The organism is Streptomyces sp. NRRL S-455, assembly GCF_000717875.1.
Taxonomy (GTDB): Bacteria; Actinomycetota; Actinomycetes; order Streptomycetales; family Streptomycetaceae; genus Streptomyces.
The window spans coordinates 171,238-225,003 of the sequence record NZ_JOCT01000002.1; the positions used below are offsets into that span (position 1 = coordinate 171,238).

At 71.6% G+C, this 53,766-nt stretch carries 58 protein-coding genes and 1 pseudogene (2 of these 59 cut by a window edge); 34 read left to right on the top strand and 25 right to left on the bottom strand.

Annotation, left to right across the window (positions count from 1 at the left end; all coding sequences use genetic code 11):
- Positions 1–686, bottom strand: partial view of a universal stress protein gene (locus IE97_RS0103350; protein ID WP_030230583.1) — the 5' portion only. The gene continues 196 nt to the left of window position 1, outside the view; the window shows 686 of its 882 coding nt (coding positions 1–686); its start codon is at positions 684–686; its stop codon lies off the left edge, out of view.
- A 62-nt stretch (positions 687–748) separates the two neighbouring features.
- Between IE97_RS0103350 and IE97_RS0103355 the strand changes: the two genes are divergently transcribed.
- The 4 genes from IE97_RS0103355 (at position 749) to IE97_RS0103370 (ending at position 4,677) form a co-directional block, all read left to right on the top strand.
- Positions 749–1,102 (top strand): VOC family protein, encoded by a 354-nt coding sequence (locus tag IE97_RS0103355; protein WP_030230587.1) that lies wholly within the window; start codon positions 749–751, stop codon positions 1,100–1,102.
- Between the two features lie 106 nt (positions 1,103–1,208).
- Positions 1,209–2,885, top strand: coding sequence for an FAD-dependent oxidoreductase (locus tag IE97_RS0103360; protein ID WP_030230591.1), 1,677 nt, complete (start codon positions 1,209–1,211; stop codon positions 2,883–2,885).
- A complete protein-coding gene (locus tag IE97_RS0103365) occupies positions 2,882–4,327 on the top strand; it encodes an ATP-binding protein (RefSeq protein ID WP_030230595.1) in 1,446 nt (481 codons plus the stop codon). The genes IE97_RS0103360 and IE97_RS0103365 overlap by 4 nt, the downstream gene beginning before the upstream one ends.
- Entirely contained in the window at positions 4,324–4,677 is a 354-nt protein-coding gene (locus IE97_RS0103370) for a UBP-type zinc finger domain-containing protein (protein WP_030230598.1), read from the top strand. Before IE97_RS0103365 ends, IE97_RS0103370 begins: the two co-directional genes overlap by 4 nt.
- A 54-nt stretch (positions 4,678–4,731) precedes the next feature.
- Here IE97_RS0103370 and IE97_RS0103375 read toward each other — a convergent pair whose 3' ends face one another.
- Positions 4,732–5,976, bottom strand: a complete 1,245-nt coding sequence (locus IE97_RS0103375; protein WP_030230601.1) for an SGNH/GDSL hydrolase family protein — start codon at positions 5,974–5,976, stop codon at positions 4,732–4,734.
- Positions 5,977–6,375: 399 nt separating this feature from the next.
- Between IE97_RS0103375 and IE97_RS0103380 the strand changes: the two genes are divergently transcribed.
- From IE97_RS0103380 to IE97_RS0103395, 4 genes are all read left to right on the top strand, one after another.
- Positions 6,376–7,053, top strand: a complete 678-nt coding sequence (locus IE97_RS0103380; RefSeq protein ID WP_030230604.1) for an AIM24 family protein — start codon at positions 6,376–6,378, stop codon at positions 7,051–7,053.
- A 185-nt stretch (positions 7,054–7,238) separates the two neighbouring features.
- Positions 7,239–8,306 (top strand): tetratricopeptide repeat protein, encoded by a 1,068-nt coding sequence (locus tag IE97_RS0103385; RefSeq protein ID WP_037843923.1) that lies wholly within the window; start codon positions 7,239–7,241, stop codon positions 8,304–8,306.
- Positions 8,303–9,412: a polyprenyl synthetase family protein gene (locus tag IE97_RS0103390; protein ID WP_420706046.1), complete on the top strand. Its 1,110-nt coding sequence runs from the start codon at positions 8,303–8,305 to the stop codon at positions 9,410–9,412. The genes IE97_RS0103385 and IE97_RS0103390 overlap by 4 nt, the downstream gene beginning before the upstream one ends.
- Positions 9,413–9,750: 338 nt before the next feature.
- Complete coding sequence (locus IE97_RS0103395; protein WP_037843958.1) at positions 9,751–11,400, top strand: serine/threonine protein kinase; 1,650 nt, start codon at positions 9,751–9,753, stop codon at positions 11,398–11,400.
- Here the strand turns inward: IE97_RS0103395 and IE97_RS0103400 are convergent.
- Positions 11,392–12,828 (bottom strand): serine hydrolase domain-containing protein, encoded by a 1,437-nt coding sequence (locus IE97_RS0103400; protein WP_030230617.1) that lies wholly within the window; start codon positions 12,826–12,828, stop codon positions 11,392–11,394. The two genes, IE97_RS0103395 and IE97_RS0103400, sit on opposite strands and share 9 nt — an antisense overlap.
- A gap of 73 nt (positions 12,829–12,901) precedes the next feature.
- Between IE97_RS0103400 and IE97_RS0103405 the strand changes: the two genes are divergently transcribed.
- Complete coding sequence (locus IE97_RS0103405; RefSeq protein ID WP_030230620.1) at positions 12,902–13,873, top strand: LLM class F420-dependent oxidoreductase; 972 nt, start codon at positions 12,902–12,904, stop codon at positions 13,871–13,873.
- Here IE97_RS0103405 and IE97_RS39770 read toward each other — a convergent pair.
- The gene (locus IE97_RS39770; RefSeq protein ID WP_078603073.1) at positions 13,770–14,459 is read right to left on the bottom strand and encodes a hypothetical protein; all 690 of its coding nucleotides are present in this window, start codon (positions 14,457–14,459) and stop codon (positions 13,770–13,772) included. The two genes, IE97_RS0103405 and IE97_RS39770, sit on opposite strands and share 104 nt — an antisense overlap.
- A gap of 157 nt (positions 14,460–14,616) precedes the next feature.
- Here IE97_RS39770 and IE97_RS0103410 point away from each other — a divergent pair, with 157 nt between their 5' ends.
- Positions 14,617–15,657 carry a hypothetical protein gene (locus IE97_RS0103410; protein WP_030230622.1) on the top strand — a complete coding sequence of 347 codons (1,041 nt, stop codon included), beginning with the start codon at positions 14,617–14,619 and terminating at the stop codon, positions 15,655–15,657.
- A gap of 62 nt (positions 15,658–15,719) precedes the next feature.
- Positions 15,720–16,145: an SsgA family sporulation/cell division regulator gene (locus IE97_RS0103415; protein WP_030230625.1), complete on the top strand. Its 426-nt coding sequence runs from the start codon at positions 15,720–15,722 to the stop codon at positions 16,143–16,145.
- A gap of 70 nt (positions 16,146–16,215) precedes the next feature.
- Here the strand turns inward: IE97_RS0103415 and IE97_RS0103420 are convergent, their stop codons facing one another.
- On the bottom strand, positions 16,216–16,713 hold the full coding sequence (locus IE97_RS0103420; RefSeq protein ID WP_030230627.1) for a DUF6328 family protein: 498 nt from the start codon (positions 16,711–16,713) through the stop codon (positions 16,216–16,218).
- A 146-nt stretch (positions 16,714–16,859) separates the two neighbouring features.
- Between IE97_RS0103420 and IE97_RS0103425 the strand changes: the two genes are divergently transcribed.
- The gene (locus IE97_RS0103425) at positions 16,860–17,198 is read left to right on the top strand and encodes a hypothetical protein (protein WP_030230630.1); all 339 of its coding nucleotides are present in this window, start codon (positions 16,860–16,862) and stop codon (positions 17,196–17,198) included.
- Positions 17,199–17,213: 15 nt separating this feature from the next.
- On the opposite strand, the gene IE97_RS0103430 is transcribed toward IE97_RS0103425, so the two are convergent.
- Positions 17,214–18,197, bottom strand: a complete 984-nt coding sequence (locus IE97_RS0103430; RefSeq protein ID WP_030230633.1) for an aldo/keto reductase — start codon at positions 18,195–18,197, stop codon at positions 17,214–17,216.
- A 322-nt stretch (positions 18,198–18,519) separates the two neighbouring features.
- Between IE97_RS0103430 and melC1 the strand changes: the two genes are divergently transcribed.
- Together melC1 and melC2 are read left to right on the top strand one after the other, a co-directional pair.
- Positions 18,520–18,888, top strand: coding sequence for an apotyrosinase chaperone MelC1 (melC1, locus tag IE97_RS0103435; protein ID WP_030230636.1), 369 nt, complete (start codon positions 18,520–18,522; stop codon positions 18,886–18,888).
- Between the two features lie 31 nt (positions 18,889–18,919).
- Positions 18,920–19,741, top strand: coding sequence for a tyrosinase MelC2 (gene melC2 / locus IE97_RS0103440; RefSeq protein WP_030230638.1), 822 nt, complete (start codon positions 18,920–18,922; stop codon positions 19,739–19,741).
- A 19-nt stretch (positions 19,742–19,760) separates the two neighbouring features.
- Here melC2 and IE97_RS0103445 read toward each other — a convergent pair whose 3' ends face one another.
- Positions 19,761–20,462, bottom strand: a complete 702-nt coding sequence (locus IE97_RS0103445) for a ribonuclease H family protein (RefSeq protein ID WP_030230641.1) — start codon at positions 20,460–20,462, stop codon at positions 19,761–19,763.
- A gap of 48 nt (positions 20,463–20,510) precedes the next feature.
- Positions 20,511–21,308, bottom strand: coding sequence for a VOC family protein (locus IE97_RS0103450; RefSeq protein ID WP_030230643.1), 798 nt, complete (start codon positions 21,306–21,308; stop codon positions 20,511–20,513).
- A 151-nt stretch (positions 21,309–21,459) separates the two neighbouring features.
- On the opposite strand from IE97_RS0103450, the gene IE97_RS0103455 reads away from it, so the two are divergent.
- From IE97_RS0103455 to IE97_RS0103465, 3 genes are all read left to right on the top strand, one after another.
- Positions 21,460–22,467: a zinc-binding alcohol dehydrogenase family protein gene (locus IE97_RS0103455; protein ID WP_199807025.1), complete on the top strand. Its 1,008-nt coding sequence runs from the start codon at positions 21,460–21,462 to the stop codon at positions 22,465–22,467.
- Positions 22,468–22,674: 207 nt separating this feature from the next.
- Positions 22,675–23,577, top strand: a complete 903-nt coding sequence (locus IE97_RS0103460; RefSeq protein WP_030230648.1) for an SGNH/GDSL hydrolase family protein — start codon at positions 22,675–22,677, stop codon at positions 23,575–23,577.
- Positions 23,578–23,594: 17 nt separating this feature from the next.
- A complete protein-coding gene (locus IE97_RS0103465) occupies positions 23,595–24,485 on the top strand; it encodes an aminoglycoside phosphotransferase family protein (protein WP_037843961.1) in 891 nt (296 codons plus the stop codon).
- 55 nt (positions 24,486–24,540) lie between these two features.
- Here IE97_RS0103465 and IE97_RS0103470 read toward each other — a convergent pair whose 3' ends face one another.
- The gene (locus tag IE97_RS0103470; protein WP_030230654.1) at positions 24,541–25,023 is read right to left on the bottom strand and encodes a VOC family protein; all 483 of its coding nucleotides are present in this window, start codon (positions 25,021–25,023) and stop codon (positions 24,541–24,543) included.
- 292 nt (positions 25,024–25,315) lie between these two features.
- Here IE97_RS0103470 and IE97_RS0103475 point away from each other — a divergent pair, with 292 nt between their 5' ends.
- Both IE97_RS0103475 and IE97_RS0103480 read left to right on the top strand, forming a co-directional pair.
- Complete coding sequence (locus IE97_RS0103475; protein ID WP_030230656.1) at positions 25,316–25,957, top strand: ATP-dependent Clp protease proteolytic subunit; 642 nt, start codon at positions 25,316–25,318, stop codon at positions 25,955–25,957.
- Positions 25,957–26,559, top strand: a complete 603-nt coding sequence (locus IE97_RS0103480) for a ClpP family protease (protein WP_030230658.1) — start codon at positions 25,957–25,959, stop codon at positions 26,557–26,559. The genes IE97_RS0103475 and IE97_RS0103480 overlap by 1 nt, the downstream gene beginning before the upstream one ends.
- Positions 26,560–26,581: 22 nt before the next feature.
- Here the strand turns inward: IE97_RS0103480 and IE97_RS0103485 are convergent, their stop codons facing one another.
- Complete coding sequence (locus tag IE97_RS0103485; RefSeq protein WP_030230662.1) at positions 26,582–26,995, bottom strand: helix-turn-helix domain-containing protein; 414 nt, start codon at positions 26,993–26,995, stop codon at positions 26,582–26,584.
- A gap of 207 nt (positions 26,996–27,202) precedes the next feature.
- On the opposite strand from IE97_RS0103485, the gene IE97_RS0103490 reads away from it, so the two are divergent.
- Entirely contained in the window at positions 27,203–28,090 is an 888-nt protein-coding gene (locus IE97_RS0103490) for an RNA polymerase sigma factor SigF (protein WP_030230665.1), read from the top strand.
- A 165-nt stretch (positions 28,091–28,255) separates the two neighbouring features.
- On the opposite strand, the gene IE97_RS0103495 is transcribed toward IE97_RS0103490, so the two are convergent.
- Positions 28,256–28,738 (bottom strand): ATP-binding protein, encoded by a 483-nt coding sequence (locus tag IE97_RS0103495; RefSeq protein WP_030230668.1) that lies wholly within the window; start codon positions 28,736–28,738, stop codon positions 28,256–28,258.
- A 182-nt stretch (positions 28,739–28,920) separates the two neighbouring features.
- On the opposite strand from IE97_RS0103495, the gene IE97_RS42385 reads away from it, so the two are divergent.
- The 3 genes from IE97_RS42385 to IE97_RS0103510 are packed head-to-tail and all read left to right on the top strand — an operon-like array spanning position 28,921 to position 30,055.
- Positions 28,921–29,061, top strand: coding sequence for a hypothetical protein (locus IE97_RS42385; RefSeq protein WP_199807018.1), 141 nt, complete (start codon positions 28,921–28,923; stop codon positions 29,059–29,061).
- The gene (locus tag IE97_RS0103505; RefSeq protein WP_030230670.1) at positions 29,058–29,642 is read left to right on the top strand and encodes a PRC-barrel domain-containing protein; all 585 of its coding nucleotides are present in this window, start codon (positions 29,058–29,060) and stop codon (positions 29,640–29,642) included. Before IE97_RS42385 ends, IE97_RS0103505 begins: the two co-directional genes overlap by 4 nt.
- The gene (locus IE97_RS0103510; RefSeq protein WP_030230674.1) at positions 29,639–30,055 is read left to right on the top strand and encodes a PRC-barrel domain-containing protein; all 417 of its coding nucleotides are present in this window, start codon (positions 29,639–29,641) and stop codon (positions 30,053–30,055) included. The genes IE97_RS0103505 and IE97_RS0103510 overlap by 4 nt, the downstream gene beginning before the upstream one ends.
- 1 nt (position 30,056) lies before the next feature.
- Here the strand turns inward: IE97_RS0103510 and IE97_RS0103515 are convergent, their stop codons facing one another.
- Positions 30,057–31,208: a DUF6777 domain-containing protein gene (locus IE97_RS0103515; RefSeq protein ID WP_234310553.1), complete on the bottom strand. Its 1,152-nt coding sequence runs from the start codon at positions 31,206–31,208 to the stop codon at positions 30,057–30,059.
- A gap of 177 nt (positions 31,209–31,385) precedes the next feature.
- Here IE97_RS0103515 and IE97_RS0103520 point away from each other — a divergent pair, with 177 nt between their 5' ends.
- Positions 31,386–32,684 carry a streptophobe family protein gene (locus tag IE97_RS0103520; RefSeq protein ID WP_030230682.1) on the top strand — a complete coding sequence of 433 codons (1,299 nt, stop codon included), beginning with the start codon at positions 31,386–31,388 and terminating at the stop codon, positions 32,682–32,684.
- 31 nt (positions 32,685–32,715) lie between these two features.
- Here the strand turns inward: IE97_RS0103520 and IE97_RS0103525 are convergent, their stop codons facing one another.
- From IE97_RS0103525 to mgrA, 5 genes are all read right to left on the bottom strand, one after another.
- Positions 32,716–33,702, bottom strand: coding sequence for a serine/threonine-protein kinase (locus tag IE97_RS0103525; RefSeq protein ID WP_030230685.1), 987 nt, complete (start codon positions 33,700–33,702; stop codon positions 32,716–32,718).
- Positions 33,699–34,616, bottom strand: coding sequence for a hypothetical protein (locus IE97_RS43695; protein ID WP_420706048.1), 918 nt, complete (start codon positions 34,614–34,616; stop codon positions 33,699–33,701). Before IE97_RS43695 ends, IE97_RS0103525 begins: the two co-directional genes overlap by 4 nt.
- Positions 34,617–34,625: 9 nt before the next feature.
- Positions 34,626–36,956, bottom strand: coding sequence for an FHA domain-containing protein (locus tag IE97_RS0103535; protein ID WP_030230693.1), 2,331 nt, complete (start codon positions 36,954–36,956; stop codon positions 34,626–34,628).
- Positions 36,957–37,002: 46 nt separating this feature from the next.
- Entirely contained in the window at positions 37,003–37,413 is a 411-nt protein-coding gene (locus tag IE97_RS0103540; RefSeq protein WP_030230702.1) for a hypothetical protein, read from the bottom strand.
- Between the two features lie 299 nt (positions 37,414–37,712).
- On the bottom strand, positions 37,713–38,705 hold the full coding sequence (gene mgrA, locus IE97_RS0103545; RefSeq protein ID WP_030230706.1) for an L-glyceraldehyde 3-phosphate reductase: 993 nt from the start codon (positions 38,703–38,705) through the stop codon (positions 37,713–37,715).
- Positions 38,706–38,822: 117 nt separating this feature from the next.
- Between mgrA and IE97_RS0103550 the strand changes: the two genes are divergently transcribed.
- Both IE97_RS0103550 and IE97_RS0103555 read left to right on the top strand, forming a co-directional pair.
- A complete protein-coding gene (locus tag IE97_RS0103550; protein ID WP_030230710.1) occupies positions 38,823–39,707 on the top strand; it encodes a LysR substrate-binding domain-containing protein in 885 nt (294 codons plus the stop codon).
- Positions 39,708–39,878: 171 nt separating this feature from the next.
- Complete coding sequence (locus IE97_RS0103555; RefSeq protein WP_030230714.1) at positions 39,879–40,394, top strand: mycothiol transferase; 516 nt, start codon at positions 39,879–39,881, stop codon at positions 40,392–40,394.
- Here IE97_RS0103555 and IE97_RS0103560 read toward each other — a convergent pair.
- Together IE97_RS0103560 and IE97_RS0103565 are read right to left on the bottom strand one after the other, a co-directional pair.
- Positions 40,376–41,455, bottom strand: a complete 1,080-nt coding sequence (locus IE97_RS0103560; RefSeq protein ID WP_030230718.1) for an adenosine deaminase — start codon at positions 41,453–41,455, stop codon at positions 40,376–40,378. The two genes, IE97_RS0103555 and IE97_RS0103560, sit on opposite strands and share 19 nt — an antisense overlap.
- Positions 41,456–41,500: 45 nt before the next feature.
- Positions 41,501–41,893, bottom strand: coding sequence for a VOC family protein (locus tag IE97_RS0103565; RefSeq protein ID WP_030230723.1), 393 nt, complete (start codon positions 41,891–41,893; stop codon positions 41,501–41,503).
- Between the two features lie 129 nt (positions 41,894–42,022).
- Between IE97_RS0103565 and IE97_RS0103570 the strand changes: the two genes are divergently transcribed.
- Entirely contained in the window at positions 42,023–42,418 is a 396-nt protein-coding gene (locus tag IE97_RS0103570; RefSeq protein ID WP_030230726.1) for a tautomerase family protein, read from the top strand.
- A 62-nt stretch (positions 42,419–42,480) separates the two neighbouring features.
- Positions 42,481–42,939: a pyridoxamine 5'-phosphate oxidase family protein gene (locus IE97_RS0103575; RefSeq protein ID WP_030230732.1), complete on the top strand. Its 459-nt coding sequence runs from the start codon at positions 42,481–42,483 to the stop codon at positions 42,937–42,939.
- 98 nt (positions 42,940–43,037) lie between these two features.
- Here IE97_RS0103575 and IE97_RS0103580 read toward each other — a convergent pair whose 3' ends face one another.
- The 3 genes from IE97_RS0103580 to IE97_RS0103590 all read right to left on the bottom strand — a co-directional run bounded on the left by IE97_RS0103580 (position 43,038) and on the right by IE97_RS0103590 (position 46,312).
- The gene (locus IE97_RS0103580; RefSeq protein WP_030230736.1) at positions 43,038–43,949 is read right to left on the bottom strand and encodes an oxidoreductase; all 912 of its coding nucleotides are present in this window, start codon (positions 43,947–43,949) and stop codon (positions 43,038–43,040) included.
- Between the two features lie 40 nt (positions 43,950–43,989).
- Positions 43,990–45,357, bottom strand: a complete 1,368-nt coding sequence (locus IE97_RS0103585) for a phospholipase (RefSeq protein ID WP_030230740.1) — start codon at positions 45,355–45,357, stop codon at positions 43,990–43,992.
- A 64-nt stretch (positions 45,358–45,421) separates the two neighbouring features.
- The gene (locus tag IE97_RS0103590) at positions 45,422–46,312 is read right to left on the bottom strand and encodes a glycoside hydrolase family 19 protein (protein ID WP_030230751.1); all 891 of its coding nucleotides are present in this window, start codon (positions 46,310–46,312) and stop codon (positions 45,422–45,424) included.
- Positions 46,313–46,619: 307 nt separating this feature from the next.
- Between IE97_RS0103590 and IE97_RS0103595 the strand changes: the two genes are divergently transcribed.
- The gene (locus tag IE97_RS0103595) at positions 46,620–47,687 is read left to right on the top strand and encodes an acyl-CoA dehydrogenase family protein (RefSeq protein ID WP_420706049.1); all 1,068 of its coding nucleotides are present in this window, start codon (positions 46,620–46,622) and stop codon (positions 47,685–47,687) included.
- A 1-nt stretch (position 47,688) separates the two neighbouring features.
- Here the strand turns inward: IE97_RS0103595 and IE97_RS42390 are convergent, their stop codons facing one another.
- Positions 47,689–47,853, bottom strand: coding sequence for a hypothetical protein (locus IE97_RS42390; protein ID WP_199807028.1), 165 nt, complete (start codon positions 47,851–47,853; stop codon positions 47,689–47,691).
- A 238-nt stretch (positions 47,854–48,091) separates the two neighbouring features.
- Between IE97_RS42390 and IE97_RS0103605 the strand changes: the two genes are divergently transcribed.
- Both IE97_RS0103605 and IE97_RS0103610 read left to right on the top strand, forming a co-directional pair.
- On the top strand, positions 48,092–48,532 hold the full coding sequence (locus IE97_RS0103605) for an SPW repeat protein (protein ID WP_030230756.1): 441 nt from the start codon (positions 48,092–48,094) through the stop codon (positions 48,530–48,532).
- 173 nt (positions 48,533–48,705) lie between these two features.
- Positions 48,706–48,969, top strand: coding sequence for a GlsB/YeaQ/YmgE family stress response membrane protein (locus IE97_RS0103610; RefSeq protein ID WP_030230758.1), 264 nt, complete (start codon positions 48,706–48,708; stop codon positions 48,967–48,969).
- An 84-nt stretch (positions 48,970–49,053) separates the two neighbouring features.
- Here IE97_RS0103610 and IE97_RS0103615 read toward each other — a convergent pair whose 3' ends face one another.
- Entirely contained in the window at positions 49,054–49,842 is a 789-nt protein-coding gene (locus tag IE97_RS0103615; RefSeq protein ID WP_030230760.1) for a GNAT family N-acetyltransferase, read from the bottom strand.
- Positions 49,843–49,969: 127 nt separating this feature from the next.
- Between IE97_RS0103615 and IE97_RS39775 the strand changes: the two are divergent.
- Positions 49,970–50,116: pseudogene (locus IE97_RS39775) on the top strand (nucleoside deaminase); the annotation flags it as partial.
- 213 nt (positions 50,117–50,329) lie between these two features.
- Here IE97_RS39775 and IE97_RS0103625 read toward each other — a convergent pair.
- Entirely contained in the window at positions 50,330–50,995 is a 666-nt protein-coding gene (locus IE97_RS0103625) for a chaplin (RefSeq protein WP_078603060.1), read from the bottom strand.
- Between the two features lie 274 nt (positions 50,996–51,269).
- On the opposite strand from IE97_RS0103625, the gene IE97_RS0103630 reads away from it, so the two are divergent.
- Positions 51,270–52,841, top strand: a complete 1,572-nt coding sequence (locus tag IE97_RS0103630) for an alpha/beta hydrolase (protein WP_030230773.1) — start codon at positions 51,270–51,272, stop codon at positions 52,839–52,841.
- 126 nt (positions 52,842–52,967) lie between these two features.
- Positions 52,968–53,766: the 5' portion of a hypothetical protein gene (locus IE97_RS0103635; RefSeq protein WP_030230777.1), read on the top strand. 296 nt of this gene lie beyond the right edge of the window; the window shows 799 of its 1,095 coding nt (coding positions 1–799); it begins with the start codon at positions 52,968–52,970; its stop codon lies off the right edge, out of view.

The window sequence follows — 53,766 nt, forward strand, 5'->3', positions numbered from 1 at the left end:
AAGCGTTCCCGCCACGGCCGGACCGCGGCGGCCAGTGCCTTCTTCTCGTACGGCTCCGGTCCCCCGGCCTCGTCGAGAAGCTTGAGCGAACCGGGGCTGTAGGCGAAGACCGGCGGCAGCGTCCAGGCCCGTACGACCCGCACGGTCGCCCCGCGCGCGGCGGCCGTCTCGAAGGCGAAGCGCAGGGCGCCGGCGCTGTCCTCCGGGTCGCCCTGCTGGCCCACGACGACCTCACGTCCGGCGGCCTCGCCCGAGGGCTGGTCGCCGGCCCGGACGAGCACCACGGGCCGGGCGGCCTCGGCGATGATCTGCTGGCCGACCGAGCCGAGCAGGAAGCCGACGATCCGCCCGTGGCCGCGCGAGCCCAGCACCAGCAGTTCGGCGTCGGCAGCGGCGGCGAGCAGGGTGCCGACGGCCTCGCCCTCCACGACGTCGGTGGTGACCTCGAGGTCCGGGTGCCGTTCGGTGACGGTCCGGACGGCCTCGGTCACCGCGCTGTGCAGCCACTCGGCCTGGCTGTCCGCGTCCCCTTCGATCCCCGCTTCGAGGGCCTCCTGCGGCTGGAACCGCCAGGCGTGCACCACGCGCAGCGGCCGGTCGCGCCGCACCGCCTCGCGGGCCGCCCAGGCGAGGGCGGCGTGGCTCTCCTGCGATCCGTCGACCCCTGCCGTGATCGGGCGTGTCATCCGGCTGCCTCCGTGTGCAAAAGTCCGTGTGAATGTTGATCAGTCTCCTCTCACCTTCCCGCATGACCTTGGTGTGGGAGCAGGTAATGGTGGATTCGGCCGATCCCGAAACCCTGGGCCGCTGGTGGGCCGAGGCGCTGGGCTGGGTGGTGGTGAACGACGCCCCCGACGAGTTCGAGATCCGGCCCGCCCCGGACCGGCTGCCCGGCTTGCTCTTCACGACGGTGCCGGAGAGCAAGACGGTCAAGAACCGTCTCCACCTCGATTTCCGGCCCGATGACCAGAAGGCCGAGGTGGCGCGGCTCCTGGCGCTCGGCGCCCGGCACGCCGACGTGGGGCAGGGCGAGCAGCCCTGGGTGACGCTGGCCGACCCGGAGGGCAACGAGTTCTGCGTGCTGGGGGCTTCCCAGAGCTGATCTCCGTATCGGAGCGCGGCGCGGCGATCGAACATACGATGGGCTGAGGCCGGCGCGGTGCCCCGGGACGCCGTGCCGTGAGTCGACCGCCCGGTGTGGGGGACGTATGGCACAGGCCGCCGATACGGCGCGGACCGTCATCATGACCGTGGACGACGACCCGGGTGTCTCCCGAGCGGTGGCCAGGGACCTGAGGCGGCGCTACGGCGCGTCGTACCGGATCGTGCGCGCGGAGTCCGGTGCGTCGGCGCTCGAGGCGCTGCGGGAACTGAAGCTCCGCGGCGATCTCGTGGCGGTGATCCTGGCCGACTACCGGATGCCGCAGATGAACGGCATCGAGTTCCTCGAACAGGCCCTGGACGTCTACCCGGGCGCGCGGCGGGTGCTGCTGACCGCGTACGCGGACACGAACGCGGCGATCGACGCGATCAACGTCGTCGACCTCGACCACTACCTCCTCAAGCCGTGGGACCCGCCCGAGGAGAAGCTGTACCCGGTCCTCGACGACCTGCTCCAGGCCTGGCGGAGCAGCGACTTCCGGCCCGTGCCGGCCACGAAGGTGGTGGGGCACCGCTGGTCGTCGCGGTCCTCGGACGTACGGGAGTTCCTGGCCCGGAACCAGGTGCCGTACCGCTGGTACTCCTCGGACGAACCGGAGGGGCGGCGGCTGCTGGCCGCGGCCGGCGAGGACGGGCTGCGACTGCCGGTGGTGATCACGCCGGACGGGACACCGCTGGTCGAGCCGGAGGCCGTCGACCTCGCCGCCCGGGTCGGTCTGGCGACGACCCCGACGGCCGACTTCTACGACCTGGTCGTGATCGGCGGCGGTCCGGCCGGCCTCGGCGCGGCGGTCTACGGTGCCTCCGAGGGGCTGCGGACGGTGCTGGTGGAGCGGTCGGCCACCGGCGGGCAGGCCGGGCAGAGCTCGCGCATCGAGAACTACCTGGGTTTCCCCGACGGCGTGTCAGGGTCGCAGCTCACCGAGCGCGCCCGCCGGCAGGCGGCGAAGTTCGGCGCGGAGATCCTGACCGCGCGCGAGGTGACGGCCCTGGAGGTCAACGGCGCCGCCCGGATCGTACGGTTCGACGACGGCACGGCGGTCGCCGCGCACAGCGTGATCCTCGCGACCGGTGTCTCCTACCGGCAGCTTGCGGCGCCCGGCTGCGAGGACCTGACCGGATGCGGGGTGTACTACGGGTCCGCCCTGACGGAGGCGCCCTCCTGCCAGGGGCAGGACGTGTACATCGTCGGCGGTGCCAACTCCGCCGGGCAGGCGGCGATGTACCTGTCCCGGGGCGCGAAGTCGGTGACCCTGCTGGTGCGGGGTGAGTCGCTGTCGGCGTCGATGTCGCACTACCTGATCCAGCAGATCGAGGAGTCCCCCAACATCCGGGTGCGCTGCCGCACCGTGGTGGAGGAGGCGCACGGCGACGGTCACCTGGAGCGGCTCACCCTGCGGGACGTGGACAGCGGTGAGTCCGAACAGGTCGACGCGCAGTGGGTGTTCGTGTTCATCGGCGCGGCCCCGCTGACCGGCTGGCTGGACGGCACGGTGCTGCGCGACGAGCGCGGGTTCATCCTCGCCGGGCCCGACCTGACCGCCGACGGCCGGCCGCCCGAGGGCTGGGAGCTGGACCGGCCGCCGTACCACCTGGAGACCAATGTGCCCGGCGTGTTCGTGGCGGGTGACGCCCGCTCCGAGTCCGCCAAGCGGGTCGCGTCCGCCGTCGGAGAGGGAGCCATGGCCGTGATGCTCGTCCACCGGTATCTGGAGCAGTCGTGAGCGGGCAGCCGATGCCGTGCGACCCTCAGGAGATCGGGGCGCTGTTCCTGTTCGAGAAGCTCACGCCCGAGCAGCTCGGACGGCTGTGCGGCGCGGGGCGCGTGGAGCGGTTCGAGCCAGGTCCTGTGTACGCCGAAGGGGACCCGGCCACCTGCTTCTACGTGATGATCGAGGGCACGGTCGTGCTGTACCGCCGGGTCGGCGGGGACGACGTGGAGGTGACCCGCACCTCCCAGCGCGGCGTGTACGCGGGGGCCATGCAGGCGTACCTGGGCGACCGGGTGCGGCAGGTCTACAACAACTCCATGCGCGTCACCGAGCCGACGCGGTTCTTCGTGGTTCCCGCCGACACGTTCGCGGAGATCATGCAGGAGTGGTTCCCGATGGCGGTGCACCTGCTGGAGGGGCTCTTCTTCGGTTCGAAGAACACCCAGCGGATGATCGGGCAGCGCGAGCGGCTGCTGGCGCTCGGCTCGCTGTCCGCCGGTCTCACGCACGAGCTCAACAACCCGGCAGCGGCGGCCGTGCGGGCGACCGCGACGCTGCGCGAGCGGGTCGGCAAGATGCGCCACAAGCTGGCGATCATCGCGCAGGGCTCGTACTCCCCCGAGGTCATGGCCCGTCTCATCGACCTCCAGGAGCGCACCGCCGAGCGCGTCGCCAAGGCGCCCGTGCTGAGTCCGCTGGAGGCCTCCGACCAGGAGGACACGGTCACCGACTGGCTCGACGACCACGGCATCGCCGAAGGCTGGCGGATCGCGCCCACGTTCGTCCAGGCCGGTCTGGACGTGGACTGGCTGGACCAGGTCGCGGCGGCCGTGGACGAGGAGATCCTGCCGAGCGCGATCGGGTGGCTCAACTACACCGTCGAGACCGAGCTGCTGATGGACGAGATCAGCGACTCGACCACCCGCATATCGCACCTCGTGGACGCGGCCAAGCAGTACTCGCAGCTCGACCGGGCGCCCTTCCGACACGTCGACGTGCACGAACTCCTCGACAGCACCCTGCTGATGCTGTCGGGCAAGATCGGCCAGGAGATCAAGGTCGTCAAGGACTACGACCGTACGCTGCCGAGGATCCCGGCGTACCCGGCGGAGCTCAACCAGGTGTGGACGAACCTCATCGACAACGCGGTCGCGGCGATGAACAGCGCCGACGGACAGGGGACGTTGACCGTGCGGACGGCGCGGGACCACGACCGGCTGCTGGTGGAGTTCCGGGACACCGGCGTCGGTATCCCGGCCGATGACCGCGGCAGGATCTTCGATCCCTTCTTCACGACCAAACCGGTGGGTGAGGGGACGGGGCTGGGGCTCGACATCTCCTGGCGGATCGTCGTCAACAAGCACCACGGGAGCATTCAGGTGGAGTCGGAGCCGGGTGACACGCGTTTCCAGGTGCTCCTTCCGCTGACAGATGCCGAGGAGGAATCCGGATGAGTGAGCGGAACGGGATCGATCCGAGTGTGCCGCCGAGCGGCAGCGGGTGCGCGGAGTGTGACGCGGACGGCGGGTGGTGGTTCCATCTGCGGCGGTGTGCGCAGTGCGGGCACGTGGGGTGCTGTGACAGTTCGCCGGCGAAGCACGCGACGGCTCATTTCCGGGAGACCGGGCATCCCCTGGTGCAGAGCTTCGAGCCGGGTGAGGGCTGGTACTGGGACTACTCGACGAACGAGTTGTACCAGTCGGGGCCGGAGCTGGCTCCGCCGGCGAGTCATCCCGCGGATCAGCCGACGCCGGGGCCCGCTGGGCGGGTTCCGGTGGACTGGGCCAAGGTGTTGCGGGCCTGACCTGCTCGAAGGGTCGGCGAACATGACGCATCCGTTCGCGTGTCCCTGACCGGGCTACCCGCCTTCGCAGTCGAGGCTCTCCAGATCGACGGCGTCGGCCATCGCCTGCATGCCCTTGTCGTTGGGGTGCAGATGGTCGCCGCCGTCGAAGGCGGGGAGGATCCGCTCAGGGTCGTGGGGGCTGCGCAGGACTCGGTCGAAGTCGGTGACCGCGTCGAACTGGCCACTGCTGCGGATGAATTCGTTGACCTGCCGGCGTACGGCTTCCCCCTCCGAGTCCCATTCCCGCCAGCCCTTGAACGGGGCGATCGTGGCGGCGACGACACACTTCCCGGCGGCGTGCGCCCGGTCGGTGAGGGCGCGGTATCCGGCAATCAGCTCGCCGGCTGTGGCCCCGGGCTCGGCCTTGATGTCGTTGACGCCCTGGAAGAGGAACACCGTGCGCACGCCCGGCAGGGAGAGCACGTCCCGCGACAGACGGTTCAGGGCGCTCTGCCCCGGGCCGTCGGTCAGGACCCTGTTACCGGCGAGCCCTTCATTGGCCACCCCCTTGACGTCCGTCGTGGGTGAGGCGCGCAGCCGGCGGGCGAGCCGGTCGGGCCAGCGGCGGTTGAGGTCGGTCGTGGAGTGCCAGCCGTCGGTGATGGAGTCGCCGAGGGCGACGACGGCGCCCGCCGCCGGCCGGGGCCGCACGGTGACGGCGTCGAGGTAGAACCAGGAGCCGATCCGCTGTGTCCAGTTGGCCGCGCTCTCCTCCGCGGTGTGGTCGCCGTCGGTGGTGTACGACGTCTGCATGGCCATCCAGTGCCCGGTGAGCGCTCCCTGCGCCCGCGGCACGTAGAGGCTGACGACGAGCGCGCTCGCGGCGGGGACGCGCACGGGCAGTGGGTCGCTGTAGACGATGCCGCCGACGGGGACGGTGACGGAGCGCGCGCCGCCGAAGGTCAGCCGCCGGTTGCTGCCCGGGACGAGGGCGGCTCCGTCACGTTGGAGACCCGCGTGGACGTTTCCGAACGTCACCGGCCGGTCTCCGAAGGCGTTGGACAGCCGCACCCTGAGGCCGGTGCCACCGACGCTGGTGCGGACGACCAGCCGGTAGCCGCGGCCGTCGACCGCCACGCCGACGCGGTCGGCGGTGGAGGCCCAGGTGACCACGCCGTCCCCGGCCGGCGCGGTGGCACCGGGACTCCTGGGCGGCGCCTCCCGCTCGGGCAGATCGCCGGACGCGCAGCCCATCGCGAGACACGAGGCGAGTGCGACCAGGGCGGTGCCGCTGCGGGGGCGTGCGGTGCGTGGCAATGTGTGCGCTCCTCGGGCGGTGCACGGCGGGCGATGTCACGGGGGAATCCGCATGTCGCGGAGGTGCCGCAAGCGAACCGGCTCCGTGTCCGCCCGGCGTACGACACGGTAGCCGGTGTGCCGGCCACGCTGTGCGGAACGGCCCCGGTGGGCCGGCCGCGCACCGGGCCGGCGCTCTCCCGCCGAGGCCTCGTCGAAGGCCGGCTGAGCGGCCCCGGCCGCCGGGCCGGCATGCTCGAGCCGGGTTCCACCCGCACCGGGATCGGCTTCGCCGGCTGTGACGTTCGGACGCATACGGGACGCGGCGCTTCGGCTGCGGACACGGGGTGTGGCGTGCCGCACCCCGCTCGATCTGCCGCGATCTTGGCGGAGGGTGTCGCTCCGGGCGAGGATGCCCGCATGAAGGGTGACCTCTTTTCCAGCGGGCACATGGTGCAGCCGGCCGTCGCACCGGGCATGACGGTCGAGAACGCCAAGTGCGTCCGGTACACGGTGAACGGCGAGATGCTGGCCCGGCAGGGCGCGATGATCGCCTACCGCGGCAACCTCCAGTTCGAGCGCAAGGGCCAGGGCGTGGGCGGCATGCTCAAGCGCGCGGTCACGGGGGAGGGACTGCCGCTGATGGCGGTGCGCGGGCAGGGTGAGGCCTGGTTCGCCCACGAAGCCCAGAACTGCTTCGTCGTGGACGTCGAACCCGGCGACGAGTTCACGGTCAACGGCCGCAACGTCCTGTGCTTCGACGCCACGTTGTCGTACCGCATCGCCACCGTGAAGGGCGCCGGCATCACCGGCGGCGGCCTGTTCAACAGCGTCTTCACGGGGCACGGCAAGCTGGGCCTGGTCTGCGAGGGCAATCCCCTCGTCATCCCGGTCTCCTCGCAGTACCCGGTGTACGTCGACACCGACGCCGTCGTCGGCTGGACCGCGCATCTGCAGACTTCCCTGCACCGCTCCCAGTCCATCGGTTCGATGCTGCGCGGCGGCTCCGGCGAGGCCGTGCAACTGCTGCTCCAGGGCGAGGGATACGTCGTCGTGCGCCCGAGCGAGGCGACACCGCAGAAGGCCGGTCAGCACTGAGACCCCCTCTGGTGATCTGCGCCTCACAGGCAACCCCGCCCGTCGCGTCCACGTCTTGATCGGCAACAGGTGATGCCCTGGCCCTGGCGGCCGGGGCAGGATCCCACGCTGCTATACACGCCATGTATACGCACTGCGTATACATGGCGTGTATAGAGACATGACCACACGGCGGAAAGGCATCGATGTACGGCAAGGCATTCGCCCCCGAGTACCAGGGAGCGCTCACCTCCCTGTCCGTCAACTCCTCACTGACCGATGTACTGGCAGCCGGTACGGAGCAGTTGAGGGCGGCCGAGCGCGCCGGAAAGCCCGGTGAGGTGGCCCGTTCCGGACTCGCGGTGGCCGAGGCCCACCGCCGGCTGGGCCGGGTCGAGGACGCGGACCGCGCCTGGAAGGCGAGTTACCGGGCCGCCCGCCAGGCCGAGGACGGCGCGGCGATGGCCTGGGCACTGTGGAGCGGCGGCACCCTCGCCCGACAACGCGGCGCCTTCCCGCTGGCCCGCAGGCTCCTCCAGCTCGCGGCCGACCTGGGCGAACGCGGCGGGGACATCGTCGTACGCGGCTACTCACTGGCGGGCTTGGCCGAGACGGGCCGCATCCAGGGGGACTACGAAGCCGTCGGCCGGCTGCACGAGCAGCTGCTCGCCGAGGCCCGGCGGCGCGGGGAGGCACGCCACACGGTGTGGGCGCTGGAGGGCATCGCGCAGATGCGTCGCAACACCGGGCAGTACGACAGCGCGTACGCGCTGTTCGAGGAGGCGGCCGAGATCGCCGCGCGGGCCGACGACCGACGGGGACACGCCTGGGCGTTGCGGGGTCTGGCCGATGTCGTGTCGGTGCGGGACGGGGACACCGAGCGAGCGCTGGAGCTGCTGGGCGAGGCGGAGGTGACGTGCCGTGCGATGCGGCTGTCCAGCGCGCTGGCCTACAACCACAAGATGCGAGGCAACGTCCTGTACCGGGCGGGGCGTTACGCCGAGGCGCGCTCCCTGTACGAGCAGGCGCTCGCCGAGTTCCGCACCATGAGCGAGCCGCGCGGCGAGGCGCTGTCGCGGCTGGGCCTCGTCAAGTCCCTGGCCCGGCTGGGACGTGAGCGCGCCGAGACGGCGGCGGAACTGTCCGACCTCGCCGTCACGCTGGAGCGGATCGGCCTCCAGCACGCCCGCCGGATGGTGGCCCGCGCCTACGACGAACTCGGCATACCGGATGCCCGGTTCATTGAGGCGAAGGTGACGGAGGTGGCACGGTGAGGGCGTTCTCCATCGCGACGGAGGGCGCGCGGCCGGGCACGGCATCGCCCGGTGAGCGGCAGAGGCACACGCGCGGCCCCGACCGGCTCGCCGGCCCCGGCCAACCGGACGACCCCCACCAGATCCTCGACCGCTGCCGCGCACTCGTTCGCCCCGCTCTCACCGAAGCCGTCGGCCGGCTGCACCCGTGGGTCGGCGAGATGGCCGCCTACTCCTTCGGCTGGTGCGAGGTGGGCGGCGTGCCGGCCGTCGCCCCGGGTGGCAAGGGAGTGCGGCAGGCGCTCGCGGTGCTCGGCGCCGAGGCGGCCGGTGCGCCGGGACGAGCGGGCGTGGCCGCGGCCGTCGCGGTGGAGCTGGTGCACGCCTTCTCGCTGCTGCACGACGACATCATGGACGGCGACGCGGACCGGCGAAGCCGCCCGGCCGTGTGGAAGGCCTACGGCACGGGCCCGGCGGTCCTCGCCGGTGACGCTCTGTTCGCGCTGGCCGTCGAGACGCTCGCCGAGCAGCCGGGGGGCGCCGCGGGCGTGCGGACGCTGTCCGCGGCACTGGGCGACCTGGTGCGCGGGCAGGCGGACGACCTGTTGTTCACCGCCCGCCCCTGGACGGGACCGGAGCGGGTCCTGCCCGACGAGTACCGGGTGATGGCCGAACACAAGACCGGCGCGCTGCTGGGCTGCGCGGCGGCGCTGGGCGCCGCACTCGGCGGTGCCGAGCCCGAGGTGATCACCGCACTCGACCGGATGGGCCGGCACCTCGGGATCGCCTTCCAGATCGTCGACGACGTGCTGGGCATCTGGGGCGACCCCCGGGTCACCGGTAAGCCGGTCCACGGCGACCTGCGGGAGCGGAAGAAGACCTTTCCGGTCCTGGTCGCGCTGGGCTCCCCCGTGGGCGACCGGCTCGCCGCGCTGCTGGAAGCCGGCGACACGCCCGAGGCGGCGGCGGAGCTGATCGAGCGGGCGGGCGGCCGCTCGACGGCCATGGCGGAGGCCCGGCGTCATCTCTCCGCCGTCGAGACGGTGCTCGCCGGCGTGCCGTGGGAGACGAGGGCCGCCGCTGAACTGCGCTCACTGCTCGGCTTCCTGGTACGGCGCGACGTCTGAGCCGGCCGCCCCGCGGAATCCGCGACCGAATTCGTCGGAGGGGCTGGAGTTCATCCGTCGAACACCTTGATATTTACCGTCGGTTACCACCAGGTCGGCCCCTGATTTGCGAATCCGCGGGCTTCGGCGGGGTGAATTGACCCCGTCCCGGCCGACCCCGGGCGATCGAGGTGAGCCGCTCACGAGCCCTGCGAAGACCGTTTTCTCTCGCACACTCGCTCCCCTGTCTTGAATAAAAGACAAGAATGAACACGGAGTTGCGATCCTGTTGAACGCAGCACGCCTCACGCCCCGTACTTCTGGAAAAGGTGAGAGCCACTTTCCAGCGAGGGATGGCCATGGGCAGGGCGCACGTCTCCACACACCAGTTGGTCGCCGGCCGGTACCGGCTGCTCGAGATCATCCAGCGCGAGACCAACCGCATCTGCTGGTACGCCGAGGACATCGGCACCGGCGAGGTGTCCCGGCCGTGTCTCGTCACCCAGGTCGGGCTCCCGGACAACGCGTACGAGACCGTGGGGCGGGCCGCCGCGCGTCTGGTGCGCACGTCCGAGAACATGGCGCTGCTGTGCCCCGGCCGGGTCGCCGGGGTCGTGGACGCCGTCGAGGAGGCCGGCACCCTGTGGATCGTCAACGAGTGGATCGACGGCACCCCGCTCTGCGAACTCCTCTCGGAGCAGGGCACCTTCAACTACGTGCGGGCCGCCCGCGTCGGCCTGGAACTGCTCGACGTGCTGGACGCCGCGCACGCCGAGGGCATTCCGCACGGTGAGCTCAGCCCCGGCCAGGTGTTCGTACGCGAGGACCATTCGATCGTCGTCACCGGATACGGCCTGGCCGGTGCGACCCTGGCGCCCCGCCTCACGGCGCCCGCGTACGCCTCTCCGGAGCAGGCCCGCGACGAGCGCATCGGGCCCGCGGCCGATCTGTGGGCGCTCGGCGCGATCCTCTACACGATGGTCGAGGGGCGCCCGCCCTTCCGGGATCGGGGGCGTCCGGAAAACACCCTGAAGGGCGTGGACCGCCTGCCGCTGCGCACACCGGTGCGCGCCGGGCCGCTGACACAGGTCGTGCAGGGGCTGCTCCGCAAGGACTCGCGGGAGCGGCTTACCCGCCCGGTGGTCCGTGAGGCGCTGACCCGCGCGCTCAGCGAGGATCCCGACGCGGGTCTGGCGTCGGTTCCGGCTCCGCGGCTGCGCGGCGCGTACACCGCCGTCCGCCCGGGAAGCCCGGCGTGGAGCAGACGGACCATGGTGGCCGGGACCGCCCTGGCCGTCGTCACGGTCGCGGTCGCCGTGCTCGCCGCGACGCAGGGGCTGCCCGGCGGCGAGTCGGGCGATGACGCGGCCGATTCACCGGCCCGGCCGCCGGCCTCCGCAACCTCGCCGGGCGAAGGCAGCGGCTCGGCCGGGCCCGGCCCGTCCGTCGCCCCCAGCCCGACCAAGTCGCCCTCACCCGAGCCCAGCCCGCCGTCCCCGAAGCCCACCCCCACGCCCACACGGTCCGCCCCGGCCACGGCCCTGCCGCCCGGGTTTGATCGCTACCAGGCGCCGGAGGGCTTCTCCGTCGCGCTGCCCGAGGGCTGGAAGCGGCTGGACACCGACCGTCAGGGCGATCTGCGGTACCGCGTCGTCTTCGGTGCCGACGGCGACCACCGCACGCTGGCCGTCACCTACAGCGAAGGCGTGGGCCCGGACCCCGTGGCCGTATGGCGGGACGAAGTCGAACCCAACCTGAAGCAGTCCGGAGACTACGAGCGGATCGGCGAGATCCGCGCGACGACGTACCAGGGACGCGAGGCCGCTGACATGGAGTGGACGGCGGATGTCGGCGGCGCCCGGGTGCACACCTTCGGCAGGGGCTTCCTTCTGGGCGAGGGCCGGAGCTTCTCGCTGCGCTGGTCGACCCCCGATGCCGACTGGGAGGACGGCGCGAACCAGGAGGCATTGCGCACCGTCCTCAAGACGTTCCGGCCGGGTTCAGACTGAGCCGCGCGGGGCGCGCTGGGAGGTGAGCCGGCCGCCGTGCAGCGGCTGGGTGCGCCAGTGCGCGGTGACGGTCCGGTCCGCGAGGGAACAGGTCAGCGCGAGACGGTGCGGGGTCTCCAGGAACATCACGTCCAGATCCAGTGTGCCGGCGTCGGTCCAGCCGCCGCTGACCGCCGTGGGGAGGGGGTCCTCCGCCACCGTCCAGCCCTCCGCTCCGATCCGCAGGCCGAGCCGGTCCCCGTCCCCGTCGCCGGTGAGCGTCAGCATCCAGCCGTCCGCCTCCCGGGCGAGACCAGCCATCCGCACCGGGCCGTCGCCGGCGGCCGTGAACTTCGCGGCGGCCCAATCCTCACCGCGTTCCGGGGGCGCGGGACTGCCCACGGCAGGTCGCAGCGCGAGCCCGGCGAGCCGCTCCCGCAGGCTCGCGTCCTCGGCCTCACGGCCGGGCAGTGGCTCAGGGCCGAAGGCGGGCAGCAGATGCTTCCACACGAGATTCAGGAAGTCCTGCATCCGTTCGGTCGCCGCGGTGGTGGCGATCACCACGTCGTGCTCGGGCAGGACCAGGCAGAACTGGCCGTAGGCGCCGTCGCCCCGGTAGCCGTGCCGGGACACCCAGAACTGGTAGCCGTAGCCCTGGTCCCAGTCCTGCCGGTCCATGTCGCCCATGGCTCCGGCGGTCGCCGTGTGCGGGCGCGAGGCGCGGGCCGCCCACCCTTCCGGCAGCAGCCGCCGGCCCTCCCACACGCCGTCGTTCAGATACAGCCGGCCGAGCCGCGCGACGGCGTCGGTGGTGGCGTGCAGGCCGCTGAAGCCGATCTCCCGCCCGGTGCGGTCCCGCAGCCAGAACACCTCACCGATGCCCAGCGGGTCCAGCAACCGGGGCCGCAGGTACGCGCTGAGCGGCTGCCCCGTCACCCGCTGCACGATCGCGCCCAGGGTGTACGTGGTGGGCTGGTTGTAGGCGAAGACCGTGCCCGGGTCACGGTCGGGCGGAGTCAGCAGGAAACCGCGGACGGGCTCGGCCGGGTCCGTCCCGTAGGCGTCGTCGACGGTCTCCCGCTCGTGGCCGCTCGACATCGACGCCACATGCCGTACGAGCATGGCCCGGCTGCGCGGGTCGGTGATGTCGGCCTCGAACTCGGGGAAGTACGAGATCACCGGCGCGTCGAAGTCGAGCAGCCCCTCGGCCTCGGCCAGGGCGGCGGCGGTGCCGGTGAAGCTCTTGCTGAGCGAGTACAGCAGGTGAGGGCGGTCGGGCGCGTACGGCGCCCACCAGCCGGAGGCGACCAGATGTCCGTGCCGCAGGATCATGACGCTGTGCGGCTCGATCTCCGGGGCGGCTTCGAGGGCGTCGAGGAAGGCGTGGACACCGGAGGCGTCGACACCCTGGGCGGCGGGGCCGGAGGACGGCAGGGCGAAGGCACTCATGTATGCATCCTGCACTCGTCGGTGGACCTTGATCGAGCCGTTTTCGCGCCCTCTGCCAGGGGACCCGGCGACTATGGTGCAAATCGGATACACGATGATGACCGAACAGGCCGGCCCCCGTGACCTCGTCGACCATGTGGTGCGGGCCGAGGAGGCGGGCTTCGACTTCTCGGTGACCTCCGACCACTACTTCCCGTGGCTGCGCTCGCAGGGTCACTCGCCCTACGCGTGGGCCGTGCTCGGTGCGGCCGCCCAGGCCACGTCACGTATCCCGCTGATGACGTACGTGACGTGCCCCACGTTCCGCTACCACCCGGCGGTGGTGGCGCAGAAGGCGGCGACGCTGCAGCTGCTGTCGGAGGGCCGGTTCCGGCTGGGACTCGGCTCCGGCGAGAACCTCAACGAGCACGTGGTGGGCGGCGGCTGGCCCTCCGTCGACGTACGGCACGAGATGTTCGAGGAGGCCGTGGAGATCATCCGTGCCCTCTTCAAGGGCGGACACGTCAATCACCGCGGCACCCACTTCGACGTGGAGTCGGCCCGGTTGTGGGACCTGCCGGACGAGGCGCCGCCCATCGGTGTCGCCGTCTCCGGGGAGCGGTCGTGCGAACTCGCGGGCCGGCTCGGAGACCTGGTGATCGCCACGGAGCCCAAGGCGGGCCTGCTGGAGGCGTTCGACCGGCACGGCGGCGAGGGCAAGCCCCGGGTGGGCCAGCTGCCCGTGTGCTACGACCCGGACCGGGACGCGGCCGTCAAGCGCGCGCACTCCCAGTTCCGCTGGTTCGGCAGCGGCTGGAAGGTGAACTCGGAGCTGCCGCACCCGGATTCCTTCGAGGCTGCGACGCAGTTCGTCACTCCCGACGACGTGGCCGACGCCATCCCGTGCGGTGACGACCCGGAGGCGTTCGTCGAGGCGGTCCGCCCGTACGCCGAGGCCGGTTTCACCGAGGTCGCCCTGGTCCAGATCGGCGGCGAGTCCCAGCCGGCGTATCTGGACTGGTCGGAGAAGACCCTGCTGCCGGCTCTGCGGGACGCGTTCGGCTGAGGTCCTCCGCCAACGTCTCCATGGCCTGTTCCACCAGTTGAGCCCTCCGCTCCGGGGGGCTCTTCTTCACGAGCGCGCTGATCCGCTGCGCCTCCTCGGTGGTGGGCTGGAGCCCGGTCAGCAGCACGGGCAGCACCAGGCGCCGCACGAGCACTTCGCTCTCGGAGGTGACCTGGGGTCTGCGTACCACCGAGACGCTGACCCGGATCGCGTGTTCGTTGCCCGGCGGGGCGCCCGGCCGGTCCGTCTCGATGGCTGCGTAGCGGAATCCGTGCGCCAGGTCGCAGGCCGGGCAGCCGATGGGGCCACGCGCGAGCCGGTCACCGCAGTCGGGGCACACGAGTCGGTCGAGGGCGGCGTCCACCACCCGCCAGTCGTGCCGCTCGGGTTCGGCCGCGACCATTTCGGCCAAGATCCTCTCCTCGCCGCCGGTGGCGTCCCAGTGCCGCAGGAAGGCCGCCCACTCCCCCTCGACGATGGCGTCCACCAGCTCACGGCATGCGGTGCACGCGGGGGCGCCGCCGTACTCGTATCCGCCGCACCGTGTGCAGCGGCGCAGCGGCGTACCGACCTCGGGTCGCACCATGTCGCGCATCCTCGCGCATCCGTCACCGGTGGGGAAACGATTTACGGTCAGGGGCGGCGCGGGCGGTGAACGGCGAGGTCAGCGGGTGCCGATAGGCTTCCGACCGCACTTCGTGACGTCGTGCAGCCCGATCCGCACCCTCCCGGGAGAGTCGTCCGTGACCGTTGCCCTCACTCCGCCCGAGACGTCCCCCGCGCCCGACGCGCCCGTCTCCGACCTGATCGCGCGGGACGCGCGGGAGTTCGGGGTGTACGCCCGGACCGGGGGGTGGGCCTTCGGGCTGAAGGTGGCGCGCAGTGTCCGGCCCGGCGGGCAGAGCGCTGACGAGACACCGAAGGTTTCCGCGAAGTATTTCGCGGAGCTCGCCGGGTGCTCCCCGGAGCGTGTCATGCGCTACTACAAGGCGTGGGACCGGGCGGCCGACGACGGTCTGGTCCCGCAGTTCGAGGCCCTGACGCCGGGTCAGGACGTGGAGCTGCCGGACGCCGACGTGTGGCTCAGCTACTACGTCTCACGCGACAGCGCCACGTCGGAGCGCGGCACCGCCATCTCCGAGGCCGCCGCGGCGGAGGGAATCCGGCCCACGAAGGCGCTGGAGGTCGCGGAGAACCCCACCGCCCTGCGTGCCGCGATCCTCGCCGACCCCTCCACCGCCCGTGCCGCCCGCCAGGCCCTGCTGGACCGGGTCCGCCAGGACCCGGATCTCCAGGCCGAGCTGGCCCGTGACGTCGTGCGCACCGACGAGCTGAAGAAGGCCGTCGCCGGCGAGAGCAGGGTGGCCGACCGCATCGGGTACGTGCGCCAGATCGCCGAGTCGGGGCAGATCAAGACGCCCGCCGGGCAGACGGTCGATGCGCCGGCCGACCTCCGTCAGGAGGCCGAGCGCCACCTGTCGCTCATCGACGAGCTGGACGACGGCGAGGACTCCGGTGAGTGGGCCGCCGAGGCGTACGACACCATGAAGTCCCTCGTGGTCGAGGCTGTGGAGACCGACCCCGGACTGCGGGTGCGGGAGCGGCGCACCAAGTTCTACAACAGCCTCCAGAAGGCGACGAAGGTGTTCGAGGAGCTGACCTTCGACGACGCCGGGGAGTTCTACGAGGACGACATGGTCGAGCGTCTGGAGGAGCTCCAGCGGGCCGTGGCCGTCTGCATCGAGTCCCTGCGCGGGGTCCGCGGGAATCACCCGGAGGGCTGAGCATTTCGCGAGAATCGGGGGTACTAGAGGGCTCTACGTCGGTTCTTCCCGGAGGCCCTCTCGTGAACTCGTTCGTCCACAAGACCCTGGTGGTGCAGCTGCAGTCGGGTGGCACGGACCGTTTCTCCGTGCTCGCCCACCTGAGCTACGACACGACGGACCCGTTCGCCGTCACGGTCGTCTTCAGCCACGACGGCCGCGTACTCGCCCGGTGGCAGCTGGACCGGGAGATGCTCGGTGACGCGCTGCGGCGTCCCGTCGGGGTGGGGGACGTGCGGATGCGTCCCGAGTCGCGGGGCGTGTGGCGGGAGCTGCGCATGGAGTTCCTCGGTGACGCCCGGCCCGACGGCGGCCGTCACCACGCGGTGGTGTTCGCGTGGGCCCCGGCGTTCGCGGCGTTCCTCCGGGAGACCCACGAGCTGGTCCCGCCGGGCCGCGAGGAGGTCCACGTGGACGACTTCCTCGCGGATGTCATCGCGGGGGGCTGACGCGCCGGCGGGCCGGGGAGCCGCACTCGCGCGGAGGGCTCGCCCCGGCCGTGCCGGTGCGGGCTGCCCGTCACTCCGACGTGTGGCGGTACCGGGCCCACAGCGGCAGGACGAACCAGCACAGCAGATACCAGCAGACCACGCCGGCGACCAGGTAGGGCACGAAGCCGTCGCGCGTCGCCACCCGCAGGATCAGCAGCAGTGAGGCGGTCGTCGTGGCGAGCAGCAGCACGAGGCCGAGCAGGGTCAGCCGGGAGGCGAGCCGTACCGCCTGGGGTTTGATGCGCCGCCCGGAGACGAGGCGGTGCAGGGACACCGGTCCGATGAGGGCCCCGGTCGCGCACGCGCCGAGGACGACCGTGACCATGTAGATCGTCTGGTCCGTGCCGGTCAGGTCGTCGTACTTCTCGGTGAACACCACGGTGAGCAGGAAACCGAACAGGATCTGCACGCCCATCTGGGCGACACGGACCTCCTGGATGAGCTCCTGCCACATCCGGTCCGCTCTCTCGTCCTCGGTCTCGTCGCGCCCCCGGCGCCTGATCCCGCCCTCTGCCGCGTTCGCCACTGTTCCTCCCCGGTGTGAGCCGAAGTGCTTCCCTCACGCGTATTCCCCGAAAGCCGCTGTCGTCCCGGCCACGCGGCGGTTTGAGCGATCAGCGGACGGTTACACGGACGGCGACCTGACGCACAGCTCAAGGAGGTCGTGGACGCATGTCCGGTACGCAGCTCACCGTGACGCTCAGCGGCGGGGGCGCCGATGACGCCCGCGCGGTCGTGCGGGCCCTGGAAGGCACGTTCGGTGCGCCGGACGAGCTTCCCGCCGACGAGAACGCGACGGTGCACATGGCGACCTTCGACGGCGACACGGACGCCGGGAGCGCCCGGGAGGGCGCCGAGCGCCTGTCGGCGCCGGTCACCGTCACCGTGCAGGGCTCCCCGGAGGCCGTGCGGCGGGCGAGCGACACGCTCACCCGGGCCTTCACCGCCCGCGACGACGGTGTCGCGTCCGGCGACCAGGAGCAGGAGAGGCAGCTGCTCCTGGTGCCGTGAGCGGAGCCAGGGGCTCTACCAGCGGGATTCCACCTGATCCTTGATTCGCCGGTCGTAAAGGTCGCGGATCGCCGTCATCGTCTCGCCGGGCAGCTCCGGCAGGCGGGCGGCGGCCGCGTTGGCGCGGGCCTGCTCGGGTGAGCGGGCACCGGGGATCACGGTGGTCACACCGGACTGCTCGATGATCCAGCGCAGCGCGAGCTGGGCGGGGGTGTATCCCTCGGGGGCGAGCGCGGCGAACTCGGCGGCGGCCTCGACGCCGGTGACGTAGTCGACGCCCGAGAAGGTCTCGCCCACGTCGAAGGACTCGCCGTGCCGGTTGTAGGTGCGGTGGTCGTTGGCGGGAAAGACCGTCTCCCGGGTGTACTTGCCCGACAGCAGACCGGAGGCCAGCGGGACGCGGGCGATGATGCCGACGCCCGCCTCGCGGGCGGCCGGGAGCACCTCGCGCAGGGGCTTCATGCGGAACGGGTTGAGGATGATCTGCACGCTCGCCACGCCCGGCCGGGCGATCGCGGTCAGTGCCTCCGCGCAGGTCTCGACGCTGACGCCGTAGGCGGCGATGCGCTCCTCCTCGACCAGGGTGTCGAGGGCGTCGAACACCTCGTCGGTGGAGTAGACGGGCGTCGGCGGGCAGTGCAGCTGCACCAGGTCGACACGGTCGACGCCGAGGTTGCGCCGGGAACGGTCGTTCCACGCGCGGAAGTTGTCGAGCACGTAGTTCTCGGGGATCTGGTCGACCCGGCGGCCCATCTTGGTGGCGACCAGGACGTGCAGGTCCGGCCTGCCGCTGAGGAACGCGGCGATGGTCTGCTCGCTGCGGCCGTCGCCGTACACGTCGGCGGTGTCGAAGAAGGTCACCCCGGACTCGGCCGCCGTCTCCAGCACCGTGAGGGCGTCCTTGTCGTCGACGTCGCCCCAGTCGGCACCCAGCTGCCACGTACCGAGACCGACGACGGAAGCGTGCTGACCCGACCTGTCGAATGTGCGCTCGTCCATGAGGCCCAGTCTGTCATCCGTGGTGCCGGGGGTGTGGTGTGCCCGCACCGCGAAAGATCGCGCCAGTTTCGTGGCGTGACGCGCACCACGAGCAGCGGAGCGCGCGGGGAGAAACGACCGCGACATCACCCTCCCCCGGCGGAATTTCCCCTTCCGCGTCCACGCGCGCACCCCGGACGGCAAGATCATCTTGGTTCAACCTTGCACGACATAAGGGGAATTGCCCGGATCACAGCCAACCGGCTCGCGGGGATTTCTCCCGGTACCGGAGGCGGCGGTAGGCATGCGGGGCCATCAGCCGAACGAACCCCGGGAGATCCGTATGCCGGAACTCAGCCGTCGCCGTGCGCTCACCGCCGCGGCCGTCCTCGCCACGTCCGCGGGAACGCTGCCGGGGATCACCCCGGCCGCAGCAGCCGGGCACCACGACTCCCCCGGAGCCTTCGACGAGGTCTACAGGGGCCGCCGGATACAGGGCCGGCCGGCCACCGGAGCCGGTCACCAGCACCACGGTGCCGGATACACGGTCCTCGTCGACGGCGTGGAGCTGCATGTGATGCGCAACGCCGACGGCACCTGGATCAGCGTCGTCAGCCACTACGACCCGGTGGCCACCCCGCGCGCCGCCGCCCGCGCCGCCGTCGACGAACTGCAGGGCGCGCCCCTGCTCCCCTTCCCCGCCGTCAACTGACCTGCCCCAAAGGCACCTGGAGCGCCCGCACATGACCGTCCGCAAGAACCAGTCCGCCCTGACCGCCGACGAGAAGCGGCGTTTCGTCGCCGCCCTCGTGGAGCTGAAGCGCAGCGGCCGTTACGACGAGTTCGTCACGACGCACAACGCGTTCATCGTCTCCGACACCGACGACGGCGAGCGGACGGGGCACCGCTCGCCGTCCTTCCTGCCCTGGCACCGGAGATTCCTCCTGGAGTTCGAGCGGGCGCTGCAGGCGGTGGACGCGTCGGTGGCCCTGCCGTACTGGGACTGGACCGTCGACCGTTCGCCGCGCGCCTCGCTGTGGGCGCCCGACTTCCTCGGCGGGACCGGACGCGAGCGCGACGGCCGCGTGCCGGACGGGCCGTTCGCCGCCGCCGGCGGCAACTGGCCGATCAACGTACGGGTCGACGGCCGTACGTTCCTGCGGCGCACCCTCGGTTCCGGGGGACGCACGCTGCCGACGGCGGCCGAGGTCGAGTCGGTGCTGTCGATGCCGACGTACGACATGGCGCCCTGGAACAGCGCCTCGGACGGTTTCCGCAACCACCTCGAAGGGTGGCGGGGTGTCAATCTGCACAACCGGGTGCACGTCTGGGTCGGCGGGCACATGGCCACCGGGGCCTCCCCCAACGACCCGGTGTTCTGGCTGCACCACGCGTACGTCGACAAGCTGTGGGCCGAGTGGCAGCGCCGGCACCCGGGCTCCGGCTATCTGCCGGTCGCTGGCACGCCGAACGTGATCGACCTGAACGAGACGATGCGGCCGTGGCACGACACGAGTCCGGCTGATCTGCTGGACCACACGCCGCACTACACGTTCGACGTCTGACCGGAACCGAACCGGCCGGTCAGACGGTCGCCGCCGTCCGGCACTCCGGGTGGCCCCAGCCGACGTCATTCTTGGCGATGGGCTCGCCCGCGGCGTAGGAGCGGCCGCAACTGCAGCGGCCGGGGAACTTCGCCTTGATGGTGCGCGACGAGGTCTTCTTCGTGGTGCGCGCCGTCCCGCCGCGCGACCGGGAGCGCGGGGCCTTGACCGGGGTGTCCGGGGCGGGCGGCGGCTCGGGCGAACCGAGCTCGCTGCCCGCGGGCTCCTGGACGGTGGCGGCCTGGCTGGCGGCGCGGTCGGCGAAGTCGTTGAGCCGGTCACCGTCGACCTGGTGGGCGGGCACGTAGCGGAACTCGACCGAGCGGCCGTCCAGCAGCTCGTCGATGCGCACGACGAGGTCCTGGTTGGCGACCGGCTTGCCGGCGGACGTCTTCCAGCCGTTGCGCTTCCAGCCGGGCAGCCAGGTCGTCACGGCCTTCATCGCGTACTGCGAGTCCATCCGGACCTCGAGCGGCACGCCGGGGTCGGTCGCGGTCAGCAGACGCTCCAGCGCGGTGAGTTCCGCGACGTTGTTGGTGGCCTTGCCGAGCGGCCCGGCCTCCCAGCGCACCGGGCTCTCGGATGCGTCGGCGACGACCCAGGCCCAGCCCGCGGGCCCGGGGTTTCCCTTCGAAGCCCCGTCACACGCGGCCACAACACGTTCAGACATGAGGCCGATCATGCCATGGCCGCACGGGCGGCCCGGCCGGGAGGGCCGGAGACCCCCTGGCTAGGACACGTCGGTCAGCTTCGGCATGTCGCCCTCGGTCGTCGTGGTGTCGATCACCGAGAAGTTCGCGCCCTGCGGATCGCTCAGGGACGCGAACCGTCCGAAGGGGGTGGTCATCGGGCCGAACCGCAGCACACCGCCCAGCTTGGCGGCCTTCGCCACGGCCTCGTCGCAGTCGTCGACGGCGAAGTACACGTTGATGTACGGCGGCATCTCGGGCGGGAACTCCCCGGTCATCTTCATCCGGCCCAGCACGCTGCGTTCACCCAGGTCGTAGACCCGGAAGTCCATCTCATCGTGCTCCATGTCCCGCTGCCGGTAGGAGAAGACGGCAGGGAAGAACGCGTCGGACTTCTCGGGCTCGCGGGTGAAGACCTCGGCCCAGGTGTAGGCGCCCGGCTCGGCCATCACCTCGAAGCCCTCGTGGGTGCCCGCCTGCCAGACGCCGAAGACCACGCCGCCGGGGTCGCGGGCCAGGCACATGCTGCCGAAGTCGGCGACCTGCATCGGCTCCATCAGCACCTCGCCGCCGTTGTCGCGGATCCGGGCGGCGGTGGCGGCGGCGTCCTCGGCGGCGATGTACAGGCACCACTGCGACTGGCCCTCCTGCCCGGGCATGGGCGGGACGACCGCGGCGGCCGCCTTGCCGTTCGCGTACGCCTGGGTGTAGTTGCCGTACTCCGCCGACGCCTCGGCGAAGGTCCAGCCGAGGACGTCTCCGTAGAAGCTCTTGGCGCCTTCGAGGTCGCTGAACATCGCGTCGGCCCAGCACGGGGTTCCTTCGGGTTGCACGGCCATGACTACGACCCTCTCGAGATGAGCGAATAGTCCGTTTCCTCACGCTAGTCACCCGCGGGCCTGCCCGCGCGCCGAGCGGATGGTTCCGTCGCAGACTGGGCGGGGAGGGCACCTCGGTGGGACGAGGAGCGACGGCATGGCGGACGGGACGATGCGCGCGTGGTCGGTGGTACGGCCGGGTCCGGTCGAGGAGGGATCCCTGCGGCCGGTCGGGAAACCGGTGCCCGTGCCCGAGGACGACGAGCTGCTGGTGCGGGTGCGCGTCTGTGGTGTCTGCCGCACCGACCTGCATGTCACCGAGGGCGACCTGCCCGTGCACCGGCTGGGCGTCACGCCCGGTCACGAGGTGGTGGGCGAGCTGGTGGGGGCGGGTGCGGCGGTGCGCGGCTTCGAGGCGGGCTGCCGGGTCGGCGTGGCCTGGCTGCGCCGCACGGACGGCGGCTGCGCGTACTGCGCGCGCGGCGCGGAGAACCTCTGTCCCCGCTCCGAGTACACGGGCTGGTACGCCGACGGCGGTTACGCGGAGTACACCACCGTGCCGGCCGCCTTCGCGTACCGGCTGCCGGAGGACGTCCCGGACGTGGCGCTGGCACCCCTGCTGTGCGCGGGCATCATCGGCCACCGCGCTCTGCGACGGGCCGCGCTGCCACCCGGCGGGCGGCTCGGGCTGTACGGCTTCGGGGGCAGCGCCCATCTCTGCGCGCAGGTGGCGGTCGCCGAGGGAGCCACCGTGCACGTCATGACGCGCGGTGCGGACGCCCGGCGGCTGGCGCTGGAGCTGGGCGCCGCCTCCGCGCAGGACGCGTACGCGGAGCCGCCCGAGCCGCTGGACAGCGCGATCCTGTTCGCGCCGGTGGGCGAGCTGGTGCCGATCGCACTGCGTGCCCTCGACCGGGGCGGTGTCCTGGCGATCGCGGGCATCCACCTCACGGACACACCGCCGCTGCACTACGAGACCGAGCTGTTCCACGAGAAGCAGCTGCGCAGCGTCACCGCCAACACGCGCGCGGACGGCCGCGAGTTCCTGTCCCTGGCGGCGAGGTACGGAGTACGCGCGACGACGCACCGGTATCCCCTGTCGCGGGCCGCGGAGGCACTCGGTGATCTCAAGGCGGGGCGGTTCGACGGGGCGGCGGTGCTGGAGAACGACTGGACGTGAGGAGGCTCGCGTCAGGACGTGGCGCAGGCCCCGGAAGGCCGGGCCGGCCGCTCGCGGCCGACCGGGCCTGACCGGTCGTCAAGTCGTCGGTCACGGCTGCATGTCATCGGCCACGGTCGCATGTCAATGGCCGACCCGCGTCTTCCGCTCCGGCCGGTGCCGTGCTTGCCTGGGGAGCCGTTTCGCCGACCGGGGCGGGAGTTGCGTATGCGCGGACCGTGGATCGTGGGAATGCTGGTGGCGGGGCTGCTGCTCGGTGCGTGCGGCGATCCGTCCTCCGGCCCGCAGGCGCCTCCGCCGTCCTCCCCGGCCGTGTCCGCCACGACCCACCAGCGGGCTCCCGCCTCACCCAGTGCCCGCACGCCCGTGAAGGCGCCCAGGGTGCTGTACCTCGGCGACTCGCTCGCCATGGAGAACCAGAAGGTCCTGGGCCGGGAACTGCGCCGCGAGCTGCGGGCCGGGTACACGAGCGCCCCCTACTCGGGCACCACCTTGTGCGACTACCTGGAGGGCACCGCGGAGCGATCGCTCGTACCGGCACGGGACAAGGCGGCCGCCCTGGTGCGATCACTGCGGCCGGACTTCGTGGTGCTGCAGTTCTGGGGCAACGCCTGGGACTTCACCTGGTGCATGGACGGCATCACGTACGACGCGTCCCGGGAGAAGTACTTCGAGCGGTACGAGGCCGACGCGCACCGGCTCGTCGAGCAGATCACCGCGGCCGGCGGATCCCGCCGGCCGCGGATCGTGTGGGTGCTGCAGGGGCCGGACCCGATCACGCCCGACCGGGTGCGGCGGGTGAACGGGCTGTACGAGCGGCTGGCCGCCGCCTCGGACGACATCGTCGCCGATGCCGGGAAGACGGTGAGCCCGGCCCCGGACCGCTACGCCTGGACGCAGTACCTGCCCTGCACCGCCCACGAGCGCGCCCACCCCGACTACTGCACCCAGCCGGGCCGCGGACGGACGGCCCTGCACCGCGACGACGACTACCTGCACTTCTGCCTGGCGCCCACCACGTCCACGCCGAAGCCCTGCCCGGTCCGCTCCCCCGGCATCCTGCGCATCGCCCGGGAGATCACCAAAACCATTCGACAGTCGGCGCCCTGACCGCTCGAATGGGCGCCATGTGCGCGGTGCGAATGCATGAGGACGAGGTGGACATCGACGTCTCGCTCGTCGGCCGGCTGATCGCGTGGCGGTTCCCGCAGTGGGCGGGGCTCCCCCTGCGGCGCCTCGCGTCCTCCGGAACCGAGAACGCCATGTTCCGCCTCGGTGCGGACAAGGTCGTGCGACTCCCCCGGCATCCCCGGGCCGTCGAGGCGATCGACCACGAACTGCGCTGGCTGCCGCGGCTGGGACCGGGCCTGCCCGCCGCCGCGCCGGAGCCTCTGGGGCGGGGCGAGCCCGGCGCGGACTTCCCGTGGCCTTGGGCGGTGTACCGCTGGCTGGACGGCCGCAACCCGGTCCCGGGTGAGCTCGGGGAACCCGAGCTGCTCGCCGGGGACCTGGCGGCCTACGTCACGGCCCTGCGCCGGATCGACCCGGCGGGAGGCCCGACCGGCTACCGGGGCGTGCCTCTGGTGGCCCGGGACCCGTTCCTGCGGGACGCGCTCGCGCAACTGGCGGGGCGGGTCGACACCGAGGCGGTGACGGCGGTGTGGGAGGAGGCCCTGCGCGCCCCGGAGTACGCCGGTCCGCCGCTCTGGGCGCACGGCGACCTGATGGCCGGGAACTTGCTGGTCGCGGGTGGACGGCTGACCGGCGTGATCGACTACGGCACGGTGGGGGTGGGCGATCCCGCGGTCGACCTCATCGCCGCCTGGTGTCTGCTGCCCGTTGAGGCCCGTGGTGTCTTCCGCGAGGCCATCGGCGTGGACGAGGCCGAGTGGGCCCGGGGACGGGGCTGGGCCCTGTCGATCGCGGTCATCGCGCTGCCGTACTACTGGGAGACGAACCCGCCGGTCGCGGCGAACTCCCGGCATGTCATCAGGGAGATCCTGGCCGAGGCGGCGTAGGGGGCCGTCCGTCCTCGCGGGCGAGGACGGACGGCCCCTCGTCTTCGGGGGTACGTCACTCGCCCGCGTACGCCTTCTCCAGGGCGGCGATGTCGAACTTGCCCATCGCCATGAACGCCTGGGTCACGCGGGCCGCCCTCGCCGGGTCCGGGTCGGAGACCATCTCGTCGAGCCGGTCCGGGACGACCTGCCAGGACAGGCCGTACCTGTCCTTGAGCCAGCCGCAGGGTCCGGGCTCGCCGCCGTTCTCGGTGAGCTTGGCCCAGTAGTAGTCGATCTCCTCCTGGTTCTCGCAGTAGATCATGAAGGAGGTCGCCTCGGTGAAGGTGAACTGGGGTCCGCCGTTCAGCCCGAGGAACTTGTGGCCGTTGGCCGTGAACTCGACGGTCATCACGCTGCCGGCGGGCTGGAGTGCTCCCTCGGGGTAGCGGGCGACCTTGCCGACGCTGGAGTTCTTGAAGATCGAGACGTAGAAGTGGGCGGCCTCCTCGGCCTGGCCGTCGAACCAGAGACATGTGGTGAAGCCGTCGGATGCCATGAGTACCTCCCGGAGCGTGAATCGCTGTCATCCATGTCGACCGGCCCACGCCGCGAAACTCATCGGTCGGGCGGGACACACTTCGCGGCGACGGAGGGGCCCGGCCTGCCGGCGGGTGATGTGCGGGCGTTCTTCGGCCAGTTGCGCGAAAGGCCTGAGCCCGCGCGCTCCGCCGGTAGCGGATCTGCCCAGGGCAGAGAAACCGCCTGCGGGCGTCGTCCGCGGCCAAGAGTGGAGTCGACGGCACGTCCGCGGTCTGTCCGCGGCACTTGCGCCACGACGAGGAGAACCGATGACCGCACTCACGACACTCGCCCCGCGGGCGGAGGAGGGCGACACCCCTCCGACCCGCTTCGACGACCATCTCGCCGCCCAGCTGCTCGCCCAGCGCATCGTGCTGCTGGGCACCCAGGTCGACGAGGTCTCCGCGAACCGGGTCTGCGCCCAGCTGCTGATCCTATCCGCCGAGGACCCGCGCACCGACATCAGCCTGTACATCAACAGCCCGGGCGGCGCGGTGCACGCGGGCCTCGCCATCTACGACACGATGCGGCTCATCCCCAACGACGTCTCCACTCTGGCCATGGGCTTCGCGGCCAGCATGGGCCAGTTCCTGCTCAGTGTCGGCGCGCCGGGCAAGCGCTACGCCCTGCCGAACGCGCGCATCATGATGCACCAGCCGTCGGCCGGCATCGGCGGCACCACCGCCGACATCGAGATCCAGGCGGAGAACCTGGAGCACACCAAGCGGACCATCGAGCGGATCACCGCCGAGCACACGGGCCAGAGCCCGGAGACCATCTCCAGGGACGGGGACCGCGACCGCTGGTTCACGGCCGAGGAGGCCAGGGAGTACGGCATGGTGGACCAGGTCGTGGAGTCCCTCACGGACGTCCGCCCGGCGGCCGCCCGGCGCAGGATGGGGCTTCAGTGATGGGGACTTACACGATTCCGAACGTCGTGGAGCGGACCCCGCAGGGCGAGCGGTCGTACGACGTGTTCAGCCGGCTGCTGTCGGAACGGATCATCTTCCTGGGCACCGAGATCGACGACGGTGTCGCCAACGTCGTCATCGCGCAGCTCCTCCATCTGGAGTCGGCGTCACCGGAGAGCGAGATCGCGATCTACATCAACTCCCCCGGCGGCTCGTTCACTTCGCTGATGGCCATCTACGACACCATGACGTTCGTGCAGGCCCCGGTCTCCACGCTCTGTGTCGGGCAGGCGGCCTCCACGGCGGCGGTGCTGCTGGCCGGCGGGGATCCCGGACGGCGGTACGTCCTGGAGCACGCGCGGGTGCTGCTCGGGCAGCCGGCCACCGGGGGGCAGCGCGGCATGGTCTCCGATCTGGCGCTCCAGGCCAAGGAGATGGTGCGGATCCGCTCCCAGGTCGAGGAGGTCCTGGCCCGGCACACCCACCACGACGTGGCGACCCTGCGGGCCGACATGGACCGCGACAAGGTGTTCACCGCACAGGAGGCGGTGGGCTACGGGCTGGCCGACGAGGTGCTCAGCCGGCGTCTCGTGAAGGTCTGAGGCACCGGCCGGCCCACTCGGTTCAGGCAGCCAGGCACAGTCCGTCGTGCGACGACGGGGACGCCCCGCGACGGCTGCCGCCCGCGTACCACGAGGTGACGCGGGTCAGTTCGCCCTGCGCCCTCGCCAGCAGGTCGCCGAGGCCCAGGCCCAGGGCGCGGGCGGCGGCCGCGAGGACCTCCGAAGAGGCTTCCTTGCGGCCTCGCTCCACCTCCGAGAGGTACGGCACGGAGATCCGTGCCACGTCGGCGACGTCCTTCAAGGTGCGCTCCTGCGCCAGACGTTCGCGGCGCAGGACGTCACCGACCAGGTCGCGCCACAGGGGCTCCTTCGCGGCGGGAGCCGGGGAGGGCCGGCGCGGCGGGGCGCCGGCAGGCCGCGCGCCGTGCGGGCGCAGAGGAATGACTCGGGCTTCGTTCGGCACGTGGTAGCTCACCGCTCCAGCCTAGGAACCCCGTTCGCCAGGGGAAGGGCCCGGCGTTCCGCCCTGGGTGGAATCATCGGAACCACAGACTTCGGAACGGCTGGTTCCGCTCCCTTTCCGCCCCGCGTAAAGTCAGGGGGCATGGTGCGCGACCACCCGGGTACCCGCAACTCGGAAGGACCTAGGCAGATGTCCGCCGTGACTTTCGTGGGAGAGGTAATGGAGACCGCCGTGATCCGGTCGAAGGCACAGGCCGCCGAGCAGAACGCCGAGGCCGGCGCGGGTGACGCAGCACTGCCCGGAGTCGTGGACCCCCGGTCCGTGGCTCCGCGGGACGCCAGGGAGCTGTCCCGCCAGTTCTTCCAGCGCCTGACGGAACTCGAAGAGGGCACGCACGAGTACCAGTACGCGCGCAACACCCTGATTGAGATGAACATGTCGCTCGTACGGTTCGCGGCAGGCCGGTTCCGGGGCCGCGGTGACGACATGGAGGACATCGTCCAGACCGGCATGATCGGCCTGATCAAGGCCATCGACCGGTTCGAGCTGTCGCGCGAGGTCGAGTTCACCTCCTTCGCGCTGCCGTACATCGTCGGCGAGATCAAGCGGTTCTTCCGGGACACGACGTGGGCGGTGCACGTGCCGCGGCGGCTCCAGGAGCTGCGGGTGGAGCTGGCCAAGGCCCGTGAGGAGCTCGCCAGCCGGCTGGACCGCGAGCCGACGGTCGCCGAACTGGCCACGCTGATGAACATCTCCGAGAAGGAGGTCGTCGAGGGGCAGATCGCCTCCAACGGCTACAACTCGTCCTCGCTGGACGCCGCGCTCACCGGCGACGGCCCGGAGGGCGGCGAAGCGGTCCTGGCCGACTTCATCGGCGTGGAGGAGGACGGTCTGCGGCTCGTCGAGGACTTCCACTCACTCGCCCCGCTGATGGCCGAGCTCAGCGAGCGCGACCGGCAGATCATCCACATGCGGTTCGTGGAGGAGGCCACCCAGGCGGAGATCGGTGAGCGGCTCGGCTGCTCCCAGATGCATGTCTCCCGGCTGATCAAGCGGATCATCACACGGCTGCGCGAAGGCATGCTGGGCGAGCTGGGCTGCGCCTGACACGGCCGGCGAGGACGGAACCAGCGGGTGCCGTCCCCTCTTCGGGGGCGGCACCCGCGCGTGTGTCCCGAGTGTGTCCGGGCGCAGTTGTCGCCGCGAACGACTGACCAGCGGACGGCACAAAGGCGGCCCGCCTGACATCACTCCCTGACGGCCCCGGACAGCCTATCCGCTGGTTGCGCTGGTTGCGCTGGTTCCGCTCTCGAGCGGCAGCACGGCGCGCACCCGCTTGCCCACCGGCACCCGTTCCACGTCGACCTCCTCCGCGAGCGCGTGGACGATCTCCAGACCGTGCCGCCCGATGCGCTCGGGATTGCGGGGAAAGATGCGAGGCAGTGAGGAGCTGCTGTCGTAGACCGACACGGTCACCGAGGTATCCGTCCCGACGAGCTCAAGGATGTACGGCCCGTTGCTGTGCCGGTCCGCGTTGGTGACCAGTTCGCTCACCACGAGCTGCACTGCGCCGTCGGCCCGGTCGTCGATGCGGGCACACCACTCGGTCCTGAGCTGGTCGAGAAAGAGCGCGGCGAAGGACCGCGCCTCGGCGATGCATCCCTGCTCGCCGGTGTAGTGTGCCGCCCGCCGAAGCGGTTCCACGGGCACGTCGAAACCAGTCGGTATCACTGCCCCGTCCAGGTGGTCGATCATGCGTTTCTCTCTGGGAAGCCGGACTGGCCGGACGCTCTGCACCAGTGCTCGTACCCCGAGCCGGGCTTCGCAGTCCTGACAGGTCCTCGGCCCGTCCCGCAGGGCATTGTCCCCCGTGCGCGGGGCACCCGGAAGTCAGGGGCCGGTCGAGGGCGACCGGCGCGGATCGCCGGAGGTGCGCGGTGGTCTGGTGGATGTGGCTGGTCATGGTGGTCGCGGCGCTCGCCGCCGTCACGGCGGTGACGCTCGCCGTGCAGGCCGGCCGGCGGTCGGGCACGGTCATCGCGGTCCGGCGCCGGCGCGGCGGGAAGGGCCTGCCATGAACGAACTGATGGCGGCGCGGAGCCTGACGACCCTGCCGGTGGTCACCCTGGGCGGCGAGGCGGTCGCGCAGATCAAGGACACCGTCTTCGATGCCGGGGCCGGGCGTATCACCGGCTTCACGCTCAGTGGCCGGGGCCTGCTGTCGGGCCCCCTGAAGCAGAGCCTGCCCTGGGCCGGGGTGCACGCGCTGGGCCATGACGCGGTCATGATCGCCGATGCCGGGGTCCTGGCGGAGACACCCGTCGTGGTGGCCCGCCGGGAGGCCCATCAGGGCCGGGTCCTGCACGCGCGGGTGCTGACCGACGAGGGCACAGCGGTCGGCACGGTCCTCGACGTGGTCGTCGAGGGCGGCACCAGCGGCCGGGTCGTGGGTTTCCGGATCGCCGCGGACAAGGCGCTGGTGCAGGGTTCGAGGCGCCGTCGGCACCGGGTCTACGTTCCGCGTGGCGAGACGCTCGCCGTCTCGGGCCGGGCGCTGGTCATCCCCGCGGACGCCACCCGCTACATCGCCGGCGACCTGCCGTCCTTCGCGGCCCGGGCCGGCGCCTTCCACGCGGGCCGGAAGGGGGCGCCGTCATGATGCTGTTCTCACAGGCCCGGGGTCTGCCGGTGCTGACGCTGGCCGAAGCGGAGGAGATCGGCGTCCTGAGGTCGCTGACGGTCGACGCCCCGTCGGGTGTGGTCACCCATGTCCGCGTGCGCGGCAGGCACCCCCGCAGGGAGACGGTGCTGGCCTGGGGCGCCCTGCACGCCGTGGGTCCGGACGCCGTGCTCGTCCGCTCGCCCACGGCCCCGGCCGAGGTACCGCCGCATCACGAACTGCCGGGTCTGAGGATCCTCTCCGAGACGGGCGACCAGCTCGGCACGGTCCAGGACGTCGTGTTCGAGCCGGAGACCGGCCGCATCGAGGCGGTCCGTACCGTCCACGGCGATCTTCCGGCCGACCGTCTGCTCGGGCTCGGCGAGTACGCCCTGGTGGTGCGCGCCGGCTGAGTCAGGATGCCGGGGCCTGCTCCGACGTTTCACCTCCGGGGCTGGTCCCCGTGTCGGTCCCGGTTTCACCCCCGGTGTCGTTCCCGGTCGGGGGCGGCGACTCGTCCGTCGGCGGCTCCGACGACGTCTCCGTGTCCGAGGTCGGCGGTTCGCTCGTGGGCGGCTGCGACGAGGTCGAGTCCGTCGGCGACGTCGGCGTGGGCACGGTCGCCGACGGGGACGCCCCGTCCGGCGGTTCGGTCTTGCGGTCCTTCTTGCCCGTGTCGCCCTTGTGACGCTCGAACCACTCGCCGTCGGGCTCGCACACGACGAAGACCTCGACGGGCTCCGGCGCGGGTGTGACCCTGACGATGCCCGACGACCTGTACCCCGGCCACTTGTCTCCGGTCGTCTTCGACGGGGTCCGCTGGGGGACCGGCGGGCTCAGCGGGTTGCCGCACGCGCAGCGCGCCCGGGGCACACCGCGGTCGTCGACGAGTACGGCCGTGCCGGCCTGGAGGACGGCCTGGTAGCTGGTGGCCCGGCCGTCCTTGTAGCCGTGGTTGGTGACCCAGGTGTCCATACGCAGCTGCACAGGGGTGAGCGAGCGCAGGTAGGCGGGAACGTCGGGCGGGTCGATGCGCTGGACCGAGGCGAACGCGCGCTGCTTGTCCGGGGTCTCCCTGAGGTACGTGATCTGCTTCTCCACGTCGCAGCTGGAGACGTTGCGGGTGCCGCCGTACAGGCCGGGCGTTCCGCCCCGCACGCCCCGGACGGTGTTCTGCGGCGCCGTTCCGGCGGGCGTGGGAGTGACCGGCGGGGCGGAGCTCTGCTCGGCCGTCGAGTCGGTGAACGGGTCCGGCCCGGTGTCCGCCGCCGGCTGAAGGAAGACCTCGCCGTCGGACGTGCTGGTGGCGCCGTCGGAGGCGCCGGTGCCGCCGTCGGACCGGGTGAACACCACGGCCAGGATCACGGCCACCACGACGGCGCCGGCGATCAGCGCGACACGGGGCGCGGAACCCCACCACGGGCGACGGGGCTCCGGCGACGTACCGCCGCCGCTGGGCGGCTCGGAGGGCGGCCCGCCGCCCCCCGACGGCGGCTGGGAGGGGCCGGACAGCGGGCCCGAGGGCGGCCCTGTGGGGCGGCCGGAGGACGGCGGTTCGACGCTCACGAGCTCTCTTCCCACGTGGTTCTCTGCGGCCTTCACACTCTTGGTGCGTTATGCACCGATGTACGCCGCTTGTTCCACTACGAGTTCATTGTGTGCCCCAGTCCCGTCTGCCCCGCAAGCCGACGCGGACGGACCTCCCGACGGGCGCCCGGCACCGGTGCTGCTTAGCGTGGCAGCGTGAGTTCGCGCACCCCCTTCGGCCAGGCTCGTACCTCCGGCGAGCGGGCGGTCGCCCGCCACGGCTGGGTGCACGCCCTCGTCACGGTGGTCGGCGGACTGCTCGCCATGGCGGTAGTGGCTTCGCTCGGACTGTGGGCGGCCGGGGCCGCGGATCTCCCGGACGGCGCGTTCGGACCCGTCGTCGCGGCCACGATGGTCACGGCCGTCGGGGGCACCGTGCGGCTCTCCGGGAGCGCCGGCGACCTCGCCGACACGCAGGCGGGCCTGACGGTGATCCCGTTGTCCGTCACGCTCACCGGGGCACTGGTGATCGCCTGGGGGTTCCTCCGGCCGTTGCGGCACCGCGCGGTCGCCGGTACCGCGGAGCTGGCCGGCTGGGCCGGCAGGATCGCTTCCCTGTGGCTTCTCGCGCTGATCGCATTGACGCTCGCCGCCCGCCACACCTTCGACATCTCGCTCGGTGACGACACGCTGGGTGAACTGGGGGACATCTTCGGCGCCTCGCCGAAGATCGGCTTCACCACCGACGTTCCGCTGTCCGTGTTCGTCGGCGTGGTGTGGCTGGCCGGTGTGCTGGTGCTGGCCCTGCTGGTGTCGCGCGGGGCGCCGCTGCCGGCCGGGCTGCTGCGCTTCCAGACGTCGGTGCGGCCGGCCGCTTACGCGATGGTCGCGCTGCTGCTGGCCTGCGTCGCCATCGGCGTGGTCATCGCCCTGGTCGTGGCGGCCACCAAGGGGCACGCCAGGGAGACGTTCGCGGTGATCCTGCTCGGCATGCCCAACCTGGTCTGGCTCGCGTTCACGATCGGCCTGGGAGCCACCTGGAACGGCCGGGTGGAGGGGCCGTTCGGACTGCCGATGCCGCATGTGCTCGACGAGGTGCTGCGCACCCCGGACATCTCCGAGCTCAACCTGCGGACGCTCTCCGAGTACGACGGCAGGGTGTGGTGGCTGCTGGTCGTGGACGTGGTGCTGCTGGTCGCCGCCGCGTTCGTGATGGCGGCCCGGTCACCGGCCCGGATCCGGACCTGGCAGCACGCCGTGCACATGGCGGTCGCCCTCATGCTGACCGTGTTCATGATCTGTCTGGTCGGGCGCATCTCCGCGCACTACGGCCTGTCCGTGCTCGGCCTCGGCGACCTGGGCGGTGGCCTGACGGGCGAGCTGTTCCTCAGGCCCAGGCTGTGGGGTGCGGTCGGTCTGGCGGTCCCGTGGGGGCTGGTCACCGGGTTCGCCGGGGCGCTCCTGGCACGGCAGGTACGGCGGCGGGGCGAGGTGCGCGCCGGGCAGGAGGGCTGACGCCGGGCACACGACTGTCCGGTGGCCGTGTCTACATCCGCTCCAGGAAGACCGGTTCGGCCCAGCGCGGGGGCGGCTTCGGCCGCTCGTTCTCCGACTGCCGGGGCACCGGGGTGGGGCCGCGCCCGGCATCGGGCACGCCGCCGGTCGTCGCGGCCCGCAGGGCGGCGACGAAGTCCAGGCAGGACGGGTACCGGTCGTCGGGGCTCTTGGCGAGGGCCCTGGCGAAGACCGGATCGGTCTGCGGGGCGAGATCGGACCGGGTGTCGGTCAGCGGCGGCGGGGCGTCGTACTGGTGGGCCCACAGCAGGGCCATGTCGTCGTCCCGGCGGAAGGGCGGATGGCCGGCGAGGATCTCGTAGACGACGCAGGCGAAGCCGTAGACGTCGCAGCGGGCGTCGACCGGCTTGCCGGAGATCTGCTCGGGGGCGACGTAGTCGAGCGTGCCGACGAACTGGCCGACCGTGGTGAAGCCGGTCAGCGACAGCGACTTCTTCGTCAGGCCGAAGTCGGTGAGGTAGACGTGCTCGGGGTGGTCGCTGTCGGTGCCGCGGGACACCAGGATGTTGCCGGGCTTGACGTCCCGGTGCACCAGACCGTGCTCATGGGCCGCGTCGAGCGCGGAGGCGACCTGCGCGGCGACGCGCAGGGCTGTCGCGGGAGGCAACGGGCCTTCCCGGTCCAGGAGATGGCGAAGGTCGCTGCCGGCGACGAAGCGCATGGCGATGTACAGCACGCCGTCGGTCTCGCCGGCCTCGAACACCGGCACGATGTGCGGGTGGTCGATCGCGGCGGCGGCCCTGGACTCGTGGGTGAACCGGCGCCTGAAGGTGTCGTTGCGGGCGAGCTCGGGGGCGAGCAGCTTGAGCGCGACGGTGCGTTCCAGACGCAGGTCGCGGGCGCGGTAGACGACAGCCATGCCGCCGCGCCCGATCTCCTGCTCGATGCGGTACCCGGCGATCTGCTGGCCGATCAGCTCGGACGGCCGCCCCGAGAACAGACTCGTCTCGCGATTCACCGGGCATCACCCTCGGGCGACACGACCCTGGTCGGCTCTGACCCCACATCCCGAGTGGGCGGCGCCTCCGGGGGCTGTTCCTCTTCCTCGGTCTCCCCGGGCGACACGACACGCGTGGGCGGCGCCTCCGCGGGCCTGCTCACTTCCTCGGCCTCTTCGGGAGAGACGAGGCGCGTGGGCTCGGGAGCGTCGGAGGACACCACACGCGTCGGTTCGGGAGCGGCAGGCGGCGCGTCTCGTGGCGGCTCAGGCGCCTCGGGCGACACCACCCGCGTGGGCTCGGGCGGCGTGGCGGGCGCCCCGGCGGGACGAGCCGTCTCCTCAGCCCGGAGCCCCTCCTCGGCCCCGGGCGTCTCCCCCGCGGCTTCCGGCGGCACGACCCGCGTCGGGGCACGCGCCGGGGCCCGGGCCGGGCGCGACGCCGGGTCGGCCCGGGGTGTCTCGTCCGTCGCGTAAGTGGTCGTCCCGGCGCCCTCGGAATACACCCAGTGCCCGTGCGCCGCGTCGTAGAGCCACACCGACTCGCCGTCGACCACGACACCGACCCGCAGCCCGTGCGTGCGGGTGTGGAAGGACTCCCCGTCCATGCCGTTCGCGAGGTCCTCCACCGCGGACCGGTAACGCGCCAGGGCCTCCTGCGCGCGCCCCAGCAGCGGACGCGGATCGGCACTGCGCGTGAGCGGACCGTCCGCCGAGGGCGGGTCCTGGGGTATCGCGACCAGGCGGCGGCCGTCGACCCAGGCCGCCCAGCCGTTGAAGCACAGCACATGCCCCCAGTCGCCCTGCCGTTCGAGGAGCTGCACCGGCAGCAGGGCGTCGAGGTCCACGGTGGGCCGGGCCGGGTCGGGGGCCTCCCAGGCCGGCATCCCGTGCTGCGGGACGATGTGGGTGGGCCGGAAACCGGGAGTCGTCACAGGCGCCCCCTACTTCCGCATCACGGCCGGTTCGTGCCGGCGCAGCAGCCGGGACACGAGGAAGCCGAAGAGCAGCGACAACACGACCAGCATCCCGACGTCGAGCAGCCAGGTACCCGCCGAGTGCTCGAAGAGCGGGTCCTCGGTCAGGTCGTCGGGCACGATCCGAGCCAGCTCGACGGTGCCGGCCATCGCGGCCAGTGCCCAGCGCGCCGGCACCAGCCAGCCGAGTTGCTCGAGCCCGGGCACGCCGTCCAGTTTCAGCAGGGCGCCGCAGAAGACGACCTGGACGATGGCGACGAGCACGAGCAGGGGCATCGTCACCTCTTCCTTGCGCACCAGCGCCGAGATGAGCAGCCCGAGCATCATCGCAGTGAACGCCAGCAGGGCGACGGCGACCGCGATCTCCACCAGGGGCGGCATCAGCACGCCTTCACCGCCGGGCGCGCCGAGGTCCACGCCGAGCAGGGCGACCAGGGTCAGTACCACCGCCTGCAGCACGGTGATGACGCCCAGCACGACGACCTTCGACATGAGGTACGCGGATCTGGACAGGCCCACCGTCCGCTCCCGCTGGTAGATCACGCGTTCCTTGACGAGCTCGCGCACCGCGTTGGCGGCACCGGTGAGTACCGCGCCGACGCAGAGGATGAGCAGCGTGTTCATTGCCGTGTCGGCGGTCAGTTCGCCGCCCGACAGGGCCCGCGCCATCACGCCCATCACGAACGGCAGGGCGATCATGATGATCAGGAACGTGCGGTCGGAGCTGAGCGCGGAGGCGTACCGGCGCATCAGGGTGTTCAGCTGGGCGGACCGGCTGCGCGGCCGGGGCGGCGCGGTGATGACGACAGGCTCGGACCGGGGCTGCCGGGGCTGTGCGGTGGCGTCGGCGACGTACCGGGTGTGGAAGGGCGACTCGAGGTACTCCTCGGCCCAGCCGCGGTGCGTGTCCCGGTCGAAGGCCTCGAAGGCCTCCGGCCACTGCTCGAAGCCGAAGTACGGCAGGGCGTCCTCGGGCGGCCCGTAGTAGGCGATCCTGCCGCCGGGCGCGAGCACCAGGAGCCGGTCGCAGACGTCCAGGCTGAGCACGCTGTGGGTGACGACGATGACGGTCCGGCCGTCGTCGGCCAGGCCGCGCAGCATGTGCATCACCGAGCGGTCCATGCCGGGGTCCAGCCCCGAGGTCGGCTCGTCGAGGAACAGCAGCGACGGTTTCGTCAGCAGCTCCAGGGCCACGCTGACGCGTTTGCGCTGGCCGCCGGAGAGGCTGTGCACGGGCTGGTCGGCGCGCTGCTCCAGGCCCAGTTCGCGGATCACCTCGTCGACCCGGGCGCGCCGCTCGGCCTTGGCCGTGTCCTGCGGGAAGCGCAGTTCGGCGGCGTAGGAGAGTGCTTTGCGGACGGTCAGCTGGGCGTGCAGGATGTCGTCCTGCGGGACCAGGCCGATGCGCTGGCGCAGCTCCGCGTAGTCGTGGTACAGGTCGCGGCCGTCGTAGAGGACGGTGCCGTGGCCGGCGGGCCGCTGGCCGGTGAGGGCGTTGAGGAGCGTGGACTTGCCGGCGCCGCTCGGTCCGACCACGGCGAGCAGGCACTTCTCCTCCACCGGGAAGGACACGTGGTCGAGGAGCGTCTTGCGGCCTCGGTCGACGGTGACCGTGAGGTCCTGCACGTCGAGGGAGACCTCGCCGGTGTCGACGTACTCCTGGAGTTCGTCGCCGACCAGGCAGAACGCCGAGTGGCCGATGCCGACGATGTCGCCCTGGCCGACCGGGGCGCTGGTGACGGGGCTGCCGTTGAGGTACGTGCCGTTGTGGCTGCCCAGGTCGGTGATCTCGTACGTGCCGTCGGGCAGGGCGCGCAGTTCGGCGTGCCGCCGGGAGACCACCAGGTCGTCGATGACCAGATCGTTGTCCGTCGCGCGGCCGATGCGGACCGTGCGGGTGGGCAGCGGGCGTACGGTCGTCGGCTGCCGGTAGGTTCCGGTCGAGGCCGGCATGGAGACTGCGGAGGGGCGCTCCGGGGTCGGCGCGGGACGGCCCAGCAGGGTGACGCGCGGCCCGTCCGCCGGGCTGCCGAAGCGGATGACGCTGCCGGGTCCGACGTCCCACTCGCGGACGCGCCGGCCATCGGTGTAGGTGCCGTTGGTGCTGTTCGCGTCCTGGATGGTCCAGTGCCCGTCGTTCGGTCGCAGCACGGCGTGGTGCCATGAGACCCGGTCGTCGTCGAGGACGATGTCGCTCAACGGGTCGCGTCCTACGTGGTAGTCGTGGCCCGGCGTCATCACCGTGGAGCCCGTCTCGGTCTCCAGGACGAGTTCTGGTGCTACCGACGGCTGCGCCATGACCAAGATTCTACCGATCTGCCCGGTATGTGACTCGGTGAGCGGGTCAGGCCACGGGCACGCCCAGCGTGGAAGCCGTCCGCTGCATTCGCAGGGCGTCCACGGACTCGGCGAGCAGTTCGTACTCGGTGGTGTCGTCGCTGGTGGCGATCCGCACCAGCCGTCCGGCCGCCAACTCCTCGGCGACCCGCTCCTGCTGCGCGGGATCGGCGCACCAGGCGCGCAGCAGCGCGGGCACGTCGGGCACGGTGTCGGGGACCGGCACGAGCGCGCCCGGCGGTAAGTGCTCGGCGTCGGGCCGGGGGTCGAGGCGCTGGGCGATCCAGGAGGCGCGGTCGCGCAGCCACCACAGGGCGAGGGCGAGAGTGGGTGCCCGGTAGGTGCCGAGGGGCACTCCGATGCGGCGGCCGTCGCAGACTCCGTACGCCGTGACGTGGCACAGAAACTCGTCGTGCACGTGACCCTCCCCCGTTGCCCGCCCGCCTGCCGGCCCGGCGGTGTCCCACCGCGGCTCGCGTGCTGCGCGTAAGGGCGCCGTCGCTCGAGGTGAAGCGCTCTCGCAGGTCAGTATGTTCACTGCTGAACCACTGTAACCACGACTTTCCGGCCACTCTCCTGGCATATTCACACCCGGAGTTGGCCGAAACCCGGCGAGCGGCCTCCGGGGGCATGACTGGCGGCACGGTGACCGTCCGCCTGGAGGAGCGGATCAGTTCCTAGCCGGCCTGCCCGTGGGCCCCCGGGCAGGCCGCCGGGTCACGGCTTGACGATCGCGTCGATCCTGGCCAGCTCGTCCGCGTCGAAGTCCAGGTTGCCGATCGCGCCGACGCTGTCCTCCAGCTGCCGCGCACTGCTCGCGCCGACCAGCGCGGACGTCACCCGGCCGCCGCGCAGCACCCAGGCCAGCGCCAGCTGGGCGAGCGTCTGGCCGCGGGACTTGGCGACGTCGTTCAGGTCGCGCAGCCGGTCCACGAGCTCCTCCGTGACGGCGTCGGAGTTCAGGAACGGGCTGTCGCTCGCGGCCCGGGAGCCCTCGGGGATGCCATCGAGGTAGCGCGCGGAGAGCAGTCCCTGCTCCAGCGGGGAGAAGACGATGGAGCCGACCTGGAGCTCGTCGAGGGCGTCCAGCAGGCCCTCGTCCTCCGGGCGGCGGTCCAGCATCGAGTAGCGCGGCTGGTGGATGAGAAGCGGGGTGCCCAGCTCGCTCAGGATGCGGGCGGCCTCGCGGGTCTGCTCGGCGGAGTAGTTGGAGACACCGACGTAGAGCGCCTTGCCCTGCTGCACCGCCGAGTGCAGGGCACCCATGGTCTCCTCCAGCGGGGTGTCCGGGTCGGGGCGGTGCGAGTAGAAGATGTCGACGTAGTCCAGGCCCATCCGCTTCAGGCTCTGGTCCAGCGAGGACAGCACGTACTTGCGCGAGCCCCACTCGCCGTACGGCCCGGGCCACATCAGGTAGCCGGCCTTGGTGGAGATGATCAGCTCGTCGCGGTAGGCCGCGAAGTCCGACTTCAGGAACCCGCCCAGCGCGGTCTCGGCGGCGCCGGGCGGCGGGCCGTAGTTGTTGGCGAGGTCGAAGTGGGTGACGCCGAGGTCGAAGGCGCGGCGCAGGATGGCGCGCTGGGTCTCGACGGGCCGGTCCGGGCCGAAGTTGTGCCACAGGCCGAGCGAGAGCGCGGGGAGCTTCAGACCGCTGCGTCCGGTGCGCCGGTAGGGCATGTCCGCGTAGCGGTCGGGGTGTGCGGTGTACAACGCGACTCCAGAGGGGTTGACACGGTCGGGAAACAACCGGTGCCCACTCTGGCGTGACCTGCTCCCATGCGTCCAACAGAAGAATCCGATGGAATTCAGCGACTACGCTTCTCAGTCATGGAACTGCGTCATCTGCAGCACTTCGTCGCGGTCGCCGAGGACCAGCACTTCACCCGGGCGGCGGAACGCCTCCTGGTGTCCCAGTCGGGCCTGTCGGCCTCGATCCGGGCGCTGGAGCGGGAGCTGCAGACACCGCTGTTCGTGCGCACGACCCGGCGGGTGACACTCACCCCGGCCGGGCGGGCGCTGCTCGTCGAGGCGGAGCGCATCCTCGCGCAGGTGCGGACGGCGCACGAGGCGGTGGCGGCGGTGCAGGGCGTACTGCGCGGCATGCTCGCACTGGGCAGCGAGCAGTGCATCGCCGGGGTGCATGTGGCGGGGCTGCTGGCCGCGTTCCGGCACCGTCATCCGGACGTGGAGATCTGTCTGCGGCAGGCGGGGTCGGGGGCGCTCGCGGACGACGTCGCGGCCGGGCGGCTCGACCTGGCCTTCGCCGTGCGGACCCAGGCCGACAGCGACCAGTTGCGGTCGGTGCCGCTGACCAGCGAGCCGATGACGCTGCTCTGCCACTCCAGCCACCGGCTCGCCGCGGTGGGGGCGGCCGTCACGCCGGAGGAACTGGGCGGGGAGGTGTTCGTCGACTTCCAGCCCGACTGGGGGCCGCGGCGCACCACCGACGCCGTGTTCGCCGCGGCGGGCGTGCGGCGGACCGTGGCCCTGGAGGTGAACGACGTGCACACGCTGCTCGATCTGGTCGACGAGAACCTGGGGGTCGCCGTCGTGCCGCGGCACTTCGCGCACAAGCGTGCCTCCCTGACCGCACTGCCCGTGAAGGGGACCGGCGAGGCCGTCTACGAGACGGTGGCGCTGCTGCCGCCCAGCCAGGCCACCAGCCCGGCGGCCCGGGCACTGATGGCACTGCTGGAGACCGCTGGCGGATAAGGGGTCCTTCCACTGTGCCCGCCCGGGCAGGATCAGTGCGATCAAACGGCTCCGACCGAGCCACCTCGCACCCTCGGATCAGCGACCCTGGATCCAGCCACCTCGAAGATCATTCCGTCGGGAGTTCCAGGCCGGGACGCACGGGACGCGGCGATGCGCGATGGTGGAGCCATGCATGCGAAGGACATCCTCATCGACGGCTACAACCGCATCCGCGAAGAAGTCCACGCCACCGTCGAGGGGCTCGGGCCCGACGCCCTGAGCGCCCGTCCCTCCCCCGGCACCAACTCCATCGCCTGGCTGGTCTGGCACCTCACCCGCGTCCAGGACGACCACGTCGCCGACGCCTTCGACCTCGACCAGGTCTGGCTGTCCCAGGACTGGGAGAAGCGTTTCGGGCTGGGTCTGCCGCGGCACGACACGGGCTACGGGCACAGCCCGGCCAAGGTCGCCAAGGTCCGTGTCGATTCGGGTGATCTGCTGACCGGCTACTACGACGCGGTGCACACGCAGACCCTCGACGCGCTGCACGGCCTGGCCGCCAAGGACCTGGAGCGCATCGTCGACGAACGCTGGGACCCGCCGGTCAGTCTGGGCGTCCGGCTGGTCAGCGTCCTGTCCGACGATCTCCAGCACATCGGACAGGCCGCCTACCTCAGGGGACTGCTTCAGAGCGCGGCCTCGTAGCCGGGCAGCACCACGTCCCGAATGAGCGCGTTCCGCTCGTCGAACGGGAGGAACGCGCTCTTCAGGGCGTTCACCGTCACCGTGCGCAGATCCTCGACGCTCCAGCCCGCCTGCTCGACCAGCAGCGACATCTCGCGGGTCATCGTGGTGCCCGACACCAGCCGGTTGTCGGTGTTGAGGGTGACACGGAAACCGAGGTCCTTCAGCGCGGTGATCGGGTGTTCGGCGATGGAGGCCGCGGCACCGGTCTGGAGGTTGGAGGTCGGGCACATCTCCAGCGCGATGCGCCGGTCGCGCACCCAGCCGGCGAGCCTGCCGAGCTTCCCGGCCGCGAGGTCGGGGATGTCGTCGGTGATGCGCACGCCGTGGCCGATGCGCTGGGCGCCGCAGATCTGCAGAGCCTGGTGGATGCTGGACAGGCCGTCGGCCTCGCCGGCGTGGATGGTGAACGGCACGCTCTCGCGACGCAGGTACTCGAAGGCCTCGAGGTGGTCCGCGGCGGGGAAGCCGGCCTCGGCTCCCGCGATGTCGAAGCCGACGACACCGGCGTCCCGGAAGGCGACGGCCAGGTCAGCGGCCTCGCGCACCCGGTCGAACATCCGCATGCCGCACAGCAGGGTCCCGACGCGCACCGGAGTGCCGGCGGCCGCGGCCTTCGCCATACCGGCGGCGAGGCCTTCCTGCACGGTCTCGACGACCTCGGCGAGGGTCAGCCCGCCGTTGGTGTTCAGCTCGGGGGCGTACCGCACCTCGCCATAGACGACCCCGTCGGCCGCGAGGTCGAGGACGTACTCCTCGGCGGTGCGCAGCAGGCCCTCGCGGGTCTGCATGACGGCGAGAGTGTGCTCGAAGGTCGCTATGTAACGCACCAGGTCGCCGGAGTTGGCGGCCTCGTAGTACCAGGCGGCGAGCTCTCCGGGGTCGGTGGTGGGCAGGGTGTGTCCGATCGCGTCGGCGAGTTCCACCACGGTGGCGGGGCGCAGGCCGCCGTCGAGGTGGTCGTGCAACACGGCCTTGGGGAGGCGGCGGATCACTTCGGAATCTACACGCGTAGTAGTCATGGTGGTGTTTCCTCGAGCAGGTGGTTCGAAACGGACGGGCGGGGGTCAGCCGGCGGGCTGGAGCAGATCCCAGCGATTGCCGTACAGGTCCTGGAAGACGGCGACGGTCCCGTACGGCTCGTGGCGGGGCTCCTCCAGGAACGTCACGCCCGCCGCGGCCATACGAGCGTGATCGCGGGCGAAGTCGTCGGTATGCAGGAAGAACCCGACGCGCCCGCCGGCCTGGTCCCCGACCCGGGCGGCCTGCGCCTCCCCCTTGGCGCGGGCGAGCAGCAGTCCGGTGCCCGCTCCCGGAGGCCCGGGGTCGACGACGACCCAGCGGGACCCGTCGGGCCTCGGCGCGTCCTCGACGAGCCGGAACCCCAGGGCTTCGGTGTAGAAGCGGATCGCCTCGTCGTAGTCGTCGACGACGAGGGTGACCAGGGCGACGCGTCTCATCGGGACCTCTCGGAGCGGGTGGTTGACCGGAGAGGTTATACGTAAAACTCCCTGCACGCCAACCAGGCCCGACGATTCTGTAACTACTAGTATGTACACTCATGATCGTCGACCCTGAGGAGGACCCTCATGCCGTTCGTCCGCATAGACACGCTCCGCGCCGGTCCCGAGCGCCTCGCCGCACTCGGCCGTGCCGTCCAGGACGCCCTGGTCGAGACGATCGGCATCCCGCCGGACGACCGGTTCCAGGTCCTGGTGGATCACGACGGCACCAACAGCACCCTGCGCTGCGACGACTACCTCGGCATCCGCCGCGACGACGGCATCGCCTATATCACGATCACGCTGCGCAGCGGTCGCCGGCCCGCGCAGAAGCAGGCGCTGTACCGGAGGATCGCCGAACTCGCGCACGCGTACGCGGGCACCGAGCCGCGGAACGTTTTCGTCGTGCTGACGGAGAACGAGCCGGCCGACTGGTCCCTCGGAGAGGGGACGGCGCAGTACCTCGAAGATCCGAGGACCTAGGACTCGGGCCTACGCCCCCCGCCCGAGGTGTGACGCTCGCGCACCCCGCTAGCGTGCCGCTCATGAAGATCACCGAACCGCCTCGGACTCCCGAGCGGCGCAAGGCGGACCTGCTGGACCGCCTGGAGCGCGAGACCGACATCTGGGCCGCCACCGCTGACGCCGAAGGGGTGCCCTGTCTGGTACCGCTGTGGTTCGTATGGCACGACGAGGCCGTGTGGCTGTGCACCCGGCCGGCCAATCCGACGGGCCGCAATCTGCGGGAGGGCCGGCGGACCCGGCTGGCCTTCGGCGACACGCGTGACGTCGTGCTCCTCGACGGTGACGTGGAGACGTTCACGGCTGCCGAGGTGCCACGGGCCGCGGCCGAGGCGTTCCGTGCGAAGACCGGCTGGGATCCGCGCGAGAAGAACGCCTCGTACGCGTTCTTCCGGGTGCGCCCGCACGCGGTGCAGGCGTGGTGCGAGGAGCACGAACTGCCCCGGCGGCACCTCATGCGGGACGGGACCTGGGTGGTCTGAGCGCCCGGCGGGCGTGACCGGTGAGGCGGCGGACGACGACGGCGGGCCGTGCGCCCACCTCGGTCGCTCTCCGAACCCCGGCGGCGTCGGGGGCGCCTTCACCTTTCAGCGCTGCTCCGCGACGCGCTCAACCGGTCCAGTTCCTGGTCGGTGAGGCGGATGGCACCGGCCGCCACGTTCTGTGCCAGGTGCTCGGGGTTGCCGGTGCCGGGGATGACGAGGACGTGCGAGCCCTGGTGCAGGGTCCAGGCGATGCGGATCTGCGCGGGGCTCGCACCGTGGGCGCGGGCCACGGCTCGGACGTCCTCGTCGTGGGCCGTGGTGGCGCCGCGCTCCCCGCTCTCGCCGGCGACGGCGTAGAACGGGACGAAGGCGACACCCTGTTCGCCGCAGATCCGCAGCAGTTCGTCGGCGGTGGGGTCGGGGCGGTCGATGGCGTATCGATTCTGCACACATACCACCGGCGCGATGGCCTGCGCCTCGGCGAGATGCCGGGCCTCGACGTTGGAGAGGCCGAGGTGCCGGATCAGACCAGCCTCACGCAGTTCCGCGAGGGCGCCGAAGTGCTCGGCGATCGAGTCGTAGTTCGGCATCCGGCGCAGGTTGACCACGTCGAGGTGGTCGCGGCCGAGCTGACGCAGGTTCTCCTCGACGTGCCCGCGCAGCTCTTCGGGACGGGCCGAGGTGCCCCACTCCCCGTCGTAGGTCCGGTGGGGGCCCACCTTGGTGACGATGACGAGGTCATCGGGGTACGGCGCCAGCGCGCTGTTGATGAGTTCGTTGGCGGAGCGCAGTGACGAGAAGTAGAAGGCGGCCGTGTCGATGTGGTTCACACCGAGATCGACCGCCTTGCGCAGGACGGCGATCGGCGTGTCCCGGTCGCTCGGTGTGCCGTGGTGGAAGGCGGCGCTGCCCGTCAGCCGCATCGCGCCGAAGCCGAGGCGGTGGACGGGCAGGTCGCCGAGTTTCCAGGTGCCGGCGGCGTCCGCGGTGATCATCGGTGAGCTCATCGGCGGAGTCTCACACAGATGGCGGACCGGTGCGGCCGGTTCACGGATATGTGTACGAGTTGAGGGCGGCGACGGCGGAGCCCGGGTCACCGCGGTCGTAGTGGTCGACGGCGAGGAAGGTGGGCTTCTTGCGGGCGGCGGGCTGGCAGAACCGCCGGGCCCGGTCGGCGAGTTTGGTGTTGTCCGTGCCGGCGGTGCCGGTGATCGGGACGTCTCGGAAGTGGTTCATGACGAACAGGGGACGGAAGCCGGGTTCGGTACGGGTCAGCGGAATGTTGGTGTTCGCGTCGTACCACCGGCTGTAGCAGGACCAGTCGGACGAACCGACACCCGAGCCCATGGACCAGTGGTTCTCGACGGTCCACTCTCTCTGGTACATGACGCCGAAGCTGTCCCGGGTCAGGCCCGCGGCCTGGTCGGCGGAGCGGCTGCGGTCGGTGAAGATCAGCAGCCGGTCGTTGCCGGCGATCAGGCCGGCCATGGTCGGCCAGCCGTTCTGCCGGACGCCCGTGAGGTCCGGCCGGTACAGCACGTCCGACAGTCCGTTGACGCGGGCGAGTTCGTCGCGCAGGACATCCGGCTCGACATAGTCCTCCAGGAAGACGGTGACGACCTGGTCGGGGTGGGCCTTCAGGAAGTCGACCATGCGCTGGAGGTCGACCCAGAGGGCGACCGGCCTGCTGACGAGGGTGCAGCTGTTGTGGCAGAGGATCGCGCCGTCCGGGGTCTGGTGGATGTCCAGCATGAACCCACGTACTCCATCCGCGAGTTGGCGTTCGATCCCGCGGGTCTGGTTGGGGACGAGATTGACGAAGGGCGGGGCGAAGCCGCCGTCGACGCCGTTGGCGTACGCGTTGTGCGTGGTGAGGAAGGTGACCTGGTCCAGGGTGCGGCGATCCTGCGGCGGCATGGGGGCGGTGGCCGGGTCGACCGGCGTGAGGTACCAGGTGGCGAGGTCACCCGGGCCGCTCAGGGTCAGGCGCGCCGGGTAGTTGGTTCCGGTCGTCCTGGGGGCCACCGCGAGGTGACGTGCGGTCCCCGGAACCGTGAGGCGGTAGCGGTCGGCGCCGGTCGCCGAGATCTCCCACGCGGCGTCACCGCTCGTGCAGGCGACGGTGGCGGCCAGGTCGCCGCTGCGGCCGAGGCAGGTGCCGGGCGCGTCGGTGTTCTCCAGCAGGTACGAGGATCCGCCGGACGTCAACCGCCACTGCTGACGATCCTCGTTGCCGCGGGGTCTGTGCTGCTCGACCGCGCCGCCGGTGTCGGCAGCGTTGAGTCCGGTCGTCGCGCTCTGGACGTAGTAGGTGCCCGGTACCGGAACAGCGGCGGCGACGGCGGCGGTCGGGGGCGCCACGACCGCTGCGGCCAGCGCGGCGGTCGTGGCGAGCAGGGCCTGGGGGGTGCGCATGGGAGGTGCCCTTTCGACATTCGGTCAGGTGCATGACACCTCGCATGACACCACGCGCCCGGCGTCAGCAGTAGAGGTTGCCGCCGGGCGTCGTCCCGAGGATCTGCGTGAACCGCTGGTAGTTGTTCACGCGGCTCTGCACCTGCGCCGGGTTCTTGCCGTCGCACTCCAGCGAGCCGTTGATGCTGCGGATGGTCTGGCCGAAACCGGCGCCGTTGACCATGGCGTTGTGCGGGGTCATGGTGCCGGGGCCGGTCTGGGTGTTCCAGTACCACAGGGCCGTCTTCCAGGCCACGGCCGCGTCGTTCTGCACCAGCCAGGGGTTGTTCAGCAGGTCGATGCCGAGTGCGTCGCCCGCGGCCTTGTAGTTGAAGTTCCAGCTCAGCTGGATCGGGCCGCGCCCGTAGTAGGCCGCCTGACCGGCCGGACAACCGTAGGGGCGGCTCCAGTCGCAGTAGTGCGGGTAGTTGGCGGTGTTCTGCTCCACCACATGGACCAGCCCGCCGGTCTCGTGGCTGACGTTGGCCAGGAAGGCGGCGGCCTCCTGCTTCCTCACCGTGTCGCTGCCGGTGTTGGCGAAGCCGGGGTAGGCGCTCAGGGCCGCGGTGAGGCCGCTGTAGGTGTAGAAGGGATTCCGGTTCGGGAACATCTGGTTGAACTGCGCCTCGGTCACGACGAAGCGGGCGTCGGGCGTGCCCGGGCCGCTGTCGCAGGCGTACGGCTCCCAGTACCAGGTACTGATGGTCGGGTCATAGCCCGGGTTGGCGTGTTCGGCGATGTAGGCCTTGCCGTCGGTGTAGCGGACGATGTCGCCGGCGGCGTACGACTTTCCCGCCACCCAGCTCGGATAGCTGGAGCAGGCGGCGGCGGAGGCGCTGGAGGCGGGCAGCAGCACCGGCGCGGCGCCCGCGAGGACGAGAGTGGCAAGGACTGCGGAGACACGGCGTCTCGACACGGGATCAACTCCTTCGCGGAGCACGGCCGCAGCCTGAAAAGGGCAGGGCGGAGCAGGCCCTTGACCGCACGCACCGGTGGACCGGTCACGGCGTGGGGGCGGCCGTGGTGGGGGTGTGGAGGCACACTCAACCGCTTTGGTCTGTACCAGTCAAGGGTGTAGACCAGTCATCATGCGACGGGCGCCTCAGAAGCCTGATCCGTCCCCTTGTACGGTGCGGATGCCGTGCCGGTGTCGGCCGGCACGGCTCCAACGACACACCCCCCGGACCGCCGCCCCGCGCAGACCGGCCGCCAGAATTCCTCCCATGACCTCCCTGCCGCCCGTGCCGTCCAGCCCGCATCCTCTCGTCACCCGAGCACAGCGGCTGGCGTGTGACCTCCTCGTTCCGAACGCCGAGCGTGTCGACCAGGGGGAGGTACCGGCGAGCCACATCGCCGCGGTGAAGCGGTCAGGACTGCTCGGCGTGAGCGCGCCGAAGCGGTACGGCGGGGCGGAGGCGCCCGTCGCCGTGGCGCGGGAGACCGCGGAGATCCTGGCGGGGGCGTGCTGTTCCACATGGTTCGTGCAGACACAGCACCAGACACCGGTGAAGATGCTCGCCACATACGACTCGCCGGCCCGGGCGAAGCTGCTGCGTCCGTTGGCGACCGGCGGGTTGCTGGCGGGCATCGCCTACGCCCACGTCCGTGCCTTCCCCCGCGTCCCCGTGCGGGCCGCCGCGGACCGGGGCGGCTGGCGCTTCGAGGGCAGGGTCCCGTGGTACACGGGCTGGGGTCTGAACGACGTGATGCTGCTGGCGGGTGTGACGGACACGGCCGAGGTGGTGTTCGTCGTCGTCGAGGCCCGCGAACAGCCGGGGATGCGCCCGTCGGCGCCGATGCGGCTCGCGGCTCTCAGCGCCGCGCGTACGGTCTCCCTGGAACTGGACGGCCTGTGGGTGTCACAGGAGTCGGTCGTGCTGCGCACCTCGCAGGAGGAGTTCGCCCTGGTTGACCTGCCCAGGGCCGCCAACGCCAGTCCGGCCGTGTTCGGGGTGGCGGCCGCGGCGCTGGACCTGGTGGCGCACACCCAGGACGGCGAGGAGCCGGCCCGGTCGCTGCGGGCCCGGCTCGACCAGGTCCGGCGGGAGGCCTATGCCCTGGCCGACCACCCCGTCCCGCACGAGTCCGTCACGGAACGTCTCGGGGTGAAGACCCGGGCGTACGACGTGATGCGCGCGGCCACGACCGCGGCGATCGTGGCCGGGGGAGGCCGGTCCATGGCCCTGGACAGCCGGGCCCAGCGGCTGGCTCGCGAGGGGATGTTCCTGCTGGTGCAGGGGCAGACGGCCGAGGCACGACGGACGCACCTCGGCGCGCTGGCGTCCGGTTGATTCAGTCGTCGCCCGACGGAACCACCACCAGGAAGGCATCCGACTCCAGGTCCATCACGACGGTGGCGGGCTCACCCTCCGCTCGGCGGCGTGCCGCGTACTCCTCCGCCGGCCACGATCCGCGCGGGGCTCCCGCCGGGAACCGCTCCAACACCTTCGCGCTCACGGCCGCTGACACTCCGCTGCCCTCCCTGTCCCGCGCCGCCTGCCGAGGCGGCGTCGCTCGGTCGTTGTCGTACCCATCCGGTTGCCCCCGATCCGCCCGGACATGTACCGCCGGGTGAAGACTCCACCCCTCACCGACCTCTACACATAAAGGAAAAATAAGAGCAGAATGGCTTTACCCGGCGCTTACCGCATACCCCACCAGACGCGGTCGCCCTGCAAGACGAAGGAGACGACTCATGGCCAACGTCTCGCCCAGCAGAGGGGACATAACCAGCCACCCTGATGCCTCTGAAATGCGCGCTCGGTACGACCGCATGCTCGGTGGTCGCGAAGTGGCGCTCGTGGACGGACCGGTGTTCCTGCTCGGTCTGTACTGTGCCGCCTCCCCGTGGATAGTCCACTACACGACCAGCCAGCCGTCACTCGCCACCCACAACCTGATCATGGGGATCGCGATCGGTCTGCTGGCTCTCGGGTTCACGCGTGCTCCCGAGCGCATGTACGGCCTGAGCTGGGCCATGTGCGCCCTCGGCGTGTGGTTGATCATCGCGCCGTGGATCGTCGGCGACAGCCCGGACGCCGGTGTCGTGTGGAACAACGTCATCATCGGTGCACTGGCCGTGATTCTGGGGCTGGTGTGCGCCGGCACGGCGGCGAAGGCCACTCCCAGGCCGTAGACCCTGCTGAAAGGGATGTTGCCGAAAGGGAGCCGAAGGCCGGTCCGCACCCTGGACCGGCCTTTTCGTGTGCGTACCGGGCGTGGAGGGGACGACGAGGCCCCGGGCCGGAGTGTCCCGGCCGCAGCAGGGCATCCGCATCACAGCGGGGGTCCTGAGGAGAAGGGACGGAGATGGAGATCGACGGCATTATCAGTGCCATCGTGATCGGCGTCGTCATCGGCGTCCTGGGCCGGCTTGTGGTCCCGGGCCGTCAGCGGATCGGCATCCTGTGGACGATCCTCGTCGGCATCATTGCCGCGCTGATCGGCTCCGCGCTCGCCGCCGCGTTCGGCGTGGCCGATACCGAGGGCGTCGACTGGGTCGAGTGGCTCATCCAGATCGGTCTCGCCGCACTCGGCGTCGCCGCGCTGGACCGTGCGAGGGCCCGTCGCTGAGGGTCCGGCGTCAAGCGGCCGCCGGTCGCGGTGCGGCGAGTCCCGCACGTGTGACGTCCGGGCAGCCGCACCTCGGAGAGCCGGCTACGGCGTGTACACGTACGGTGTCGTCGTCGTGAGCGGCGCGAAGCCCAGGCGCTCCAGGATCGGGCGGCTCTGGCTGGAGGCGTCGACCTGGAGGCAGCGGTATCCGCGTGCCGCGGCGGCGCGGGCCCGGTGGGCGACCAGGGCACGGTAGATGCCGCGACCGCGCCAGCCCTCCACGGTGCCGCCGCCCCACAGGCCGGCGAACCGGGTACCGGGCACGAGTTCCATACGGGCCGCGCTCACCGGTTCGTCGCCGGCCATCGCCACGACGGCGACGACGGTGTCCGGGTCGGCCGAGAGCCGGGCGAGGAGGTGGTCGCGCAGCCAGGAGCTGTCCGCTCCGAACGCCTTCTCGTGGACGTCTGCCACGAGATCGACCCCGGTGGAGTCGGTGACCGGCTCGACCCGGACGCCGTGCGGCAGATCGACGTCGAGGTCCAGGTCCGCGATCTCACCGATCATCAGCGTCTCCTCGGGGCCGGGCGTGAATCCGGCGGCGTGCAAGCGCTGTCCGAGGTCGGCAGGCCGGTCGTGTCCGTACAGCTTCCACTCGAAGTCCAGGCCGAGCGCGGTGTAGTGGCGGATCTGCTCCGCGATCGCCACGTCGGCCGTGGCCTGGTCGAGGGCGGACCACACGACGCCGTTCCAGCGGCCCCGCGCGGTGGCGACCTGGCGCACGATGCCGCCGGTCCGCTCGATACGGGCGCCGGGACCGTCCGGCCGCGCTCCCTCGCGCAGCTCACGGTCCAGCAGGGCGAGGAGCGCGGGGTGATCCGTATGAGACATGGGCACACCTCAGCACCCCGCCGGGCGGCCGGGCAACGCGTTTTCCGCTTCGGCCGCCGTACGGTTCTGTTGATCACGTCGCCTCGCGGAAGAGCCCGGCATCATGGTCGTCAAGGACCCAGACCTGCTCGGCGAGTTGGGAGTCCCGGAGCCGCTGGTGCGGGCGCTCCCTGTCCGCGGGGTCGCACCCGGTGTGACCGAGGACGGGCCGGTGCCCGAACTACCGGAAGCGGTTCGGGAGTTGCACGTGCGGTTCCATCACGGGCGCGGCTGAAACGGGGGGCGGGGCCAGGGGTGTCATTAGGCGACCGGAGCCGGGGGGCGGCGCCGGGTCTGCTTCCCGCTGCGGCGGGGCCCCGAGCGGCCGGCCCCGCCGTCGAGGACGGACCCTCAGTGAGCGGCTGCGTCCTGCCGTCAGGAGCGGGGCCCGGCGGCGGCCGGACCCCGCTCGGAACCATCGGGGGTCGGACCCGCCCCAGCCGTGCGTTCAGCCCTCCGCCCCGGGGCGGAAGCGCCTTCGGAGGACCACTCCGCCGAGCACGAGCGCCGCACTCGCCGCAACGACCGGGAGGGTGTGGTCCGTACCCGTGTGGGCCAGGGCCCCGGTCGCCTGCGGGGTCTGCGGGGCCGGGTCCGGAGCAGGGTGGGCGCGAGGCGGGGTGGATGGCTTCGGAGCAGGCTTCGGGGCGTGGGGGCGGTCCGGGCGGACGGGACGGTCGCCCGGGGTGTTCGAGGACTCGTTGCCGACCGACGCGTTACCGACGCCGACCACGTTCACCGTGTTACCGGTGACGTTGACCGGCAGGTCGACGGGCAGCTGCACGTCGTTGCCGGAGGCCACGCCCGGGGAATCCTTTCCGTCGCCGTCCGCCACCGCTCCGCCGGACCTGCCCCGCCGGTCGGACCGCTCGCCGTCCTTGTTCGCGCAGCTGTTGCCCGCGGCCGGATTGAGCAGCCCCACCACGTTCACGGTGTTCCCGCACACGTTCACCGGTACGTGCACCGGCACCTGCACAGTGTTGCCGGAGACCACCCCGGGCGAACCGGCCGCCGAGCCGTCCGCCCCGGAATGGGCGTACGCCGGGACGGTCACGGCCATCGCGCCCGAGGCGGCGACGACGGCGATCACACCGTTTCGGGTAACCCGTTTCATAGCTGCCCTGCCTTCCAGACATCGTCGCGGGCACTCGCCCGCACGAGATAGAACGCGGGCGTCCGATCCTGGTTAGTGGCTAATCGGCCTTTCACTCCATCGAGCGGCCCGGTTGTCGAACTAGCGGTAAAGCCCTTCGTATGCGCCAGGCCGCCGAGCGGGGCAGGGCACGGCGCCCGGCCCCGCTCGCCCGGAGGCGGGGCTTCCGATGCCCACGTATGGTGAGCGAGGGCGCCGGTAGCCGGTCCGCTGTGGTGCGCCCCAGGAGGCATCGATGCTGGTCAAGCTGCCCACGCGCCCCCCGCTCCGGCGCTGCGCGGTCGCCGGAGCGGCCGGGCTGGCCCTGCTGGGTGCGGGGCTGCCGACCGCGGACGCCCCCGGTCCCGGCCTGGCCCGCTTCTACGACCAGAAGGTCACCTGGTCGGCCTGCAAGGGCCAGGACATGCCGAAGGACCTCCAGTGCGGGAAGGTCACCGTCCCGCTCGACTACGGCAAGCCCGGGAGGGGGACTCTCGATCTGGCCGTGGCCCGGTACCGGGCCACCGGTGAGTCCCGGGGCTCGGTTCTGCTGAACTTCGGCGGCCCGGGCGGCCAGGGCGTGGGCCAACTCGCCATGGCGGGCCAGGACTTCATGGGCCTGACGAACGGCTACGACGTCGTCGGCTTCGATCCCCGTGGCGTCGGCCGTTCCTCGCCGGTCAGCTGCGGGAACGCCGCCGGCGGGGCACTGGACGCGACGGACTCGAGCACCGACGTCGCCGATCCGCAGGCCGTGCTGGACAGGCTGCGCGAGGCCGCGGCGGAGTGCACCGAGCACTCGGGTCCCGTGCTGCCCCACATCGGCACAGTGAACGCCGCCCGCGACCTGGACGTCATCCGTGCCGCGCTCGGCGACGACAAGCTCAACTACCTGGGCTTCTCCTACGGAAGCCGGCTCGGCGCGGTGTACGCCGCCCAGTTCCCCGGCAAGGTCGGCAGGATGGTGCTGGACGGCGTCGACACCCTGACCGAGCCGCTGTCCGAGCAGGGCGTGGTGCGCGCGCAGGGACAGCAGACGGCGCTGGAGAACTTCCTCACCTGGTGCACGCAGGACATCGCCTGTCCGTTCGGGCAGAACCCGCGGGAGGCCAGGGAGGACGTCGTCCGGGTGGTCGAGTCACTCGACGAGGACCCGGTGCCCACCGACTTCGGCGAGGCGTTCTCGGGCCAGGACTTCGCAGGCGCCCTCGCGCAGGGGCTCTACAGCAGGGAGCTGTGGCCCTCACTCCAGCGGGCCATCGCCCAGCTCCTGGAGGACGGTGACACGCGCGGCCTGGAGGCCTTCGCGTCCGGGGGTGTCGTCCTGCCGCCGCTGCGGGCTCCGCACCGCGGGCTCGTCGACCCGGAGGACGTGCCCCTGGACAACCTCCCGGCGGCGCTGATGGCGATCAACTGCGCGGACGACCCCGACCGCCCCGGCGCCGCGCAGGTCACCAGGGATCTCGGTCGGCTGCGCGCCCGGTACGAGCAGGCGTCGCCGGTCTTCGGCCGGTACCGGCTCACCCAGGTGCTGATGTGCTATGGCCGCCCCAAGGGCACCGACTTCATCCGGGAGGATGTCAAGGACCTCGACACCCCGAGGATGCTGCTCGTCGGGACGCGGGGTGACCCCGCCACTCCGTACCGCTGGACGGTGGAGACGGCCGAGCGCCTCGGGTCGTCGGCCGTGGTGCTCGACAACCGGGCCGAGGGCCACACCGGCTACGGCTCCTCCAAGTGCGTGCACCGCAAGGTCGACGCGTTCCTGCTGTACGGCACGCTCCCGCCGGACGGCAGTTCCTGCGGCTCCGACCACGGCCTCAAGTAGGACGCCCTCCCCCAGCCGTACGTGGAGTGACCCTCTGTTCCCCTCGTTCACCTCCACGGCATCGAGCCGGGATGTTGACATTTGCCCCGAATGCCCTCTAGGTGAATCGGTTCTATCGTGCTGTGCATGGAGCACGTTCTGAGTCCCGCGACCCTCGCCGAGCTGCGGCGCCCGCGCCCCTACCCCGCCGTCTCCGTACTGACGCCGACACACCGGCGCGAGCCCTACAACGCCCAGGATCAGGTCCGGCTGCGCAACATGGTGGCCGAGGCCAAGCGGCAACTGGAGGCCGATCCTGCGGTCAGCCGGGAGCGACGGGCCGACGTCGCCCGGCACCTCGACCAAGCACTGTCCGAGGTCGACCTGGCCCACGCCGAGGACGGCCTGGTGATCTTCGCCGCCACGGGCGAGCACCAGGTGTGGTCGCTCGCCCGGACCGTGCCCGAACGCGTGGTGCTCTCGGACACGTTCCTCACCCGCAACCTCGTCTCGGCCCAGACGGCCGGGCGGCCGTTCTGGGTGCTGTCGCTCGCAGCCGACCGCGTCACGCTGTGGGACGGCGGCGTGGACCGCGTCACCGAGGCTCGCGTCGGCGGCTTCCCGCTGACCCGGCGCGTGGAGAACTTCGACCCGGAGCGGCAGCAGCGGATCGGTGACCTGCCGAGCGCCTTCCGGGAGGAGCGCACCCGCCAGTTCCTGCGCGAGACCGACATCGCACTGAGCGCGGTCCTCCGCGACCGTCCGCGACGGCTGTACGTCACCGGCGAGCCGGCCGCGCTCTCGCTGCTGGACGAGGTCGGCAACGCCGTGAAGGGTGCGGTGCACGTCCCGCACGGCGGACTCGCGCACGGAACACCCGAATCGGTGTGGCAGGCCATGCGGCCGGTGATCGAGGCGGAGGCACGCAAGAGCACCGCCGCCGTGA

What these genes read in the sequence shown, in the direction of transcription:
- IE97_RS0103580 (WP_030230736.1), bottom strand. Translation starts at nt 43,949, where the DNA reads ATGAGCTCACCGATGATCACCGCGGACGCCGCCGGCACCTGGAAACTC.
- IE97_RS0103400 (WP_030230617.1), bottom strand. Translation starts at nt 12,828, where the DNA reads ATGAGTGCCTTCGCCCTGCCGTCCTCCGGCCCCGCCGCCCAGGGTGTC.
- IE97_RS0103585 (WP_030230740.1), bottom strand. Translation starts at nt 45,357, where the DNA reads ATGCGCACCCCCCAGGCCCTGCTCGCCACGACCGCCGCGCTGGCCGCA.
- IE97_RS0103385 (WP_037843923.1), top strand. Translation starts at nt 7,239, where the DNA reads ATGTACGGCAAGGCATTCGCCCCCGAGTACCAGGGAGCGCTCACCTCC.
- IE97_RS0103450 (WP_030230643.1), bottom strand. Translation starts at nt 21,308, where the DNA reads ATGGCCGTGCAACCCGAAGGAACCCCGTGCTGGGCCGACGCGATGTTC.
- IE97_RS0103505 (WP_030230670.1), top strand. Translation starts at nt 29,058, where the DNA reads ATGAACGAACTGATGGCGGCGCGGAGCCTGACGACCCTGCCGGTGGTC.
- IE97_RS0103535 (WP_030230693.1), bottom strand. Translation starts at nt 36,956, where the DNA reads ATGGCGCAGCCGTCGGTAGCACCAGAACTCGTCCTGGAGACCGAGACG.
- IE97_RS0103465 (WP_037843961.1), top strand. Translation starts at nt 23,595, where the DNA reads ATGTGCGCGGTGCGAATGCATGAGGACGAGGTGGACATCGACGTCTCG.
- IE97_RS0103425 (WP_030230630.1), top strand. Translation starts at nt 16,860, where the DNA reads ATGTCCGGTACGCAGCTCACCGTGACGCTCAGCGGCGGGGGCGCCGAT.
- IE97_RS0103555 (WP_030230714.1), top strand. Translation starts at nt 39,879, where the DNA reads ATGCATGCGAAGGACATCCTCATCGACGGCTACAACCGCATCCGCGAA.
- IE97_RS0103430 (WP_030230633.1), bottom strand. Translation starts at nt 18,197, where the DNA reads ATGGACGAGCGCACATTCGACAGGTCGGGTCAGCACGCTTCCGTCGTC.
- IE97_RS0103605 (WP_030230756.1), top strand. Translation starts at nt 48,092, where the DNA reads ATGGCCAACGTCTCGCCCAGCAGAGGGGACATAACCAGCCACCCTGAT.
- IE97_RS0103490 (WP_030230665.1), top strand. Translation starts at nt 27,203, where the DNA reads ATGGAGACCGCCGTGATCCGGTCGAAGGCACAGGCCGCCGAGCAGAAC.
- IE97_RS0103480 (WP_030230658.1), top strand. Translation starts at nt 25,957, where the DNA reads ATGGGGACTTACACGATTCCGAACGTCGTGGAGCGGACCCCGCAGGGC.
- IE97_RS0103360 (WP_030230591.1), top strand. Translation starts at nt 1,209, where the DNA reads ATGGCACAGGCCGCCGATACGGCGCGGACCGTCATCATGACCGTGGAC.
- IE97_RS0103575 (WP_030230732.1), top strand. Translation starts at nt 42,481, where the DNA reads ATGAAGATCACCGAACCGCCTCGGACTCCCGAGCGGCGCAAGGCGGAC.
- IE97_RS0103370 (WP_030230598.1), top strand. Translation starts at nt 4,324, where the DNA reads ATGAGTGAGCGGAACGGGATCGATCCGAGTGTGCCGCCGAGCGGCAGC.
- IE97_RS0103445 (WP_030230641.1), bottom strand. Translation starts at nt 20,462, where the DNA reads ATGATCGGCCTCATGTCTGAACGTGTTGTGGCCGCGTGTGACGGGGCT.
- IE97_RS0103570 (WP_030230726.1), top strand. Translation starts at nt 42,023, where the DNA reads ATGCCGTTCGTCCGCATAGACACGCTCCGCGCCGGTCCCGAGCGCCTC.
- IE97_RS0103560 (WP_030230718.1), bottom strand. Translation starts at nt 41,455, where the DNA reads ATGACTACTACGCGTGTAGATTCCGAAGTGATCCGCCGCCTCCCCAAG.
- IE97_RS0103455 (WP_199807025.1), top strand. Translation starts at nt 21,460, where the DNA reads ATGCGCGCGTGGTCGGTGGTACGGCCGGGTCCGGTCGAGGAGGGATCC.
- melC1 (WP_030230636.1), top strand. Translation starts at nt 18,520, where the DNA reads ATGCCGGAACTCAGCCGTCGCCGTGCGCTCACCGCCGCGGCCGTCCTC.
- IE97_RS0103380 (WP_030230604.1), top strand. Translation starts at nt 6,376, where the DNA reads ATGAAGGGTGACCTCTTTTCCAGCGGGCACATGGTGCAGCCGGCCGTC.
- IE97_RS0103625 (WP_078603060.1), bottom strand. Translation starts at nt 50,995, where the DNA reads ATGAAACGGGTTACCCGAAACGGTGTGATCGCCGTCGTCGCCGCCTCG.
- IE97_RS0103475 (WP_030230656.1), top strand. Translation starts at nt 25,316, where the DNA reads ATGACCGCACTCACGACACTCGCCCCGCGGGCGGAGGAGGGCGACACC.
- IE97_RS0103550 (WP_030230710.1), top strand. Translation starts at nt 38,823, where the DNA reads ATGGAACTGCGTCATCTGCAGCACTTCGTCGCGGTCGCCGAGGACCAG.
- melC2 (WP_030230638.1), top strand. Translation starts at nt 18,920, where the DNA reads ATGACCGTCCGCAAGAACCAGTCCGCCCTGACCGCCGACGAGAAGCGG.
- IE97_RS0103610 (WP_030230758.1), top strand. Translation starts at nt 48,706, where the DNA reads ATGGAGATCGACGGCATTATCAGTGCCATCGTGATCGGCGTCGTCATC.
- IE97_RS0103510 (WP_030230674.1), top strand. Translation starts at nt 29,639, where the DNA reads ATGATGCTGTTCTCACAGGCCCGGGGTCTGCCGGTGCTGACGCTGGCC.
- IE97_RS0103460 (WP_030230648.1), top strand. Translation starts at nt 22,675, where the DNA reads ATGCGCGGACCGTGGATCGTGGGAATGCTGGTGGCGGGGCTGCTGCTC.
- IE97_RS0103405 (WP_030230620.1), top strand. Translation starts at nt 12,902, where the DNA reads ATGGTGCAAATCGGATACACGATGATGACCGAACAGGCCGGCCCCCGT.
- IE97_RS0103630 (WP_030230773.1), top strand. Translation starts at nt 51,270, where the DNA reads ATGCTGGTCAAGCTGCCCACGCGCCCCCCGCTCCGGCGCTGCGCGGTC.
- IE97_RS0103495 (WP_030230668.1), bottom strand. Translation starts at nt 28,738, where the DNA reads ATGATCGACCACCTGGACGGGGCAGTGATACCGACTGGTTTCGACGTG.
- IE97_RS0103565 (WP_030230723.1), bottom strand. Translation starts at nt 41,893, where the DNA reads ATGAGACGCGTCGCCCTGGTCACCCTCGTCGTCGACGACTACGACGAG.
- IE97_RS0103355 (WP_030230587.1), top strand. Translation starts at nt 749, where the DNA reads ATGACCTTGGTGTGGGAGCAGGTAATGGTGGATTCGGCCGATCCCGAA.
- IE97_RS0103395 (WP_037843958.1), top strand. Translation starts at nt 9,751, where the DNA reads ATGGGCAGGGCGCACGTCTCCACACACCAGTTGGTCGCCGGCCGGTAC.
- IE97_RS0103470 (WP_030230654.1), bottom strand. Translation starts at nt 25,023, where the DNA reads ATGGCATCCGACGGCTTCACCACATGTCTCTGGTTCGACGGCCAGGCC.
- IE97_RS39770 (WP_078603073.1), bottom strand. Translation starts at nt 14,459, where the DNA reads ATGGTGCGACCCGAGGTCGGTACGCCGCTGCGCCGCTGCACACGGTGC.
- IE97_RS0103615 (WP_030230760.1), bottom strand. Translation starts at nt 49,842, where the DNA reads ATGTCTCATACGGATCACCCCGCGCTCCTCGCCCTGCTGGACCGTGAG.
- IE97_RS0103595 (WP_420706049.1), top strand. Translation starts at nt 46,620, where the DNA reads ATGACCTCCCTGCCGCCCGTGCCGTCCAGCCCGCATCCTCTCGTCACC.